General features: G+C 67.0%; 48 protein-coding genes. 13 read left to right on the top strand and 35 right to left on the bottom strand.

The genetic code is table 11. The annotated features are described in order from the left end of the window. Nucleotides 1-41: 41 nt before the first annotated feature. From WEG36_02510 to WEG36_02480, 7 genes are all read right to left on the bottom strand, one after another. Nucleotides 42-248: a hypothetical protein gene (locus tag WEG36_02510; protein MEX1256468.1), complete on the bottom strand. Its 207-nt coding sequence runs from the start codon at nucleotides 246-248 to the stop codon at nucleotides 42-44. Between the two features lie 72 nt (nucleotides 249-320). After that, the gene (locus WEG36_02505) at nucleotides 321-1,121 is read right to left on the bottom strand and encodes a cytochrome c oxidase assembly protein (GenBank protein ID MEX1256467.1); all 801 of its coding nucleotides are present in this window, start codon (nucleotides 1,119-1,121) and stop codon (nucleotides 321-323) included. A 96-nt stretch (nucleotides 1,122-1,217) separates the two neighbouring features. After that, entirely contained in the window at nucleotides 1,218-1,553 is a 336-nt protein-coding gene (locus tag WEG36_02500; GenBank protein ID MEX1256466.1) for a cytochrome C oxidase subunit IV family protein, read from the bottom strand. A 20-nt stretch (nucleotides 1,554-1,573) separates the two neighbouring features. After that, entirely contained in the window at nucleotides 1,574-2,173 is a 600-nt protein-coding gene (locus tag WEG36_02495; protein ID MEX1256465.1) for a cytochrome c oxidase subunit 3, read from the bottom strand. Nucleotides 2,174-2,185: 12 nt separating this feature from the next. After that, nucleotides 2,186-4,012, bottom strand: a complete 1,827-nt coding sequence (gene ctaD / locus WEG36_02490) for a cytochrome c oxidase subunit I (GenBank protein MEX1256464.1) — start codon at nucleotides 4,010-4,012, stop codon at nucleotides 2,186-2,188. Between the two features lie 37 nt (nucleotides 4,013-4,049). After that, nucleotides 4,050-5,303 carry a cytochrome c oxidase subunit II gene (gene coxB / locus WEG36_02485; GenBank protein ID MEX1256463.1) on the bottom strand — a complete coding sequence of 418 codons (1,254 nt, stop codon included), beginning with the start codon at nucleotides 5,301-5,303 and terminating at the stop codon, nucleotides 4,050-4,052. Between the two features lie 106 nt (nucleotides 5,304-5,409). After that, the gene (locus WEG36_02480) at nucleotides 5,410-5,667 is read right to left on the bottom strand and encodes a Trm112 family protein (GenBank protein ID MEX1256462.1); all 258 of its coding nucleotides are present in this window, start codon (nucleotides 5,665-5,667) and stop codon (nucleotides 5,410-5,412) included. A gap of 185 nt (nucleotides 5,668-5,852) precedes the next feature. Here WEG36_02480 and WEG36_02475 point away from each other — a divergent pair, with 185 nt between their 5' ends. After that, nucleotides 5,853-6,326 carry a DUF192 domain-containing protein gene (locus tag WEG36_02475; protein MEX1256461.1) on the top strand — a complete coding sequence of 158 codons (474 nt, stop codon included), beginning with the start codon at nucleotides 5,853-5,855 and terminating at the stop codon, nucleotides 6,324-6,326. A gap of 7 nt (nucleotides 6,327-6,333) precedes the next feature. Here WEG36_02475 and WEG36_02470 read toward each other — a convergent pair whose 3' ends face one another. Continuing rightward, complete coding sequence (locus WEG36_02470) at nucleotides 6,334-7,047, bottom strand: YIP1 family protein (protein ID MEX1256460.1); 714 nt, start codon at nucleotides 7,045-7,047, stop codon at nucleotides 6,334-6,336. Between the two features lie 191 nt (nucleotides 7,048-7,238). Here WEG36_02470 and WEG36_02465 point away from each other — a divergent pair, with 191 nt between their 5' ends. The 7 genes from WEG36_02465 to WEG36_02435 all read left to right on the top strand — a co-directional run bounded on the left by WEG36_02465 (nucleotide 7,239) and on the right by WEG36_02435 (nucleotide 16,264). Further along, nucleotides 7,239-7,796 (top strand): hypothetical protein, encoded by a 558-nt coding sequence (locus WEG36_02465; GenBank protein ID MEX1256459.1) that lies wholly within the window; start codon nucleotides 7,239-7,241, stop codon nucleotides 7,794-7,796. Next, nucleotides 7,744-8,772, top strand: coding sequence for an alkaline phosphatase family protein (locus tag WEG36_02460; GenBank protein MEX1256458.1), 1,029 nt, complete (start codon nucleotides 7,744-7,746; stop codon nucleotides 8,770-8,772). Before WEG36_02465 ends, WEG36_02460 begins: the two co-directional genes overlap by 53 nt. 207 nt (nucleotides 8,773-8,979) lie before the next feature. After that, nucleotides 8,980-10,779, top strand: coding sequence for an ATPase, T2SS/T4P/T4SS family (locus tag WEG36_02455; protein ID MEX1256457.1), 1,800 nt, complete (start codon nucleotides 8,980-8,982; stop codon nucleotides 10,777-10,779). A 231-nt stretch (nucleotides 10,780-11,010) separates the two neighbouring features. Further along, nucleotides 11,011-12,354 (top strand): HAMP domain-containing sensor histidine kinase, encoded by a 1,344-nt coding sequence (locus WEG36_02450; GenBank protein MEX1256456.1) that lies wholly within the window; start codon nucleotides 11,011-11,013, stop codon nucleotides 12,352-12,354. Further along, nucleotides 12,351-13,715, top strand: coding sequence for a sigma-54 dependent transcriptional regulator (locus tag WEG36_02445; GenBank protein ID MEX1256455.1), 1,365 nt, complete (start codon nucleotides 12,351-12,353; stop codon nucleotides 13,713-13,715). The genes WEG36_02450 and WEG36_02445 overlap by 4 nt, the downstream gene beginning before the upstream one ends. Before the next feature lie 150 nt (nucleotides 13,716-13,865). Beyond that, nucleotides 13,866-15,608, top strand: a complete 1,743-nt coding sequence (locus tag WEG36_02440; GenBank protein ID MEX1256454.1) for a polymer-forming cytoskeletal protein — start codon at nucleotides 13,866-13,868, stop codon at nucleotides 15,606-15,608. A 119-nt stretch (nucleotides 15,609-15,727) separates the two neighbouring features. After that, nucleotides 15,728-16,264 (top strand): hypothetical protein, encoded by a 537-nt coding sequence (locus WEG36_02435; protein MEX1256453.1) that lies wholly within the window; start codon nucleotides 15,728-15,730, stop codon nucleotides 16,262-16,264. On the opposite strand, the gene WEG36_02430 is transcribed toward WEG36_02435, so the two are convergent. The 9 genes from WEG36_02430 to WEG36_02390 form a co-directional block, all read right to left on the bottom strand. After that, the gene (locus tag WEG36_02430; GenBank protein ID MEX1256452.1) at nucleotides 16,248-17,942 is read right to left on the bottom strand and encodes a D-aminoacylase; all 1,695 of its coding nucleotides are present in this window, start codon (nucleotides 17,940-17,942) and stop codon (nucleotides 16,248-16,250) included. The genes WEG36_02435 and WEG36_02430 overlap by 17 nt on opposite strands. A 5-nt stretch (nucleotides 17,943-17,947) precedes the next feature. Next, nucleotides 17,948-19,063, bottom strand: coding sequence for an o-succinylbenzoate synthase (menC, locus tag WEG36_02425; GenBank protein MEX1256451.1), 1,116 nt, complete (start codon nucleotides 19,061-19,063; stop codon nucleotides 17,948-17,950). Continuing rightward, nucleotides 19,060-20,286, bottom strand: a complete 1,227-nt coding sequence (locus tag WEG36_02420) for a hypothetical protein (protein MEX1256450.1) — start codon at nucleotides 20,284-20,286, stop codon at nucleotides 19,060-19,062. The genes menC and WEG36_02420 overlap by 4 nt, the downstream gene beginning before the upstream one ends. Nucleotides 20,287-20,388: 102 nt before the next feature. After that, nucleotides 20,389-21,567 carry a M20 family metallopeptidase gene (locus tag WEG36_02415; protein ID MEX1256449.1) on the bottom strand — a complete coding sequence of 393 codons (1,179 nt, stop codon included), beginning with the start codon at nucleotides 21,565-21,567 and terminating at the stop codon, nucleotides 20,389-20,391. After that, entirely contained in the window at nucleotides 21,551-22,963 is a 1,413-nt protein-coding gene (locus tag WEG36_02410; protein MEX1256448.1) for a heterodisulfide reductase-related iron-sulfur binding cluster, read from the bottom strand. Before WEG36_02410 ends, WEG36_02415 begins: the two co-directional genes overlap by 17 nt. Beyond that, nucleotides 22,960-24,237: an FAD-binding oxidoreductase gene (locus tag WEG36_02405; protein ID MEX1256447.1), complete on the bottom strand. Its 1,278-nt coding sequence runs from the start codon at nucleotides 24,235-24,237 to the stop codon at nucleotides 22,960-22,962. The genes WEG36_02410 and WEG36_02405 overlap by 4 nt, the downstream gene beginning before the upstream one ends. Nucleotides 24,238-24,251: 14 nt before the next feature. Then, nucleotides 24,252-25,667: an FAD-linked oxidase C-terminal domain-containing protein gene (locus tag WEG36_02400; protein MEX1256446.1), complete on the bottom strand. Its 1,416-nt coding sequence runs from the start codon at nucleotides 25,665-25,667 to the stop codon at nucleotides 24,252-24,254. 35 nt (nucleotides 25,668-25,702) lie between these two features. Beyond that, nucleotides 25,703-26,527 (bottom strand): MBL fold metallo-hydrolase, encoded by an 825-nt coding sequence (locus WEG36_02395; protein MEX1256445.1) that lies wholly within the window; start codon nucleotides 26,525-26,527, stop codon nucleotides 25,703-25,705. A gap of 58 nt (nucleotides 26,528-26,585) precedes the next feature. Beyond that, complete coding sequence (locus WEG36_02390) at nucleotides 26,586-27,056, bottom strand: GAF domain-containing protein (GenBank protein ID MEX1256444.1); 471 nt, start codon at nucleotides 27,054-27,056, stop codon at nucleotides 26,586-26,588. A 127-nt stretch (nucleotides 27,057-27,183) separates the two neighbouring features. Between WEG36_02390 and WEG36_02385 the strand changes: the two genes are divergently transcribed. Further along, nucleotides 27,184-28,152, top strand: a complete 969-nt coding sequence (locus WEG36_02385) for a COX15/CtaA family protein (GenBank protein MEX1256443.1) — start codon at nucleotides 27,184-27,186, stop codon at nucleotides 28,150-28,152. Here the strand turns inward: WEG36_02385 and WEG36_02380 are convergent. The 5 genes from WEG36_02380 to WEG36_02360 all read right to left on the bottom strand — a co-directional run bounded on the left by WEG36_02380 (nucleotide 28,082) and on the right by WEG36_02360 (nucleotide 34,861). Continuing rightward, a complete protein-coding gene (locus tag WEG36_02380; GenBank protein ID MEX1256442.1) occupies nucleotides 28,082-29,152 on the bottom strand; it encodes a M42 family metallopeptidase in 1,071 nt (356 codons plus the stop codon). The genes WEG36_02385 and WEG36_02380 overlap by 71 nt on opposite strands. Before the next feature lie 84 nt (nucleotides 29,153-29,236). After that, nucleotides 29,237-29,797, bottom strand: coding sequence for an FxsA family protein (locus WEG36_02375; GenBank protein ID MEX1256441.1), 561 nt, complete (start codon nucleotides 29,795-29,797; stop codon nucleotides 29,237-29,239). A gap of 83 nt (nucleotides 29,798-29,880) precedes the next feature. Continuing rightward, nucleotides 29,881-30,927, bottom strand: coding sequence for an agmatine deiminase family protein (locus WEG36_02370; GenBank protein ID MEX1256440.1), 1,047 nt, complete (start codon nucleotides 30,925-30,927; stop codon nucleotides 29,881-29,883). A gap of 17 nt (nucleotides 30,928-30,944) precedes the next feature. Beyond that, nucleotides 30,945-31,886, bottom strand: coding sequence for a carbon-nitrogen hydrolase (locus WEG36_02365; protein MEX1256439.1), 942 nt, complete (start codon nucleotides 31,884-31,886; stop codon nucleotides 30,945-30,947). After that, a complete protein-coding gene (locus tag WEG36_02360; GenBank protein MEX1256438.1) occupies nucleotides 31,883-34,861 on the bottom strand; it encodes a DUF4344 domain-containing metallopeptidase in 2,979 nt (992 codons plus the stop codon). The genes WEG36_02365 and WEG36_02360 overlap by 4 nt, the downstream gene beginning before the upstream one ends. Before the next feature lie 120 nt (nucleotides 34,862-34,981). Between WEG36_02360 and WEG36_02355 the strand changes: the two genes are divergently transcribed. Further along, nucleotides 34,982-35,998, top strand: coding sequence for a 2-hydroxyacid dehydrogenase (locus tag WEG36_02355; GenBank protein MEX1256437.1), 1,017 nt, complete (start codon nucleotides 34,982-34,984; stop codon nucleotides 35,996-35,998). 6 nt (nucleotides 35,999-36,004) lie between these two features. On the opposite strand, the gene WEG36_02350 is transcribed toward WEG36_02355, so the two are convergent. Next, nucleotides 36,005-36,514 carry an FKBP-type peptidyl-prolyl cis-trans isomerase gene (locus WEG36_02350; GenBank protein ID MEX1256436.1) on the bottom strand — a complete coding sequence of 170 codons (510 nt, stop codon included), beginning with the start codon at nucleotides 36,512-36,514 and terminating at the stop codon, nucleotides 36,005-36,007. An 8-nt stretch (nucleotides 36,515-36,522) separates the two neighbouring features. Then, nucleotides 36,523-38,382, bottom strand: a complete 1,860-nt coding sequence (locus WEG36_02345) for a hypothetical protein (protein MEX1256435.1) — start codon at nucleotides 38,380-38,382, stop codon at nucleotides 36,523-36,525. A gap of 154 nt (nucleotides 38,383-38,536) precedes the next feature. Here WEG36_02345 and WEG36_02340 point away from each other — a divergent pair, with 154 nt between their 5' ends. After that, nucleotides 38,537-39,520: a zinc-dependent alcohol dehydrogenase family protein gene (locus WEG36_02340; GenBank protein ID MEX1256434.1), complete on the top strand. Its 984-nt coding sequence runs from the start codon at nucleotides 38,537-38,539 to the stop codon at nucleotides 39,518-39,520. Between the two features lie 77 nt (nucleotides 39,521-39,597). On the opposite strand, the gene WEG36_02335 is transcribed toward WEG36_02340, so the two are convergent. The 11 genes from WEG36_02335 to WEG36_02285 form a co-directional block, all read right to left on the bottom strand. Then, complete coding sequence (locus tag WEG36_02335) at nucleotides 39,598-40,059, bottom strand: MOSC domain-containing protein (protein MEX1256433.1); 462 nt, start codon at nucleotides 40,057-40,059, stop codon at nucleotides 39,598-39,600. Nucleotides 40,060-40,150: 91 nt separating this feature from the next. Then, nucleotides 40,151-40,711, bottom strand: a complete 561-nt coding sequence (locus WEG36_02330; protein ID MEX1256432.1) for a DUF1697 domain-containing protein — start codon at nucleotides 40,709-40,711, stop codon at nucleotides 40,151-40,153. 100 nt (nucleotides 40,712-40,811) lie between these two features. Next, nucleotides 40,812-41,420, bottom strand: coding sequence for a DNA alkylation repair protein (locus WEG36_02325; protein MEX1256431.1), 609 nt, complete (start codon nucleotides 41,418-41,420; stop codon nucleotides 40,812-40,814). A gap of 148 nt (nucleotides 41,421-41,568) precedes the next feature. Further along, nucleotides 41,569-42,162, bottom strand: coding sequence for a GNAT family N-acetyltransferase (locus WEG36_02320; GenBank protein ID MEX1256430.1), 594 nt, complete (start codon nucleotides 42,160-42,162; stop codon nucleotides 41,569-41,571). Next, nucleotides 42,141-42,542: a VOC family protein gene (locus tag WEG36_02315; GenBank protein MEX1256429.1), complete on the bottom strand. Its 402-nt coding sequence runs from the start codon at nucleotides 42,540-42,542 to the stop codon at nucleotides 42,141-42,143. The genes WEG36_02320 and WEG36_02315 overlap by 22 nt, the downstream gene beginning before the upstream one ends. Before the next feature lie 443 nt (nucleotides 42,543-42,985). Next, nucleotides 42,986-43,435 (bottom strand): hypothetical protein, encoded by a 450-nt coding sequence (locus WEG36_02310; protein MEX1256428.1) that lies wholly within the window; start codon nucleotides 43,433-43,435, stop codon nucleotides 42,986-42,988. Nucleotides 43,436-43,747: 312 nt separating this feature from the next. Beyond that, entirely contained in the window at nucleotides 43,748-44,203 is a 456-nt protein-coding gene (locus tag WEG36_02305) for a rhodanese-like domain-containing protein (GenBank protein ID MEX1256427.1), read from the bottom strand. A 149-nt stretch (nucleotides 44,204-44,352) separates the two neighbouring features. Continuing rightward, nucleotides 44,353-44,841 carry a DinB family protein gene (locus WEG36_02300; GenBank protein ID MEX1256426.1) on the bottom strand — a complete coding sequence of 163 codons (489 nt, stop codon included), beginning with the start codon at nucleotides 44,839-44,841 and terminating at the stop codon, nucleotides 44,353-44,355. Between the two features lie 110 nt (nucleotides 44,842-44,951). Further along, a complete protein-coding gene (locus tag WEG36_02295) occupies nucleotides 44,952-45,287 on the bottom strand; it encodes a YbjQ family protein (protein ID MEX1256425.1) in 336 nt (111 codons plus the stop codon). Nucleotides 45,288-45,348: 61 nt separating this feature from the next. Continuing rightward, nucleotides 45,349-46,047, bottom strand: coding sequence for a hypothetical protein (locus tag WEG36_02290; GenBank protein MEX1256424.1), 699 nt, complete (start codon nucleotides 46,045-46,047; stop codon nucleotides 45,349-45,351). A 161-nt stretch (nucleotides 46,048-46,208) separates the two neighbouring features. Beyond that, on the bottom strand, nucleotides 46,209-46,838 hold the full coding sequence (locus WEG36_02285) for a DUF1326 domain-containing protein (GenBank protein MEX1256423.1): 630 nt from the start codon (nucleotides 46,836-46,838) through the stop codon (nucleotides 46,209-46,211). Between the two features lie 192 nt (nucleotides 46,839-47,030). Here WEG36_02285 and WEG36_02280 point away from each other — a divergent pair, with 192 nt between their 5' ends. Together WEG36_02280 and WEG36_02275 are read left to right on the top strand one after the other, a co-directional pair. Next, the gene (locus WEG36_02280; protein ID MEX1256422.1) at nucleotides 47,031-48,011 is read left to right on the top strand and encodes a transposase; all 981 of its coding nucleotides are present in this window, start codon (nucleotides 47,031-47,033) and stop codon (nucleotides 48,009-48,011) included. Beyond that, a complete protein-coding gene (locus WEG36_02275; protein ID MEX1256421.1) occupies nucleotides 48,008-48,448 on the top strand; it encodes a transposase in 441 nt (146 codons plus the stop codon). Before WEG36_02280 ends, WEG36_02275 begins: the two co-directional genes overlap by 4 nt. Nucleotides 48,449-48,837 lie beyond the last annotated feature (389 nt).

Genomic DNA, 48,837 nt, shown 5'->3' with positions numbered 1-48,837 from the left:
CCCCCCCCCCCCCCACCCTTCGAGCTTTTTTTCCGCCGGCCTTACTCGCGGGCGTCGTACCCGAGGAATCGGTTCAGCCGCCGCAGGTAGAGGACGAGTCCCACACCGAGGGCCAGAAACACCGTTCCAATGGTGAGGGATCCGATGGCCCCCGTCCGCCCAAATCCGACGATCTCCCAAGCTCCGTAACCGAAGCAAAAGAAGATCGCGACGGTGATGAGCCCTCGGTGGAAGGGAATGAGCGACATCAGTGCCTCCGCTGCGTTGTCCGGTTGAGAAGGGAAGAAATGTAGCGCCACTGGTGCGGTTTCAGCGACCCGTCAGAGCGGAGACGGCGCCTCCGGATCCTCCCTCCAGGACCGATATTCGTCCTTCGTCCACCGGAAGAAAACGGCGGTGATGGCAGCCCAGAAGATCAACATCCCCGGAATCCACATGATGAGGCCCCCCAGACGCTGGTCATCGAGGGCGGAAAGCCCCGTGACGCGGGGAGCCGCCGCGTACCAGCGATAGAGCGTCGAGTCCGACAGCGTGATGAAGGCGGAGATCACCGTCCCCGGAATCCCGAAGAGAAAGACATACCCCATGAGGAGGGGCCCCGTCGGAATCCTCTCCAGCTCTTCCACTGGATTCACGACGGGCCACCACATCATGACGGCTACGGCCATGAAGCTCAGGTGTTGGCCGATGTGGATGCCGTGATCCATCAGGGCCAGGTCGTAGTTCTGCGGAAGGTGCCAGAAGATGAAAACCGCGTTGTAGGCGACGAAGGCGACTCCCGGGTGCGTGAGGACTCGGCCGGCGAGGTAGACCGGGCGCCACTCCAGTGCCTTCCGGATCAGCCAGGGCGGAAGCCCCCAGATGAGGAAGGGGGGCATCACCAACATGAGGAGGAGGTGCTGCACCATGTGGGCGGAGAAGAGATACTCGTCCGCCCACTCGTGCAGCGGCCCGTTCAGCGAAAAAAAGATCACGAGAAGGGCGGCGACCCACGATGCAACTCTCGCGGAGGATGCGGACTCCGAGCTCCAGCCGAATCGCCGGCGGGCCGGACCCACGGCCAGGAGGTACCCCACGAGGAGGTACATACACCCGATGAGAATGCTGGGGGATACGCTCATGGAGTCACCGGCGGACTGTCACCCCGTGCCGCCCTGCGGCACGAGGTCCCGGGAAGAACTGCTGGGAAATCCCTCGAAAGGCTTCGCCCCGATCCGTTAGCTCTGCAGTTGCGGGAGGAAATGGTAGAGCACGACGAGTGCGCTCACCATGAAGGCCGCCAGCGCCGCCCCGCAAATGAAGATCCAGGTGAGCGAGCGGTGATCCATCTTCAGATGCATGAAAAACATGATCACCAAGACGACCTTCGCGGCGGAGAGGAGCACCAGGAGGGGGGTCGCCGCCGTTTCGAACGCCGGCATGTAGTAGATCGCCACCTCGATCCCGGTCACCACAGACAGAATGACCCCGATCAGGACGTAGAAAGAGACCGAAGGGTGGCTCTTATGCCCGTCCCCGTGTTCCACGCTGGTCCCCATCGGCTCTTCGCGCATCTCGCTCGCTCCGCTTCCGATCAGCTGATCAGGTAAACGAGGGTGAAGATCACGATCCAGATGATGTCCACGAAGTGCCAGTAGAGCCCCGCGATCTCCACCTGTTCGGCCTTGGCCGGCGGAATCTTCCCGCGCGCGATCTGGATCGCGAGCGTCCCCATCCAGATGACCCCCACCGCCACATGCACCTTGTGCGTCCCGGTCAGGACGTAATACGACGACCCGAAGGTGCTCGAGGTGATCGTGAGCCCTTCATGGATGAAGTGGGTGTATTCCCACGCCTCGATTCCGATGAAGGCGAGACCCATCGCCATGACCATGGCAAGCCAGAAAATCGCCCGGCCGTTCAGCGCACGCTGGACGGCGTCCAGGGCAAGCACCATCGCAAGCGAGCTGAAGAGGAGGATCGTCGTGCTTGTGGTCGTCAGGAGGATGTTGAACAGATCCTCCGGATAGGGGCCGACCACCGCCTGCCCCTTGTAGACCATATAAGTCGAGATCAGAGTCCCGAAAAAGAGACACTCGGAGGCGATGAAGGTCCAGAATCCGAGCTTCCAGCTCGAGACCCCCGTGGCCGTGTATCCGTGGTCGCCAGGCTGCGCCGTCGAAACGTGGCTCATGGTTCCGCCGCCTCAGTGCCCATCGGGAAAGGCCGGCTCGAAGGCCCACATGAAGAGGCAGAACGCCACCGGCAGAACCCCCAGGACGATGATCCACCAGGTCCCCGTCATGACGAGCCCCCACGCGAGCGTCACCGCGGCCGCGAGGAGAAGGGGCCAGAATGAGGGGCTCGGCATCACCGGCTCCGGGCCGCCTTCCTTCATGGTGACCGCCTCGATCTCCCTCCGTTCCTCCTCGTTCCAGAGCGGCTCTCGGCTCTTCACGGTCGGAATCCCAACGAAATTGTAGTGATGCGGGGGTGACGGGATCGACCATTCCAAGTGCGGCGCCCCCCAGGGGTTGGGGCCCGCGCGCTCCCCTTTGCGGGCGCTCACCAGAAGATTCCACATCATGATGAGCGCAGAGAACCCGAAGATGAACGCCCCCACCGTCGAAAGCAGGTTGAAAGACTCGACGTTCAGCTCCGCCGGATAGGTGAAGACTCTCCGGGGAAGCCCGAAAAGACCCGCAAAATGCATTGGGAAGAAGGTCAGGTTGAACCCGATCATCGTGGTCCAGAAATGCCACTTCCCGAGCGTCTCGTTCAGAAATCGTCCGGTCGCCTTCGGGAACCAGTAGTAAAGCCCGGCCCAGAGCCCCATCATCGCGCCCCCCACGATCACGTAATGGAAGTGCGCGACCACGAAGTACGAATCGTGCTGCTGAAGGTCCACCGGCGCCGACGCGTGCATGATCCCTGAAAGCCCGCCGACGGTGAAGACCGCAACGAGTCCGACGGAGAAGAGCATCGCAGTCGTGAATCGGAGCGACCCTCCCCACATCGTCCCCAACCAGTTGAAGATCTTCACCCCCGTCGGGATGGCGATGATCATCGTGGCGGCGACGAAGAAGGAGTCGGCGATCGGCCCGAGCCCCACCGTGAACATGTGGTGGCTCCACACTCCCCAACCGATGAATCCGATCAGGATTCCGGCGTAGACGACGATCGGGTATCCGAAGAGCGGCTTCTTGGAGAAAGTCGGGATGACATCCGAGATCACCCCGAACGAGGGGAGAACCAGGATGTAGACCTCGGGGTGCCCGAAGATCCAAAAGAGGTGCTGCCAGAGGATCGGGTCGCCGCCGGCGGCCGGGTTGAAGAAGTTCGTCGAAAAGACCCGGTCGAAGCCCAGAAGAGCGAGGGCCACCGCGATCACGGGGATCGCGGTGATGAGGATGAAGCTCGTCACCAAGGTCATCCAGGTGAAAAGCGGCATCCGCATCAGCTTCATCCCGGGCGCGCGCAGGTTCAGGATCGTCGTGATGAAGTTCACGCCCCCGGCGATCGACGCGATTCCGATGATCGAAAGCCCGATGAACCAGAAGTCCACGTTTCGCCCGGGCGAATACGTAGTCGAAGTCAGTGTCGCATATCCAACCCAACTCGCGTTCGGCGCCGCTCCGAAGAGGAACGACGAGTTCATGTAGAGTCCCCCAAAGAGGAAGATCCAGTATGAGAACGCGTTCAGCCGCGGGAAGGCGACATCTCTCGCACCGATCTGGAGGGGGACGACGAAGTTGAAGAAGGCCACGGCCATCGGCATCGCCACGAGGAAGACCATCGTGGTGCCGTGCATCGTGAAAAGCTGGTTGAAGACCTCCGCCGAAACGAAGTCGTTGTCGGCGCGGGCCAGCTGGATACGCATCAAGAGCGCTTCGAACCCGCCCACGAGGAAGAAGACGGAGGCGGTTACGAAATACATAATCGCAATCCGCTTGTGATCCACCGTCGTAATCCAGCTCCAGAGGCCGGTGGCCTCGTGGCGCACGACGGAAGGTGTAGTCGCTACCGACGACATGATCTCGTCTTCCTCTCTGGCGGCGTCGTCCGACCGGTTACCTGAGACTGGAGAGGAAGGCCGCCACGGCGGTCACCTGCTCCTCGCTGAGACCCGTGGCGGGCCAGGAGTACATCTGGTCGCGCCCGCGGGGAATTTGCATCATTGCCTGCGTTCCGGGCATCTCCGCCCCGGGCTTCACACTCTGGGGGTCGCGGATCCAGCGGGCGAGGTTCTCCGGAGTATTCGGTAGGCGTCCCGCGCCAATGCTTCCGCGAGCCCCGAAAAGAGTGAGATTCGGACCGACACGCCCCTGGGCCGTCGTCCCGTTGATCGCGTGGCAAGCCACGCAGGTGCTTTGCGTCAGGAAGGCGGTTCGGCCGGCGGCGACGAGTGGGTCTTCCTGCGCGGCCACGGGGAGGGGTGGCTGTGCGGGAGGTGGGGCCGGAGCCTGTGGGGCGACTTGGGTGACGGCCAGCCCCGCGGAGTCGGGCGGCGCGGGAGTCTCCGCATCGGAGGCCGTCACGGCACCCGCCAACCACCGCTCGAGCCACGCCTGGAAATCGGCTTCGGCCGCGACGACGGCTCGCAGCCCCATGAAGGCGTGTGACTCCCCGCAGAACTCCGCACACTGCCCGAGGTATGTCCCCGCTACGGTCGGGGTGAAGTGGATCCACGTATAGCCCGGCTCCCCCTCCCCTTCCCGCAACGCGGGCTCGGGTGCGAGGTCACGCTTCCCGCCGAGTGCGGGAATCCAGAAGGAGTGCACGACGTCCCGCGCCTCGAGCCGGAGGCTCACCGGTCGGCCCAGGGGGAGCCGAAGCTCGTTCGCCGTGGAGACACCCTGTTCGGGATATTCGAATTGCCACCAAAACCGGTGTCCCGTCACATGCACGATGAGCGCATCGTCGGAGAGCGGCCGCTGGGTGGCGAAGACTGCCTGAATCGTCGGAACCACGATGGCCATGACGATCAGCGCGGGCCCGATCGTCCATCCGATCTCGAGACCCATGTGGCCGCGGATCTGCCTCGGCTTTGGATCGCCCTCCTTCCCCCGGAACTTCACGAGGACGTATGCGAGCACGGTCCACACCACGGCCAGGATGAGCATCGTCCACCAGAAGATGCTCACGTACAGCGAGTGGATCGCTTCGGCGAAGTCGGACTGGGGATGGATCGTGGACTGCGGATACGCCGCCTCCCCGCCGCATGCCGCGACGAGCAGGACGCCGAGGAGGGCCGCGCACCAGCCGGCCGCCCCCGAGGGGCGCTTCGAACCGATTTCTCGTGAGGGACGAGGTTGTCTGAGCATCGCGCGTACGGGCTGACCCGGCATCCAACGAGCCGACCCACTCGAGCCGGCCTGAACCGAGATTATATCGGAGACGGGGAAGGGCCGGCGCTCACCGGCGGATCCCTCAAGACAATTCGTCGAGAGGAATCGCCTCGTCGATGAGCATGACCGGGATCCCATCCCGGATCGGGTAGAGGAGCCGGCCGTCCTCTCGGACCAGTCCGGCCTCCAACTCTTCCGCGACCGCCTTACCGCCACGCGTGGTCAAGCGCCCTTCGGCTATTTCAAGGTTCACGCGGTCGAGTAGGGACTTCTCGGCCAGGTGAACCGACGCCTTCGTCTCCGGACACACCAAAATTTCCAGCAATTCAGGATCCACCATCGAACAACTCCGCGTCGGTGTCAACCGTGCCGAGGGGTTCCGGCGAGGTCCCGGCGCCCACGGAAAGGAATGCGCTTCGAACCGAGGTTGGGTAACTTAGCACGCAGGAAGGTTGGGGGCGACGGAGAGACGGCCCCGCATGGGCCCCCGCAATCGCCCCGAGTCCCGCGCCGCGACACCACACCATGAAGACGCCCCGCCTGGCTTTCGGGATCCTCAGCGCCCTCGCTCTCGCCGCCTGCGAGGGGGTGGATGCCGGCGTCCACCCGGGGGGGAACCTCCCAATTCCTCCAGCGGATCACGCCTTCGTCATCTTCGGGAACGACACGGTCACCACCGAAGTGGCGGACACTTCGGACGAACACTCCCAGGGCCTCATGGGGCGGACGGACCTTCCCGAAGACGGCGGTATGTTCTTCGTCTTCCAGAATGAGACGATACGCTCCTTTTGGATGAAAGACACGGACATCCCCCTCGACATCGCCTTCCTGAACCGTCTTTACGAGGTTGTGGACATCCAACAGATGGAGCCCCGGACGGAGATCATGCACACCTCCGCGGCCCCCGCCATGTTCGCCCTCGAAGTCGAGCAGGGTTGGTTCGCGGACCACGGAGTCGCGGTTGGGAGCCGCGCTCAGGTCATCTACGGCCCGAACTGACGCAGGCTCACCCCGGCCCGCCCCCGAATCCGAAGCTCGCCACGACGAGGAGGATGAGAAGGAGGGTTCCCACCGATACGGCTGCCGCCGCCCCCGCTCCCTTTTTTCCGTCGATCACGGCCGCGCCTACGCCGACGAGCGCGATGGCCCATAAGGCGAAGAGGTCGAGGAGGCCGAGAAAACGGCCCGCCAACCCATCCCCGAGGAAGGGGAAGAGCCCGCCCAAAGTGAGGTTGAACTGAATGTCTCCGGAGAGGATTCGGAGAGGGGTGAGGAGGGCGCCGGCAACCGAGAGAATCAGAGACGCGTGCGCCGCCACCGCGAAATACTGCTTGAAACGTCCCTCGAATCCGAATCCGAAGCGGAAGAGGAAGCTGAAGAGACCGGCGGTGAGGGCTATCGTGATCGGAAAGAAGATAAACGCGCCCACCGAACCGCCGATCCGTCCGATCGTCACCATCATTCCGAGATCGGCGGGAGCCTCACCCCCCGCCTGCGCGATCTGGTTCCGTATCATGTCCTCGAAGAGCTCCGCGGGGATCACGAGGTTGGAGGCCGCCGCCAGCACTGCGCCGAGGAGAATCGCCCCCCACGCGACCGGGCGTTCTCGAAGCGCCTGGAAGAGCCGGACGGGAGAGACGAACACCTGCACCACCCTCGTCGGGAGTGGCGCGAGCCTCGGAGCGTCCGTCTCTTCGATCGGATCCTCTGTGTCGGACATGGCGTGCGTCCCCTGAAAGCGGTCCCGTCCACCCGTCCCAGGCACCCATTCGAGCCTGCGGGCCGCCCTATCGTGCCGCCCTACCCAGTCACGCGCAACCCCGCGCCGTCCTCTTGGCTCCCACCCTTCTCCCGCGTTATCCTGCTCGTGTGCATCCATGCCGCCCCTCGCAGTGAAAGTGAGCGTTTCGCATGAGTTTTCGGACGAATCCGGATCGGATCCTCGACCACATAGATCGGGAGCGAAGCCGCGAGGATGAACGGCGAGACGAGTTCGTGCGCGATGCCTCCGCGCGCGAGTTGGGAACGGAGGTCCCGAGTCCCGACGCCACACCCGCCGAGCGGGTCCGCCGCATCTTCGCGCTCGTCGAGAAGGCCTACGTGGCCGCCGCCTCCGGACCGGAGATCCGACGGTTGGCCCAGCGCTTCCAGACGGTGGGGGACATCTCCGGGCATCACGCGAGAGGGGATGTCAGCGTGACTGTCTCCTACCTCGATCACGACCGCCCGGACGACGTGGGGCTGAGCCCCTTCGAGATCCTCCCCCTGAGGGTCGAAGAGGCGCGGAAGGTCACGCGCACGAACCGCCCCGACGCCAACGCCCTTCGGATCCTCCGGGAAGATCTGCGCACCGGCGTCGTGGGAGCCTACAGGAAAATGGAACCCCGACTGCGCGATGCCGTGCGGGAGAGGGCCGATGTCGGCCACGTCTCGGTGCGTGTCACGCTCGACCTCCGCGCCGCAGGGTGACGCTCCGCCCCTGACCGATCCCCTCCCAACCGCCATTCCGGGGAAAGCTACGGTTCCGCGGGTCCTCGTCGTTTTTTTCGACGGCGTCGGGATCGGCGAGCCGGATCCCGAGATCAACCCATTCTTCCGAGCCGAACTCCCCGTCCTCTCGGGAGCCTTGGGCGGACTCCTCCCCACGCTCGCAGACCTCGCTCCCTTCGGCCTCGCCGGAAGAACCCTTCCCCTCGACGCCTGCCTCGGCGTCCCGGGGACGCCGCAGAGCGGGACCGGGCAGGTGGCTCTTCTCACGGGAAGAAACGCCGCGGAGATCCTGGGTCGCCACTTCGGTCCCTGGCCTCCCGTTCGACTTCGTCCGCTCCTCGAGGAAGAGAACTTCCTCCGTCGCGCGGTACAGCTCGGGGGCGACGTCGCCTTCGCGAACGCGTATCCCGAGGGGTATCCGGGGGACCGCCCGGCACGCCGGGTCGCCGCACCACCGATCGCGGCGCGGGCGGCGGGAGTCCTCGAGCGCGAGCACCGCGCCCTCGCCGAGGGGCGGGCGGTCGCCTCGGAGATCGTGAACGACGGATGGATCGAGTTCCTTGGGCATGCCGAAATTCCGCGCGTGACCCCCGAGGAGGCCGGAGCCAATCTGGCGAAGCTGGCCGGTGGTGCCGACCTCACTTTCTTCGCGCACTACCAGACGGACCTCGCGGGACATCGGGGAGGAATGGACGGGGCCATTGCGGCTCTCGAACGCGTGGACCGGTTCCTCGGCGGCCTCCTCGCTCACCTTCCTTCCGATCTCCTGGTCCTGGTCTCGAGCGACCACGGAAATCTCGAGGACATCCGCGGCGGACACACCCGAAATCCCGCGCTGGGGCTCGCCCTCGGACCGCATGCCGCCACCGTTCCACCGCTGCACTCGATTCTCGGTCTCGCTGAATTCGTGCTCGCGCAGGTCGAGGCGCGTGTAGGGGCCATGGGCGGCGGCTGACGGCTACCCGGCCGAGGCGCTCCCGGGACGGCCACTCCAGCGCGGCCACCCCACCCGTGACGGTTGCCCCGTCGGCGGTTTTCCTAGGGCCCGGTTGCCCGGTACCGGATTTGCGAGAGCGCATCGCTCGGAGTCGCCGGGGGCCACTCCGCGGTTCGGTCCCCTCCCCCCATCCCCACGCCCCGCAACGGCCGACAACTTTCCGGGGTGCCCGAGCTCGCGACCCACTCCCGCGCAGATCCGGGGCCACGACGCATTCTCGGGGCCCTTCTCCTCGACTCGGGCGCCATCCGCCCGGCCGAGTTGGACCGAGCCCTCGAGGCGCAGCGAAAGACCGGAGAGCGACTGGGCGAGGCGATGGTGCGGTTGGGATGTGTGCCGGAAGAGTCCGTCGCGCGAGCGCTCGCTGGCCAGCTCGGCCTCCCTTTCGAGGTCGGCCCGCTCACTCCGGACGCGGAGGCGCTTCGGCTCGTCCGGGGAGCCTTCGCCCGCGGACGTGGAGTCCTCCCCCTCCGGCTCAGGGGTCGGTTCCTCCAGGTCGCCGTGAGGGATCCACTCGACCTCGCCACGCTCGACGACCTGCAGTTCCAGAGCGGTCGGCGAGTCGAACCGATCGTCACAACCCCATCGGCGCTGAGCGAGGCGCTCACCGCCGCGTTCCACTCCCCCGCGCCGATTCGGCCGACCTCCGGAGGGGACGGCGAAGCTCTCGACCCCCGTGCCGAGGCGCCTCCCGAATCCGAGGAGGCCACGGCGCCGCCCATCGTCCGCCTGGTGGACCTCCTCATCCGCCGATCCGTCGAGGCCGGCGCAAGCGATCTCCACGTCGAGCAGGGAGCCCGCGATCTCCTGGTACGGGAGCGCATCGATGGTGTCTTGCGACGGGTGACGGCCGTCGCGCCTTCGGCTCGGGCCGCGCTCCTTTCGCGCATCAAGATCTTGGCAGGAATGGACATCTCGGTGAAGCGCCGGCCCCAGGACGGCGGATTCCCGCTCCAGCACGAGGGCCGGACATTGAGCGTGCGGGTCTCGACCCTTCCGGTCGAGGCCGGGGAGAAGGCGGTCCTCCGCTTCCTCGATCCTCGCTCCGCTCCCGCAAACCTCGAGGCGCTCGGTTTTTCCGCCGAAGATCTCGGCCGCCTGCGCGCCCTCCTACGGGGAGGGCGGGGTGTGGTCCTCGCCGCGGGACCTACCGGGAGCGGGAAGAGCTCCACGCTCTTCGGGGCACTCGGGGAGCTGAACCGCGACGAGTCGAATGTGGTGACCCTCGAGGACCCCATCGAATATCGGGTCGAGGGAGTGAATCAGGTCCAGGTAAACCCCAAGTCGGGGCTCACTTTTCCCGCGGCGCTGCGCGCCGTCCTGCGGCAGGACCCGGACATCATCATGGTAGGAGAGATTCGGGACCGGGAGACCGCGGAGATCGCGATGTCGGCCGCGATCACCGGCCACCTCGTCCTCTCGACCATTCACACGATCGACGCCCCCTCGGGGATCACCCGCCTCATCCAGATGGGCGTACCGGCGCATCTCGTGGCGGGAGGACTCGCCGGGATCGTCGCGCAGCGCCTCGTGCGCCGGTGTTGTCTCGCGTGCCGAGGTCGAGCGAAGGGATGCCCCGCATGCCACGAGGGATACCGAGGGCGAACGGGGGTCTTTCAACTCCTGACGGTCACGGAAACGCTCCGCGAGATGGTCGCCCGCGGGGCGGATGCAGGGGAGCTCCGCCGCCGGGCCGAGGAGGGGGGGATGGGAACGATGGCGGAGGACGCCCGCCGCAAGGTCACCGAGGGAGTGACGACGCCCCACGAAGTCGCCCGCGTCCTTCGCGAGGACCCGGGCGAGGCTCTTCCGTGCATGAGGTGTGGAGGGGGCCTCCCTCCCGATGGCCGCGGCTGTCCCTTCTGTGGCTTTTGTCGGATCCAGGCCTGTGCCTGCGGCCGGTCGCTTCGGAAGGGGTGGCGTTATTGCCCTGATTGTCTGCGAAAAGTGGTGCCGGCCCTCTGATCCGAGAGGGGTCAATCTCCGAGGAAGAGTTGGCCGAGCGCCGGGAATCCTTGCCGCGCCTTCTTCCCGCGCCCTACCTTCCCACCTATTCCCCCGGGGCCCATCCCGCGGGCCCCCGGCTCCCTCTCCTCTTCCCTCCGGTTCCGTCCGGCGCTCCATGTCCAGCTCGCGTTCCCGGGTTCGAGGCCTGACCGGGGGGACCGGCGAATCCCCCGGCGGCGCGGCCACCGGATGATCTCCTTCCGGACCGTTCGCGGCCGCCTCTTTTGGGTCCTCGTGGGCGTGGCGCTGGTTCCCGTCACCCTGGTGCTCCTCGCGGGCGCGCTCATCCTCCGCGAATTCGTGGTCACGACCGGAACCGCAGGGGCATGGGATCAGGTCGCCGAGTCGGGGCGGGTCCTCCTCGAACAAGTCGGTGAAGTGTCCGCACCTTCGCCGGAGCTCGTCGCCGCGGCCGATGTCCACCGCGACGGCCTGACCGAATCGGTTCGATTTTCCCGGCTCTATTCGCTTTTGGGCGAGAGGGTTCTCGTGCTCCTCCCCGCCTTCGCCCTCTTCGTCTTTCTCTTGGCGGGCATCGTCGCGCTCGCCTCCGCGAACTGGCTCGCCCGCAGCTTCTCGAAACCAGTCGAAGAGCTCGTCGGCTGGACGGAGCGGCTCGGGGCGGGAGCCGCGCTCCCTCCCCATCCCCCGGGCGCGGCGGGCGAGATGCGCGAGTTTCTCACCCTTCGCGACGCGCTGCGCAGGACGGAGCGGTCCCTCGCCGAAGCCCGGACCCGCGAGGCCGAGAGGATCCGCACGCAGAGCTGGGCTGAGATGGCTCGGCGGATCGCGCACGAGCTCAAAAATCCCCTCACCCCGATGGCGCTCGCCGCGGACACGGTCGCAGCTTCCGACACGCCCAGTATCGCGACGGCGGGCGAAGTCCTCCGCGAGGAGATCCATCGGCTGGACCAGATGGCCCGCGCTTTCGCACAATTTGGCCGCCCGGTGGAGGGGCCTCCCTCGCGCGTGGATCTCGGCGAGCTCCTCTCCTCCATCGCTCGGCGGCTTTCTTCGGAGGGGGCGCCGATCCGACTCGACTTGCCTCCCAATCCCGTGGAGGTCACGGGCCACCTCGACGCCCTCGAGAGGGTGGCGAGAAACCTCGTGGCCAACGCCCTGGAAGCCACCGCCGGGGGGGGCGGGGTGAACGGGGTGAACGCTCCGATCGAGGTGCGCCTCCGGCGGGCCGCCGGAGGCGCCGAGATCCGGGTCCTGGACCGCGGACCCGGCGTACCACCGGAAATCCTCGAACGAATCTGGGAGCCGGAGTTCACCACGAAACGCCGCGGAACGGGACTCGGGCTCGCGCTGGTCCGCCAGGCCATCCGCGCACACGGTGGGGAGGTGTTCGCGGAGAATCGGGAGGGCGGGGGCGCCGAGTTCAGGGTCTGGCTTCCCCTGGGCCTCTCGACCGCTCCCCAGGCCTCGACTCCCCTCCCGCGGTCCGCCTCCGAATCGGACTCCGCGGGCACCGCGAGACCGGCCTCCGATGGCGGCACCGCCGTCGCCCGTGGGGAGGGGCGCGGGTGAGGATCCTCATCGTGGACGACGAAGCGAACCTTCGGCGCATGCTTCGCGCGCTGTTGGAGCAGGAAGGGCACGTCATTCTCGAGGCGGAGAGCGCCGAGGCTGCCCTCGCCCGCCTGGAAGATCACCGCCCGGACACGATCCTTCTCGACCTCGTCCTTCCGGGGGCTACGGGGCTCGAGACTCTTCCGGGGCTGAGGAAAGCGCTTCCAGACGTCCCCGTGATCATGATGAGCGGGGAGGCAACGCTCTCGGACGCGGCCCGCGCAACCCGCGAAGGCGCCTTCCACTTCCTCGAGAAGCCGCTCTCCGCCGAGGCGGTCCTCGCCACGGTGCGGGCCGCGATCGAAGTCGCGCGGGCCCGTGGGCTGGCACGCGCGCTCCAGGAAGAACTCGACCCCGGGGCGCTCCTCGTCGGGGAGAGTAGGGCCATCGAAGAAGTTCGGGCCGCGATCCGGAAGGTCGGGCCCACGGAGGCGCGGGTCTTGATCTTCGGTGAAAGCGGCACCGGAAAGGAGCTCGCGGCCACCGCGATCCATGCACTCTCTTCTCGGCGCGACCGACCCTTCGTGCGCGTGAACAGCGCAGCCATCCCCCGTGAGCTCGTCGAAAGCGAGATGTTCGGGCACGAGCGCGGAGCATTCACGGGAGCCACCGAGCGGGCGCGGGGGCGCTTCGAGCTTGCTCACACGGGGACCCTCTTTCTCGACGAGGTCGGAGACCTGGGCGAAGAAGCGCAGGCGAAACTCCTCCGTGCCCTCGAAAGTGGAACCATCCAGCGAATCGGGAGCGGTGACCCCGTCACGGTGGACGTCCGCGTGCTCGCGGCGACGAACCACGATCTCCATGCCAAAGTTCGAGGTGGGCGATTTCGGGAAGATCTCCTCTTCCGGCTCGAGGTCGTCCCGCTTCACATCCCTCCGCTGCGCGACCGGCTCGACGACCTACAGCCCCTGGTGGAGCACATTTGCGAGCGTCTGCGGAGGCGGCAGGGCCTTCAGGTGCCGCCGATTACCGACGCGGGGATCGCGGCGCTCCATCGGCACGGCTGGCCCGGAAACGTTCGCGAGCTCATCAACTTTCTCGAGCGCCTCGCGATCCTGCACCCCGGCAGACCGGCCGGAGAGGAGACCGTGCGCTCGAATCTCAACCCCCTGGGCGGCGCTCCGCGGCGGGCACCCGATCCTTCCGAGAGCGAGGGAATCCCTCTGGCCGAGCGCCTCGACGCCTTCGAGCGGGAGTTGATCACGGATGCCCTGGGGACCGCTCAGGGAAATGTGGCCGAGGCGGCTCGAAGGCTTCGGACCGACCGGGCCAATCTCTACCGCCGAATGCGCCGGCTCGGTCTCCGGCAGGACGACTGAGGCGGCGGCGCGTGTCCACGCCCCTTCCAGGCGCAATCCCATGCGCCGCCCCCCCCGGCCCGCACCCTTCCAGCGCTCCACACCATGGGATAGACTGACCGGACCGCTCCAGGTCCTGGGGTGGCAGTCCACGACCCCTGGAGGCCCGCCGTGTCCGTCCGAAGATTCCTCCTCCCCCTTCTCGCGATCCTCGCGCCGGTCTCCTATCCCCTCGGGGCACAACTCCCGGAGGCTGCTGCCGGCCCCCCCCCTTCCTCGGTGATCCAGGAGGTCATCGAAACTCTTAATTCGGCAGAGGTCCTCCGGCTCCCCGGCGGTGCCCGGATTCCGGAGGGAACGCGTGTCGAGGGGTCGGTCGCCGTCCTCGGGGGCGAGGTGGAGCTCCAGGGCGAGGTCACGGGCAATCTCCTCGTCGCCAATGGCGACCTTCGGATGCGCACGGGCGCCCGTGTCGGAGGAGACGTGCTCGTGGTCGGCGGCGCCCTCCAAATGGACCCGGGCGCGACAATCACGGGAGTCTCGCGCATCTTCGCCTATCCCTTCCGGTATCGAACCCGCGCCGGCGTCGTCGAGGCGATCCCCGACGGGGACTTCGCACCGGGCTTTCTCGCGTCGGACCTGGGATTCGGACAGGCTCGCGTGACGATTCGCGCGGGACCAACTTACAACCGGGTCGAGGGGCTTCCGGTCCGGATCGGCCCCGTCATCCAGACGGTGGGGTCGAATCCCCTCTCCATGGAGGCACTCGCGATCTGGCGCTCCGTATCGGGGTTGAACCTTGAGTCGGACCGCCTGGGCTACGCGTTCCTCCTGGACCAGGGACTCGGTGGCAGGGGAACGGCCTCGATCGGGGCCACCGCGTTCCGTGAGGTCGCGGCGATCGAGAACCGCGGGATGGGAGACCTCGAAAGTTCTCTTTCGACATTCTTCCTGCGTCGCGACCTCCGCGACTTTTACGAGCGTGAAGGGTGGACCGCCTTTCTCGACCTGCGGCCGGCGCGCATCCCACTCAACCTCACGGTCGCCTATCGCGAGGAGGAGAACAGGACCCCCGCGGTGCATGACCCCTGGACGCTGCGCAGCTCGGATCACGCGTGGCGCCCCCTCTCGCTCGCGGGCGAAGGAACCGTCCGAAGTGTCGAGGCCGACCTCCATTGGGACCAGACCGACAACGCGCTAGACCCGTCCGACGGGTGGTCGCTCGACCTCCGATTCTCGCGGCAGGTCGGTGGGGCCCTTAGGCTTCCCCAATTCTCCCTCGATCCTTCTGCACTCGAAGGAGATTCCGGAGACTGGGGCCCCGAGCTGCCGACCTTTACTCGGGGGGCCTTCGACCTCCGCAGGTATGCCCGCGTCTCGCCGACCTCTCGCCTCAACCTCCGAGTCGCGGGCGCGGGGACGCTCACCTCGTCCCCCCTCCCTCCGCAGCTCCAGTCGGCGCTCGGGGGAGAAGGCACCCTCCCCGGCCACCCGCGATTCTCCGTGTCGTGTGGAGCCCGCTCGACCGTTTATCAGGCAAGCACGGGCGCCGATGAGGCGGCAGAGCAGATCCAGCCAGTATTTCCCCTTTACGGCTGCGACCGCACCCTCCTCTTCCAGGCGGAGTTCCAGGGATTCCTCCCGATTTCCTGGAATCCGGTTCCGGACGAATGGGAGGATGCGGAACTCTCCTCGCTCTTCGAGCTGCGGCCGGCCTGGGAAATCTTCTTCAACGCGGGCCGGGGTTGGGTCCGCGGGGACCTCGCCGAGGAGGTGGCCCGGAACGACAGCCCGACCCGCGCCGATGTCGGCGCGGGCATCTTTTTTGGGCCCTTCGGGCTCTATTGGTCCTATCCGCTCAATCGGCGCGATCAGGAGCTGAACTTCTTCGTTCGGCTCCAGCGCCGCTTCTGATCACTCGGGCTCCCGTGCCAGGCGCAATCCGTTCGAGCGTCCGAGGGTCGGCGGCCGCGCTGATCCTCACGCTGTCGCTCTCCGGGCCCGTTTGGGCTCAGGAGGTCCCGCCTTACCGCATGCAGCTGCGGGAGGCGGATGGCGGAGTCACGGTCTTTGTGGACGACCTCCTTTCCGAGCCGGGAATCCGGAGCTCGATGGAGGCCGGTCTCCACGTCCGCTTCACGGTCGTGACCGAGCTCTGGAGAGACGGATGGTTCGACTCGCAGCGAGGCCGACACGAGTGGCGCGCCACGGTCCGCTACGATCAGCTGGGCGGCTGGTTCACTGTGGAGACGACCGACGGCATCGTGCTCCAGGCGGACACCCCCGGGGAGGCCTCCGCAATTCTCGAGCGAGAGCTGCGCGTTCCCCTCACACCACCCTCGCCCGGGCGGTATTACTACCTCGGCCGGCTCGAGATGGAGACCCTCTCGCTCACCGATCTCGAGGAGCTCCGAAGGTGGCTCCGCAATCTCCCGGCCCCCGCGAGTGGCGGCGACTCCGGGCTCGGCAGCGCGCTCGGGCGCGGGTTGAGCCGTGTCCTGGTCCGCCTTCTCGACCTCCCTTCACGGCAGCTCGAGGCGCGGACTCCCCGATTCAGTTGGGAGGGGTGAGCGAAGTCGCCCCGGGTCCCCGGAGGAAACGGCCGGGACGGGCTTCGGTGGCCACGCCGTCACGAATGACCGCCCGGCCATTCACGAAGAGGTGCACGACTCCCTCGGCGAGTTGGTGCGGACGCTCGTAGGTCGCCCGCTCCTCCACCGCGCCGAGGTCCAGGACGACGAGATCCGCGAAGTATCCGGGACGCACGGTGCCCCGCTCGCGGAGCCCGATCCGGTCCGCCACCGCGGACGACGCCTTACGGATCGCGTCCTCGAGGCGGAGGACGCCCTCGTCGCGCACATAGTGGCCGAGGATGCGGGGATAGGTGCCGTAGGCGCGGGGGTGCGGCTGCCCTCCTCCCCCCGTTGGATTCCAGCCGGCGCCGTCGGTCCCGAACTTGATCCAGGGTAGGGTGAGATTCCGCCGAACGGCGTCCTCCGACATCGCGAAGTAGATCATCCCGACATTGGAGCCGTCCCGGAGAACGAGGTCCATCGCCGCTTCCACCCAGTCCGCCGACCCCAGAGTGAGCGCCACTTCCTCCAGGGTCCGGCCGATGAGGGGAAGGTGCTCCGGCCGCGACACGGTCGAGACGATGCTCCCCTCCGGCGTGGCGAGCCGGCACCAGTTTTCCCAGTCAGAGGGTGGCCCCAGCATCTCCTCGCGCATCCGCGCCCGCGCGTCCGGGTCCCGGAGGTTCGGGAAGAGGCGGTCATCAGCCTGACTCCAGGGAGGGAAGCAGGCGGTGAGGCTGGTGGAGGCCGCCGTGTACGGGTACATCGCCGCTCCCACGTCCACTCCCCGAGCGCGGGCGCTTTCGATGCGCGCGACGATCTCCTCCGTGAGGCCCCAGTTCTCGACTCCGGCCGCCTTCAGGTGGTAGATCTCGACGGGAACTCCCGCCCGCTCGCCAATGTCGGCGGCCTCGTCGATCGCCTGGAGGATCCGGTTGGACTCGCTCCGAAGGTGGGTGATGTAGACCCCCCCGTACTGCGCGACGACCCGAGCGATTTCGACCAGCTCCTCAGTGCCGGCGTAGGCGCCCGGCGGGTAAATCAGGGCAGTGGCTACCCCGAATGCGCCGTCCTCCATCGCCCGCGCCGTGACCGCCCGCATCGTGTCCAGTTCGGCCGTGCTCGGGGCTCCGAGCGCCGCGCCCATGGCGTAACGCCGGACGGTCGTCCCCCCCAAGAACGACCCCACGTTCACCGCGACCGCGCCCGCCTCCATCTCTTCCAGCCAGGCGCCGAAGCGCCTCCACTCGCTGGAGCGCCGGACGGCGACGGGATCGGCCGGGTTCACCCAGCCGAGGGTTCGTCCGTTGACGGGGGCCGGGGTGTTGGACTCCCCCATGATCTCCGTCGTGACACCCTGGAAGGTTTTCGAGAGGGCGGACCCATCCTCGAGGTACCGCTCGTCCGACTGACCGTTCAGGTCTATGAACCCCGGGGCCACGACGAGGCCACGGACGTCCACGACCTCCCGGGCGTTTTCCCGCGACAGGAGCCCGGGGGGCGCAATGGCCGCGATGCGGTCCCCCCGGAGCGCCACGTCCGCGAATCGCCAGGGGTTCCCCGTCCCGTCCACGAGGCGGCCGCCGACGAGGAGGACGTCCCAGGGATCCTCGGCGGAAGCCACCTGCGCGGCCGCCCCTACGGCCCCCAAGATAGTATACAGAACCAAAAGCATGATTCTCATTCGTTCACCCCGAATTCTGCGCGCCGGACGGCGTGTTCCCGGATGTAGGCGAGGTCTGGCGCCACCCCGATCCCGGCCGCGGAGGGGGGCCTCATCCTTCCGTCCCGGAGCTCGAATTCCGGTGTCACGATGTCCCGAATCCAGTACCGCCGCGACTCCGAGATGTCCCCCGGAAGCGTGAACCCCGGGAGGGTCGTGAGGGCGAGGTTGTGTGCACGGCCAATCCCCGACTCCAGCATTCCCCCGCACCGGACCGGGATCCCTCTGTCACGGCAGATGTCGTGCAACTCCCGCGCCACGCGGTGGCCCCCCAACAACCCCGGTTTGACGCTGACTGCTCCACAGGAGCCCAGCTCGAGGGCGAGGCGGAGTTCCTCGGGAGATCCGATCGATTCGTCCAAGCAGATCGGCGTGCGAAGCTTCTTCTGGAGTCGGGCGTGCCCCAAGAAGTCCATACGGCCGAGGGGTTGCTCGATCCAGAGAAGCCCGAGCCGGTCCAGGGCCTCCAGCCGGCTCCCGTCCCGCCCCGCGTATGCCCCGTTCGCGTCCACGGCGAGCGAAGCGTCGGGGAATCGGTCTCTGGCGGCGCCGGCGATTTCCGCCTCCCGGCCGGGCTCGATCTTCAGCTTCACCGCGGAATAACCACGTTCGAGCGCCGCCTCAATCCGCTCGAGGAGCGCTTCGCGGCTCGGCTGGAGCCCCACCGCGCAGGCGACCGGAACCGCGTCGCCCGAACCCCCGAGGAGCTCCCAGAGGGGGACCCCGCTCTCCTGCCCCTGAAGGTCCCAGTAAGCCATCTCGACGGCCGCCTTCGCCATGGAATGTCCCTGGACCCACGACACGGGCGCCAGGATTTCCTCGGGCCCCAAGATTTCTCGCCCCACCACCGAAGGGAGGATGAACTCGGTGAGGACGAGCCAGGCGGTCTCCGTAGTCTCGGGAGAATAGGCCGGCGTCTCGCCCGCCACACACTCCCCCCACCCCTCCAACCCCTCCTCTCCCCGCACTCGCAGGAGGAGGATCCGCCGTTCCGACCGGGGGCCCGCGCTCGAGGCGAACGGCTCCATAAGTGTCAGTCGGACTTCGAGTAACTCGGCGCCCGTGACTCTCACAAGGCCCGTTCCAGCTCCTCGAAGACCTCGTCCACCTGTTGCCAACCCACCCGGAGAAGAAAGGTGCTGTTCCGCCCATACGACTTGTCGCCGAGGATGAAGAAGTTCGGTTCCGGATTCTTGAGTGCGTCCACTCCGTGGCTCTCCTGCTGCGTGCAATCCCCGCCCGCTGCGCCGAGGAGGGCGGCCGACAGCTTCATGGGCGCGCTGAAGGCATAACACTCATGGACCTGGAGCTGGCGATAAATGGTGTCGTCCCCGACCCCGCCCGTCAGCGAAACGATGCGGTCTACATGAAATTCTTCCTCGCTTCCGCCCCCCTGTCGCAATCGGACCCGGATCCCCCCGTTTTCACGCGAAATCGATTCCACGACCGATCCCGGCCGGGGCCGCACGACGGGGGAAGCCCCGGCCGCGAGCGACTCGGCCGCGTCGGTGAGCTCCCTCCGCTGCGGGAGAGGATCTCCCGCGACTGCGCCCCAGTCGGGATGCGTCTTCCGGAGGACCCAGATCACCCGGGTATTCGGACGCTCGGCGCCGAGCGCGGCGAAGTCCCGGGCCACCGTCTGTGCGGAGTGGCCCGAGCCGGCCAGGAGGACGGTCCTCCCCGCCCACTCCTCGGTCCCCCCGTCGAGGTCCGGGATGCGTGACTGGATCCGATCCCCCAGACCACGTTCACCGGGAGCGGGAATCCCGCCGTCCCCGAGCGTGTTCGGGTTTCCGTATTTCCCGGTGCAGTCCAGAACGACGTCCGCCCGCTCCACCCACTCGCGTCCCGACTCGTCCTGGAGGAGGATCCGGAAGGGGCGGCTCGCCCGTTCGGGGGTCGCGATCTCCTCGTGTTTGAGCGTGCCCTCCCTCCCGACCGCCACGACGCGGGTCCCGAGCCGGAGGACGGAGGAGAGCGGGGTCTCGGCCCACAAGGGATCGAGCACCCGGTCGGCGAGCTCCCACCCGGTGGAGGTGACCTCCCGGTCCACCTCGAGCGGGGCGCCGATCGCGGCGAGGTGACGCTCCATCCGCGGCGACACGTTCATCCCCCAGGGGGAAAAGAGTCGCACGTGCCCCCAGTCCCGCACATTTGCTGCCGGGCGCCCCGAAGCCTCGTAAACGGCGACGTCGTAGCCGGCGTCGAGCGCGGCCAGGGCGGCGTCGAGCCCCACCGGACCGGATCCGAGAACGGCGAGCCGACGGGTTCGTTTACGATCGTGATCGGATACCATGTGGGTCCCTTTCGTAGCTGTGGCGGCCCTTCCCTCGCCCATCCCCTGAACCGGCCAACTCCGCTCCAGGTTCCTCGAAGCCCTTGCCGCGAGGGCGACCCGCTAACGATGCGGCCTCATCGGGGCGGGCGCGAGCAGGAGAGCCGCGAGGAGGGCGCCGCGATCGAGGGACCGTCCGACTTCCACATGCTCGTGCGCGGCATGTGCGCCGTCTCCGACCGCACCAAGGCCGTCCAGGGTCGGGGCGATCGGGGCGGTCGTGTTCCCGTCGGAGCTTCCCCCTGCCATCCCCTCCCGCAACTCGATCCCCATCCGTAGGGCCAATCCCCTCGCCTCCTCCCAGAGGGCGGCCGTGCCGGCGGTCCGCTCGAATGGCGGCCGAACGAATCCCCCATGGACTTCGAGCCGGCACCCCTCCAGGCGGGGCTCCAATCCCCGGATCGCGGCCTCGATCCGGGCGGCGTCCTCGCGATGCGTCACGCGGACATCCACCTCCGCCTCCGCCTCCGCGGCCACCGTGTTGGAAGTCTCGCCGCCACGGATCTTCCCTACGTTCACCCGGATCCCCCGCGGAGGATCGGAAAGCCCGCAAAGCGCGAGGATGTCGCCGGCCAGCTCCTCGATCGCGCTCGCCCCACGATCGGGATCGAGGCCGGCGTGCGCGCTTCTCCCGATCACCCGCAGGCGAAAGGTCCCGGACGCCTTCCGCGAGGTCTTGAGCCTTCCCTCCGCACCGAGCGCCGGCTCGAGCACGAAGACTCTGCAGGACTTCGCGGCCCAACGCCGGATGGATGGAGTGGATTCCGGGCTTCCGAGCTCCTCGTCGGAATTGAGGAGGACCACCGGCGGCACCTCGGGTGACAGCCCTACTTCGAGAAGAAGCTGGAGAGCGAGGACAATCTGCGCGAGTCCGGCCTTCATGTCGAAGACTCCGGGACCAAAAAGCCGGTCCCCCTCGCGGCGAACGGGCATCACTCCCAGGGTCCCCACTGGCCAGACCGTGTCCGTGTGTCCGAGGAGGAGCTGCGGACTCCGGCGGACATCCTTGCGGGGAAGGGCGAGCAGGACGTCGCCGGTGGCCTTCCCGCCAATCCGGCGGATTTGGTAACCCAGCCCCTCGAGGTTCCGAGCCATCACCTCTTGCACGCGGGCTTGGGCGGCGGGAACCGAAGAGGGAGACTCGATCCCGACGAGCTCCTCCACGAGCGAGACCCACGCCTCCTCCTTCGCCCGTGCGAGATCCCGGAGCCTTACGAGGGTGTGATCACCGGGCGTAGACACCCCCCCTCCGGTAGCTCTCGTCGAGAAGCTCGACGGGGTGGGCCACCTGGATGTGCGATCCCTGGATGCGGAGGCCGCCTCCGATCTGCATCGCGCACCCCGGATTCCCCGTGGCGAGAACCGCGGCACCTGTGCTCCTCACCGCGATGACCTTGTCACCTCCCACCCTTCCGCCCAGATCCGGGTGGGTGATCCCGTAGATTCCCGCTCCCCCGCAGCACTCGTCCCCGTTAGGGACAGGCACGAGTTCAAGCCCCGGAATGGAGCGAAGGAGGTCCAGGGGCGGATTCCGGACCCGCTGTCCATGCAGGAGATGGCAGGGAGGGTCGTACGCCACCCGCATCGGAAGGGCGCCACCCTGCAGCGGCTTTCGCCCTTCCCCCGCGAGGATCTCGGAAATATCACGCACTCGCTGGGAAAACCAGGCGCCCGCTTCCCGGTCTTCGGGACTTCCCTCCTCCATCAGGTGATCGTACTCGCGCATCGTCGCTCCGCACCCGGCGGCGTTCGTAATGATCCAGTCCACCCCCGCGGCGTGGAAGGCCGCGAGATTGACTCTCGCGAGGTCACGGGCCACCGCGAGCTGACCGCCGTGAGCGTGAAGGGCACCGCAGCACCCCTGGCCGGGGACATCCACGACCTCCCATCCGTTCGCCGCCAGCACTCGCGCGGTGGCTTCGTTGACCCTGCGGAAGAGGTGGTCCTGCACGCATCCGGTCAGAAAGGCGACCCGCCCCTTCCGTTTGGGCCGCTCCGAGCGAGAGGTGTCCCGTCGCGTCGCTCCGGATGGGGACCCCCCGGTCTCCGCCCTCCTGGCGACCTCAGCCGAGATGGTTCCGCGCGGGACCCGCCAGGGAAGCGAGGCCGCGAGCATCGCCATTCCCAAACGGGGCACCTTCAGCGGCCCCCACCCGGGGAGGAGGCGCGCCAGGACCGATGAGATCCGGCTCCAACGGAGGAGACGGCTCGCCCCCATCCAGACCCGGAAGAGGGATGGGGTTCGGATCGCTGTCAGAAGAAGGGCTGAGGCCCCCGACAGCGGGCGCGCATCCCCCGCCACCTCCCGAGCGCGCTCAAGAAGGAAGCCGTACTCCACCCCCGAGGGGCACACTGTCTCGCACGCCCGGCACCCCAAACACCGATCGATGTGGCGCTGGAAGGCGTCCGAGCCTGCATCGAGCCGCCCCTCCACGACCGCGCGCATCAGGTGGAGCCGTCCTCTCGGCGAGTCCGCCTCGTCGTAGAGCCGGACATAGGTGGGGCACACCGGGAGGCAGAACCCGCAGTGCACGCAGTTGGAAAGTCGGTCGTCCTGCGCGGCGAGCGCTCCCCCGAGCGCTCTTTCAGAGTCCGCCGGCGGGCGAACCGATCTCCGCTCCACTCCCGCGTCTCTCACTTCCACCCCTCCCTCCAGGCTCCTGGGAGGATCCCCCCCGGATCGAACCCACGGGTGATCCCCGCGTGGAGGCGGGCCACGGCCGCGGACGGCTCGCCTCCCCCCTCGATCTCCACGGGGATCGCCCCCTGGGCTCGGAGGACACGGAGCGAACCTCCCACGGAGCGGGCAGCTTTGCCGACCCCGGCAAGCGCCTCGACTGTCGCGTCAGGAAGGAGAGTCCCCCGGAAGGTGCCCTCGAGGAGATGCATCGCCAGATGCCTGAGGGGCACGCCCTCAAGGGCCGCAGCGATCGCTCCCCCGCGATCGGGGAGCGCGTGCGCCCGGAAGGTGACCGCCCCCGCGCCGTCGTCACGGGCGAGGATGCGGGCCGCGGCCGCCGAGTCGGGCCCCTCGAGTTCGCGAACGGGAAGTCCCACCTTTTCCAGGAGGACCTCCCGCATCCGGGCCACGGCGCGCTTCGAACCCATGAGGCGTAAGAGGACCCGCACTCCCGAGTCGTCGAGGGGGGCTTCTTTTTCGCCGGCGAGGAGCTCGGCGGCCGCGACCGGAAGGGGAAGGGTCGCGAGAGACCGCCCGAGCTCCCACGCCTCATCCGCCCGGCCACGCGACCAGACCAGCGTTCGGTCATCCTCCGGAAGGGGATAGAGCCGAAAGATGACCTGGGTGATCAGGCCGAGGGCCCCGAGGCTTCCCGTGGCGAGCCGCACGAGGTCGAATCCCGCGACGTTCTTCACGACGCGCCCCCCGAGCGAGAGGATCCGGCCCGCACCGTCCACCATCGTCAGGCCGAGGAGCTGGTCGCGCGGCCGGCCGTGCGAGACGCGGAGCGGGCCGCCCGTCCCCGTTGCCACGATCCCGCCGAGGGTGATCCCCTCCCCACCGGGAGGGTCGAGCGCCAGCCACTGACCCGCGTTCGCCACCCCCTTTTGGAGCGCCCCTAGGGTGAGCCCCGCTCCCGCGTGCATCGTTAGATCCGCCGGCTCATGCTCGATGAGCACGGCCATGCGAGAGGTGGAAATCGTGAGGTCCGGTTCCGCCGCGCCCTCGTGCGCCCCCGAGGCGGAGAGTGGGGCGTGTGCAGGCCGGATCCCGGCGCCCACCCCGTTCCCCGCGGGCAGGACCTTCCAACCCTCCTCGCGGGCTACGCGGAGGAGGGCGGCCGCCTCCTCGGCGGTCGAGGGCGCGGCCACCGGTGCCCTCCCATCCTGAGGCGCCCCATCGGAGTCGAGGAGCTTCCGGACGCGGGCCCGGATGGCAGCCGGATCGGTCATTGTCGTCGCCGGAGTCATGCGGCCCCGGCCGGCACTGCGGCGTACCCATCGGGGAGAACCTTCCCCGGATTCGAGAGCCCGGCCGGATCGAAGACATCCCTTACGCGGGCCATCGCCTCCAGGACTTCGTGCGAGCACACCAGGGGCATGTAGTTCCGTTTGTCGAGGCCCACGCCATGTTCCCCGGTGATGGTCCCGCCCGCCTGGATGCAGGCCTCCATGATCTCCTTCGAGGCCGCTTCGACCCGGCGCACCTCGTCTTTGTCGCGGCGGTCGAAGAGGAGATTCGGATGGAGGTTTCCGTCCCCGGCGTGAAAGACGTTCGCCACCTGGATCCGGTACCGGCGGCCGATCTCACCTATCTTCACGAGCACCTCCGGGAGCCGCGTGCGGGGAACGGTGGCGTCCTGTACGAGAAGGTCCGGGGCGAGCCGCCCCATCGCCCCGAAGGCCTTTTTCCGCCCCCGCCAGAGAGCGAGCCGCTCCTCCTCGTTGGAAGCCGTCCGGATCTCGCGGGCGCCCGCTCGCTCGCAACACTCCACCGCCGCTCGCACCTCTTCGTCGAGTGCCGCGTCCATTCCGTCGAACTCGACCACGAGCGCCGCTCCGGCATCCTTCGGATAACCTGCGGCGAAGATCGAGGCCTCGACCGCCCGGATCGTCTCGGAATCGATGATCTCGAGGGCGGCGGGAAGCATCCCCCGAGCCATGATGTCCGTGACCGCGCGCCCCGCATCCTCCATCAAGGCGAAGATCCCCAGGAGGGTGCGAACCCCCTCGGCCTGGGGAATGAGAGCGATCTCAATCTCGGTCGCGAGTCCGAAACACCCCTCGGATCCCACGAAGACCCCGACGAGGTCGAGCCCGTCGTCCCCGTGGTCCATTCCCCCGAGCTCCACGATCTCGCCGTCCGACAGGACGACGGTCAGTCCTGTCACGTAACGTGTCGTGACGCCGTACTTGAGGCAGTGCGGTCCTCCGGAGTTCTCGGCGACGTTCCCGCCGAGGGTGCAGGCCGCTTGGGAGGAGGGATCGGGGGCGTAGATCAGCCCATGGACCAGGGAGGCGCGGGTCAGATCGGAGTTGATCACGCCCGGTTGCACTCGCGCCCTCCGGTTCGCAGCGTCGAGCTCGAGAATCTTGTTCATCCGGTTCGTCCCGACCGCGACCGCGCCCCCGACGGCGAGCGCGCCCCCGCTGAGCCCCGTTCCGCTCCCCCTCGGGACGAAGGGATGACCGGCCGCGTGCAGGATGCGGATGACCGAGCTCACCTCTTCCGTCGTACGTGGGAGGACGACCGCCGATGGGCGATGGCGATACTGCGTGAGGGCATCCGACTCATAGACGATGAGGCGGTCCTCGTCGGCGAGGATTCCTTCCTCTCCCACGACTTGTGTGAGTTGACGCGCGAGTGTGGGATCCAGGGGCATCGGCGGAGGCGAAAGGGTTTCGGCCTTGACTTGGACTAGGATCCGGGAGCGAGGCGGCCACCTCCCTCGCTCGGGGCCCCTTCCGGAGGAAAGGGGGCAACGCCCAGATACTCCAGGATGGCTCGAACGCTCCATCGGGCCCCCACCAGCGGCCGGCCCTCGAGCCGATCTCCGTAGACACGTTTCACGAGTGTCTCCACGAGTGGCCACACTTCCTCGTCCTTGCCGAGGGTCGCCCGGTGCCCGAGGTCGGCCAGTGCTCCTTCGACCGCCTCGATGCGGGCTCGCCGGTGGTCACGAAACGCCGCCACGACTTCGAGGGGGCGATCGAGGACCGGGCCGTGCGACGGGAGGATCCGATCCGGGACGAGGCGCTCCACCCGGTCGAGCGAGGCCAGGTAATCGGCGACGCACCCCGGATACTCCCCAACCCAGGTCGTCCTCCCCACGCCGAGAAGGAGATCGCCGACGAAGAGGTCGCCACCGGTTTCGCCCCCATCACGGGGACAGTGGAAGGCGAGATGGTGGCGCGCATGCCCGGGAGTCGCGACCGCAATCAGGGCACCGCCGTCCGCCGGCACTTCGTCCCCGCCCTCGAGACGCCGGTCCACCCCGCCGAGGGGCGCCCCTACCGGAAACCCGGTCATTCGAGCCAGCGTTCGGGTCCCCGCGGCGTGGTCCGGGTGCCCGTGGGTCAGGATGATCCAACCGCTTTCGGCGCCCCGCGCCTCCCCGGCGACCCGTTCGAGATGTCGTGGGTCGTCCGGGCCCGGGTCCACGATCACGACGCGGTCGCGGCCCACGATGAAGGTGCGGGTGCCGTCCAGGGTGAAGGGACCCGCGTTCTCCGCACGCACCATGCGGGGCTCGATCAAGCCCGACCTTTTGGAAGGAGGGTGCCGCCGACCCCGATTGAGGTCAGCGACGCTCGGCGACCAGCTGCTCCGCGAGCTTCTCGGCGATGGCTTCCACCGCCGACTCGTCCGCCGCGGTGAAGACGGAGGGCTGTTCGCTCCCGAGATCGAGCCCGCCGAAGACCTGGTCTCCGGCGCGAATCAGGACGACCAGCTCCGACTGGATCTCGGGGCTGCAGGGGTGATAGTCGTCCACTTTGGTCACGTCTCCCACGGTCCGGTTTTCCTTCGCCGAAACCGCGGCCCCCGCCACTCCGACTCCGACCGGAACTTCGGCGTATTCGGCCGGCGCCCCGACGTAGTCGTGGAGCCAGAGGGTCACCCCATCCTCCCTCAGCAGGAAAGCTCCGACCCAGTCGAATCGGTCGTCGGAACCCGCGATCGTCCTTACGGCGTGGCGGAGGAGGGCATCGGAGAGATACCCCTGATCCCTCATGTCCTGTAAGCCGTGCACGAGATCTGTCGGGTTCAGCATGGAGTGCTTCTTTCCCCTGTGGAGAGGTTGAGCGGAGCGATAGTTTACCCTTGCCCCCAGGTCGCGTCAACGCAGGTCCGCCCTTCCGGGCGGCGGAGCGGCCCCCACTCCCGGGAGAAGGTCCTGGATGGCTGAAAAGCGCTTTCGCACTCTCGTCTGGGTGGTCTTCGGCTACTCCCTGGTGGTCATTCTCTGGGGGTATTTCCTCAGGGTTTCCGAGTCGGGCGACGGGTGCGGGACCGATTGGCCCCTCTGTCTGGGCTCCGTGGTCCCGGAGGCGGCGGGTTTCCCGACCTGGGTCGAATACATCCACCGCGTCTCGTCCGGGGTCGTTCTCCTTCTCGTCCTGGGAATGGCAGTCTGGGCCCGGCGCGGATTCGCACGGGGCCACGCCGTTCGCGCCGCAGCGGGGGCGTCGCTCCTCCTGACGGTCACGGAATCGTTATTCGGCGCCGCCCTGGTGGCCTTCGGACTCGTCGCGGAGGACGTTTCGGCCGCCCGCATCGCAATCCGGCCTTTCCATGTCGCCAACACCTTCTCGCTGATGGCGGCGCTCGCCCTGACGGCGTGGTGGGCTCAGCGGGGGGTCGCGACGATTCCCTCGTGGAAGCATCCGAGGGGCCGGGGGCTCCTCCTGGCGCTCGCCGGGCTGCTCCTGATCGCAGCCACGGGATCATGGACCGGGCTTGCGGGGACGGCGTTCCCGGTGGCGACACTGGCCGAGGGGATCGGCCAATACCTCAATCCGGAGCACCTCCTGATCTATCTCCGGGTGACCCACCCGGTCATCGCGCTGGTGGTGATCGCCCTGGTGGGACGGATGGCGATCTCACTCACGCGCTCCTCCTCTCCCCCCGCGACGCGGCGCCTCGCCCTCGCCGCCTGTGCCCTGGGGATCATTCAGTTGGTGCTCGGCCCGCTGACGATCGTCCTCCTTTATCCCACCGCGCTCCGCCTCGTGCACCTCGCGGCGGCGGACCTCCTCTGGATTTCGCTCGTTCTCCTCGCCTCCGAAGTCCTGACCGCTACTCCTGAAGAAAGCTCGCGTCCGCCTCCAGGCTCCGCACGAACCCGGCCAGGAGCCGCGCTGCCCTGAGGAGGTCCTCCGTCGAGACGATCTCGTTCGGCGAGTGCATGTAGCGGTTCGGAATTGAAACGAGGCCGGTTGGAACGCCGGCCCGCACGAGGAAAATCGCGTCCGCGTCGGTCCGGCTCGACCGGGGGGCCGCCTGAAGAGTGAAGGGGATCTTCTCCGCCTCGGCCGCGGCGACGAGCCGGTCCACCACGGCGGGGTGCATCGAAGAACCTCGGCTCAGGACCGGGCCTCCTCCAATCGTGTGGTCCCCGAGCTCTTTCTTATTGGCGTCCGGGACATCCGTGGAAAAAGTGACGTCCACGGCCACGGCCACATCCGGATCGAGGGCGAAGGCGGAATTCCGTGCGCCGCCCCCGGAGTAGCCGATCTCCTCCTGCACGGTCGCGACTGCCACGACGGCGGCGTGGGGAGCCGGATCCTTCGCGAGGAGGCGGAGCGCCTCGAGTACGACGTACGCGCCAACCCGGTTATCAATGGCGCGCGAGGCGATCCGGTCCCCGGCGAGTCGCTGGAAGGATGCGGCAAGGACGAGGGGATCCCCGACACGAACGTCCAGCCCGGCCACTTCTTCGGCGCTCGACGCCCCCACGTCCACCCAGAGGTCCTCGATTTCGGAGGCCTTCTTCCGCTCTTCGGCCTTCATCAGGTGAATGGGCTTCTTGCCGATTACGCCCGGGACGTCGCCGCCCTTCCCGAGGATCTTCACCCGCTGCCCAACGAGAACCTGCGAGTCCCAACCGCCGATCCCGTCTACGTAAATGAAGCCCTTTTCATCCACGTGCGTGATCTGGAGGCCGATTTCGTCCACATGCCCGGCAAGCATGACGCGAGGTCGCTTTTCGGCCCCGAGCTCGGCGAAGGAGTTCCCGTGGACGTCGGCCCAAACGCGGTCGGCGAAGGTGCCGGCTTCGGCACGCCAGACACGTGCGGGGCGGGACTCGAAGCCCGACGGGCCGGGCTCCTCCAGGAGCCTCTCGAGAAAGTCCACTCGCTTCCCCATCGCTTCCCTCTCCTTGATTCCGGGGGCAGCAGCCCCCGCGGTCACGGTTTTCGGCAGGATTCGGCGGTCCCGCTGCAGCGCCGGCTATTCCTGGATGATCTCGCCCGGCCGCGGCGGTCGAGGTCCGGCTTCCGTATCGCGAGGGGCGCCGGCGCCTCCCAAACCTACCGGAGAACCCGCGTCGGACCTCGGAGATCCTTCCCATTGGCCGGCACCCCCGGGGCGGGGCGTCGCCGTGCCGCGCCTCGCGGAAGCCCCCCAGGTCGCGAACCGGACGGTGCCACGCGCGACCGCGACCGCGAGACGGGCCTGCACCCACCCGGCGACGAGGGTCCGCGTGGGTGGGAGGAGGAGGAAAAAACCGGCGAGATCCGTCAGGGCTCCGGGAGTCATGAGGAGCACTCCGGCCACCAGGACGGCGGCGCCGTCGAGTATGACCCGAGTGGGGAGGCGTCCTCGCGCGAGCTCCAACTGGATGGCGAGCAACGCCCGCAACCCCTCTCTCCGGATCAGGAAGGCCCCTAGGAGCCCGGTGCCGACGACGAGTAGGACAGTCGGCAGGAACCCGATCCACTCTCCCAACCGAATGAGTAGAATGAGCTCGAGGAGCGGGACGAGGACGAATAAGGTGGCAAGTCGCGCCATAGTTCGAAAGTTAACCCGGTCTCGACCGGAAGCGCCCCGAGAGCGCCCTCGTGCGTCGAGGAATGAGGACGCGGGCCCTCCCCTCACACAGGTGCGGCGGGCTCCTGTTGAGTGAGGCAGTGCAAGGTCCCGAGTCCCCACACGAGATCCACGGCGTGGATCCCCACCACTTCGCGCGCAGGAAGGTGCTCGGCCAGGGTCGCGAGCGCGACGCGGTCCATCGGGTCATTAAAAGTTGGAACGATCGCGACGCCGTTTGCCAGAAAGAAATTCGCGTAACTCGCGGGAAGCCGTTCGCCCTCCATCACGATCGGGTCCGGAAAAGGAAGCTCCACGATTCGAAAGCCGCCCGGATGGGTTCGCGAGGCGAGCTCGAGCCGCCGCCGGTTATCCTCCATCCGGCGGTGGTTTTCATCGGAGGGGTCGCGCTCCACCGTGAGAACCACGGTTCGTGGGTCCAGGAACCGCGCGATGTCGTCCACATGACCGTGGGTGTCGTCCCCGACGGCACCTTCCCCCAGCCAGATCGTCCGTCCGATCCCGAGGTACTCTCGGAAGGCCGCTTCGTATTCTTCTCGGCCCATTCCGGGATTCCTCACCTGCGTGTCGGTGAGGAGCCACTCCTCCGTGACGAGGAGTGAGCCACGCCCGTCAGTTTCGATCCCGCCTCCCTCGAGGACGAGGGGGCCGCTCCCGTCGGGACGGCTCGCCTCCACGAGGGGGAGTCGAGTCAGCTCCGCCATGCGCGGAGCGACCTTCGCGTCGGCACGGTAGTTGTCGTATTTCGCCCAGGCGTTGAAGCTCCACCGGATCCATTCGAACCCCCGCGCGCCGAAGACCCCGGTCGGCGCCGAGTCACGCAGCCAGCACCGGTCTGTGGGAAGGGCGTGGAACCGGCAACGCTCGAGTGCCACGCCGTGCGCGAGTAGCATCCGCTTCGCGTCCGCGATCCCGGCCTCATTTTCGCCGAGGATGTGGACCGGTTCGAAGCGATGGAGGATGCGGACGATTTCCGCGTAGACCCAGGGGATGGCCTCGAACTTTCCCGGCCAATCCGCCTCCTGGTGCGGCCATGCGATCCAGGTCGCGGCGTGCGGCTCCCACTCCGCCGGCCATCGCCTTCCGTCCATTGCCTCTTCTTCCTGGCTCAGGAGAGAGACCGGCTCAGGATCGGGCCGTAGGCGTCAATCCGGCGGTCGCGGAAAAAAGGCCAGTTCCGGCGGGTGTATTCGATTCGCGCGGGATCACACTCGGCGACCAGGATGGCCGGCTCCGTCCCCGCCTCGGCGATTATCCGCCCGAAGGGGTCGGCGATGAAGGAGTGCCCGAAAAACTCGATCCCGTCGGTCCCCGGCTCCGGCTCGTGCCCGATCCGGTTCGCCGCAGCCACGTAAACGCCATTGGCGATGGCGTGACTCCGCTGGATGGTGCGCCAGGCATCGGCCTGGGCGGCGCCCCATTCCTCTTTTTCGGAGGGATGCCAACCGATCGCGGTCGGATAGAAGAGGACCCTGGCTCCCATCAGAGCCGTAATGCGGGCCGCCTCCGGGTACCACTGGTCCCAGCAGATCAGGACTCCGATGCGCCCGAACCGGGTGTCGAAGGCGCGGAAGCCCGCGGCCGCGCCGGGGGCCGCCCCATGATGGTAGATGTCCCCGGGAGCGAAGTAATACTTCTCGTGATAGAGGGGATCGTCGGGGATGTGCATCTTGCGATACACTCCGAGGAGGGATCCGTCGGCGTCCACGACCGCCGCGGAGTTGTGATAGACCCCTGCGTCTCGCCTTTCGAAAATCGGGACGATGAGCGCGACTTCCAACTCGCGCGCCAACGCCTGCATGCGCGCCACCGTCGGTCCGGGGATGGGCTCCGCGAGGTCGAAGCGCTCCGCGTCCGCCACCTTGCAGAAATAGGGGGCGTCGAAAAGCTCCTGGAGGCAGATCACCTGCGCGCCCTTGGCCGCCGCCGCCCGGATCGCCTCTTCGTGGGCCGCGATGGTCGCTTCCCGGTCCGCCCCGACCGCGAGCTGGATCACCCCGATCCCGAACGGTCCCTCGCCCCCATTCGGGCCGCCTGCGACCTCCGTCATTGCTGCGTGTAGGGGGCCAGAAGGCGCTCCCAGGACTTCTGCATCTGCTCCCACTCCGAGGTGCACCGGGCGGCGCGCTCCTGAGGGAGGAATCCGCCAGTGACGAGATTGGAATACCGCTGCGGGTTCGAGCCGTAGACCCAGCAGGCCACGTTGTAGAGGCGAACGGGCCCGAGGGAATGCTCGTCCGCAAAGTCCGAATCGTCGAAGTTGTTCCCATCGGGCTGAAGCGCTTCGACGCCACGAAGCGCCGCCACTGCGCCCTTCTCCCCCAGAGCGACGAGGGTCACGGTCGCGAGTTGATCCACCGCGTCTTCCTCCCGTCCGGTGATCGGGATGTCGAGCTGGTCTACGAGCGCGTGACCCACTTCATGCAGGAGGATGAAGTGGATCGCTCCCAGCACCGCCTCCTGCTCGTCCACCGTCCAGGTGTCCGAAGGCGCGAACTGGTCCGCAAGATACTCGATCAGCTCGTAGCAGAAGACGATCTCGGCGTCGCGCGGGCTATAGTAGGCATTGATGACCCCGCACTCGTCCATGGCGACGTGGACGTTTCGCGGAAGGGGATACGTCCGGTTGAGGTCGTCGGTCATGTCTTCGAGGGGACGCCACTGCTTGACGCGCTGGGCGAGGCTCCGGAACGCTGGGTCCATGGAATCCACGTATGCGTGCATCCACTTCCCTGAGAACCCCGCCGGCGACTCCGGCGCCACGACGACCATTCCCGTCGCCAGCCGCTCGACCGTGAGCGTGTATGCGCCGGTCTGCCCAGCGCTGAACGAGTTTGCCTGGACCGCGTAAGTTCCGGTCCCGCCGACGGTCACCTCGAGCTGCGCGTTCGTCCCCCCTCCACTGTCGTCGTCGTAGGCCTCGGCCTGGACCCGACCGTCCTCGACCAGCCCCCACCGGAGGTACGCGTCGAACTCGGTCGAAATGAGGGTGATGCGGAGGCGGTCTCCCGGATTCCCGCGGTACGTGTACTGATTGTAGAAGGAGCTGTCCCCGAGCATGGGGTCGCTGGCGCGGAGCGCGCCGTTGACGCGGTCTCCGGGAGCGACAGCCGGCTGCCCGGCGGGAATCGTCGGCGTATTCGGGCGCGCACCGCCGATCGGCTCCACCGTCAGAGTGAACTGGCCTGTTTCGGCCTCGGACCAGGAGTTCGCGCGAATCGCGTACGTCCCGCCCGTCCCAACGGTCGCGAGGATCTGGGCGTCCCGCCCCCCTCCGCTGTCGTCGTCGCTCACCTCGGGCTCGAAGCGTTCACTGACGACCCGCCCGCCCGAGAGGTATGCGTCGAAGTCGTTCGAGCGCATTGTGACGAGCAGCTGCTCCCCGGGAGTCCCGCGGTAGAGGAAGACCTTGAAGTGCGAATTGTCGTTCAGAGTAGGATCGCTCGACGTAAGACGATCGGTGAGCGTTTGGCCCAGCGCGACGAGCGGGAGTCCGGATGTCCCGCCCGACCCCTCGACGGAAAGGGTGTATGCGCCTGTCTCCGCGGCGCCGTAGGAGTTCACCCAGATCTCGTAAGTGCGAGACTCGGCGAGGCTCACCTCGAGCTGAGAATTCGTTCCGCCCCCCCCGTCATCGTCGAAGTCGAGGCGCTCGAATTCGCCCCCCAGGCGCCGTCCCCAGACAAGATAGGAATCGAAGTCCGGAGAGGTCAGGGTAACGAGGACCCGGTCCCCCGCGCGTCCATTGAAGTTGTACGCGTGGTAATACGACTGGTCCGTCAACTGTGGATCGCCGGCGGCAAGCCGCCCGGTGACCGTCTGCCCCGGCGCGATCGTGCGCCCACTCGCACCGATGGTCTGGCTCGGCGGAAGGCTGGGCTGGACCGTGAGGGTGAAGGCGCCGGTCGCCCCTGCGCCGTAGGAATTCGCTGTGATCGCGTACGTGCCGTTTCCACCGATCGTGGCAGCGAGGCGCGCGTCCGTCCCGCCGCCGCCATCGTCGTCGGTCTCGGACGAGGCCAGCTGGCTCCCGTCCCAGTTGCCGCCCGTGAGAAAGGCATCGAAGTCGCTCGACCGCATCGTCACGACGATTTGCTCGCCCGGACGTCCACGGTACAGGTAGATCTTGAAGTGCGACCCATCGTCCAAGGTCGGATCGGACGATTCGAGCCGTGCATTCACCGGCTGGCCGGCGAAGATCGAGGGAAGTTCCCCGGGGGCCACCTGGCCGCCTCCCCCTCCAGCCACGACGCCGCCCGCGCGCTCGACAGTCAGGGAATACGCGCCGATCTCCTCCGTGCCGTAAGACGATACATCCACCGTGTAGATCCCGGGCCCGATCACCGTACGAAGCTGCGAGTCGGTCCCGCCGCCCCCGTCGTCGTCCGACGCGACGACCTCCAGCGAATCAGCGACCCACTCCATCAGCGTCAGATAGGTGTCGAAGTCCGGGGACCGGAGCGTGATGACGACCTCCTCGCTTGCGGCACCCTCGTAATCGAACCATTCGTAGTACTGATCCCCGTCGAAGAGCGAGTCGTCCGGACCGAGACGCCCCGTCACCGTCTCGCCGGGTCCAATCATCCACGCCGCCGCGTCCCCGCTCAGGGCCACTCCCCCAGCCCTCTCTACCGTGAGCGTGTACGCACCAGCCTCCGCCGCCCCGAAGCTGTTCACCCGGATCGCGAAAGTCCCGGCCCCCACCGTCGTCCGGATCTGAGAATTCGTCCCGCCGCCGCCGTCATCGTCCGAAGTCGCGGACTCGAACTGTCCGTCCGCAAGAAGCCCCCACATCAGGAAGGCGTCGAATTCCGGAGACGTGAGGGTGATGACGATCTCGTCCCCCATCGAGCCGGCGTAGACATGCTGGTGAAAATACGATCCGTCGGAGAGCGTCCGATCCGCAGGGGTGAGCCGGTCGGTAATCGTTTGTCCCACACGGATCGTCACCGTCTGGGACGTAGCGTGGAGCGGGAGGAAATAGAGGACTGCGGCGACCAGCAGGACGCCTCGCGAATGGAACATGGTCGTGCCCTGGGTGTGGACTGGGTTCGGGCGGAACGGGGCGGTGAATCAGGATAAGACGCGCGCGCGCCGGAGAGCAATGGTGACGAACGGAACGACGGGCCTCGGGATGATTCGGGGGTGAGAATCGCCGTATTCAGCACGAAGCGTTACGATCGTACCGCCCTCGAGGCGGCGAACGTCGGACACGGGCACGAGCTGGCCTTCTTCGAGCCCCGACTCCTCCCCGAAACGGCGTCCCTCGCGGCCGGTTTTCCGGCGATCTGCCCCTTCGTGAACGACAACCTGTCGCGGGAAGTTCTTTCGACCCTGGCCTCGGGGGGCCTACGCCTCGTCGCGCTCCGCTCCGCCGGATTTAACCATGTGGACCTGAAGGCGGCGGCGGAACTGGGAATCACGGTCGCACGCGTACCCGCTTATTCGCCATACGCAGTCGCGGAACACGCCGTCGGCTTGATCCTGACGCTCAACCGGCACTTCCATCGGGCATACGCCCGTGTGCGCGAGGGAAACTTTGCCCTTGACGGCCTCCTGGGATTCGACCTTCACGGCCGGACCGTCGGAATCATCGGGACGGGGCGGATCGGGACGATCTTTGCCAGGATCATGGGAGGGTTCGGATGCCGGCTCCTCGGCGTGGATCCCTTTCCTCAAGAGGAGGCGAGGGAGCTGGGTGTCCGCTACGTGGCGCTCGACGAAGCGCTCCAAGAATCCGACATCATCGCCCTCCATCTTCCCCTTACGCCGCAAACACGGCATCTCATTGACACCCGTGCGCTCGACCGGATGAAGGATGGCGTCATGCTTGTGAACACCAGCCGGGGGGCGATCGTGGACACTCGCGCGGTGATCGCGGCCCTGAAGTCGGGGAAGCTCAGATCCCTGGGGCTCGACGTCTACGAGGAGGAGGCGGATCTCTTTTTCGAGGACCTTTCGAACACGGTGATCCAGGACGACGTCTTCGCCCGTCTCCTCACCTTCCCGAACGTCCTCGTCACGGGCCACCAGGGGTTTTTCACCCGGGAGGCGCTCGCGAACATCGCCGAGACCACGCTTGGGAACGTCACGGCCTTCGAAACGGGAAGCGGGACGCTCGAGCGGGTGACCGCCGAGGGAGTGACCGCGGGGGCCGCCTGACTGGCGTCAGGGAAGGATCTGCAGGAGCTCGACCCGGAAAACCAGGGTGGCGTTCGGTGGAATCGGACCACCGAGTGTGCCCGTCTCCCCATACGCGAGGTTCGGCGGGAGAACGAGGAGCCTCCGTCCCCCAGGTCGCATTCCCTGGAGCCCTTCGTTCCAGCCGGCGATGACCTGGGCGGTCCCGACCGGGGAGACCACGAAGGGTTCATTCCGGTCCAAGCTCGAGTCGAATTTCATCCCGTTCGGTAGCCAGCCGGTGTAGTGCACCAGAACTGCGTTCCCGGGTCGAACCGGCTCCCCTTCTCCCTCGGCCTCGTCCTGGATATAGAGCCCCGTCTCGGTGCGCGTCATTTCCGAGAGATCCACGTTCAGCTCGTTCGCGAAGGCCACCTCTCCTCCACCCGGCGCTTCGGCACCGGCGGCGGGGGCATCCCCGTTGCCGCAACCCGCGGCAAGAACGAAAGCGAAGAATGAGACGAGAAGGCTTGTACGTCGGGGCGAATTAGGGGTCATGGTTCGGATCAGGGTTCGACGATGATGGGGCGGCTCGCGAGGGCGGGCTCGCGCCCCGGGAGCTCCAGTCGGAGATGGAGAGTGTAGTCGCCTGGATCGAGCTGCGGAAGGTTCAGCTGGACAGACCGGAAGACCGTCTGCACGACGTCCGGTCCCGCATCCGCGAAGGTGACCTCCACCGGGCGATCCGGCTCGAGGATGCCCAGGAACTCGCCCACGCGAGCGAGGAAGCCGGGGCGACCACTCGTGAACCCGAGCGTCACCTGCACCTCTTCCTGGACCTGGAGGCCGTACACCTCCCATACGACGGTGAAGCGCTCGCCGGGCGCGATCCGGATGCCCGGCCGCGCCAGCGGTACGGCGTCGTCGAGGGTTTCGGGAAGCCCGGCGTCGGGGCTGAGGATCAGCAGATCCGAGACCGCCACGAGCCCCCTTACGAGCGCACCCTGAGCCACGCCCTGCCGGGCGCGCCAGGCCCGCTTCGCCCCCTCGCCGAAGACCTCGAGGCTGCTCACGTAGCGCCCTGGCGGCGCGACCATTGTCAGGACACCCTCCCGCTCGGTCCCCGTCACGGAATGCGCCTCGCCCCCGTCCAATGGCACGAGGAAAAGCGCGGTCTCCACGGGCCCCCCATCCAGGGGATCCACCAGTGCCGAGAGTGCGTCCCTCTCGGGTGGCGGTTGAGCAGGCTGCCGCGACGCGAAGGGATCCGGGCGCTCGTTCCGCGCGGTGGGCGCGAGGTCGGCGAAGAGGTCGCGCGACGGGGGAGCCGGCCGGTACGCGCCCACGACGAGCATCTCATCCCCTCGCCGGAAGCGCGCGACTTGCGTCTCCAAGGCGCGGAAGTCGGGAGCATAGGGCGGCGCATACCAGGTCCGGGCGGCACGCGGCGCCGTGATCCAGCTCTCCGGTGGAACGTCCGAGGGAGAAGGAAGGAAGTTGTCCGGGAAGAGATAACCGCGGCTCGCCGGATCGTGGTGCCCGACAACCGTCCGCCTGTCCTCGAGGGAAAGGCTGAGCCCGGACTGCGGCGGCCGGACTCGGGAATAACCGGTGTTCCTTCCGTATCGCACCAGGGTCTCGGTCAGATCTTCGCCCCATGGGATCCCCTGCGGATTCTCCGCCTCCTCCTGATTCCTCGCTTCGACCAGGCGCGCAAAATGCTCGGTCAGCCGGTCGTTTCCGTCCGTGAGGTAGAGGGGGTCCGAGAGGCGCCAGAAGAGATCCCAGAGGCGGGCCCTCTCCTCCGGCCCCGCGTCCTCGAAGATCTCCCTCCCATCGCCTCCGACGATGGATCCCGGAAGTGTCCAGCGCTCGAGCAGGTCCTCGTCCCCTTCCGGGATCGCGTCTACGGCCGCGGTAAAGGCGGCCTCGGCTTCCACGAATTCGCCCTCGAGGTGGAGCACATATCCGAGAAGGGCGAAGCACCACCATCCCTCAACCAGGTCGCACTGGCGGGCGACCGATTCGGCCTCGCGGAGGCTCCCATCCTCCGCCGTGTAATGCACGAGGTGGCCCACGACCCAGGGATCCCGCACCTGGTCGTTCGCCTCGTAGAGGGCGGCGATGAGGTCCCGCCGGGCGAGCCCTGACTCGACCGGCTCGGCGGGAAAGTCCGTTTCGTTGGTGCCCCCGAACCAGATGCAGATCCGTCCGATCTGCTCGTCGCACCCGCCCGTCCGCTCGAAGGGTGAGAGCGGGATTCGGCTCTCGCGGTACTGCTCGAACGCGACCTGGAGCTCCCGGACTTCCTCCACGATCTGCGCCGAAGCGGGGGGAGCATCGGCCGTCGACTGGGCATGCGAGGGCCCGGGAGCCACGAGCGCGAGCGCCGCGATGACAGGGATCGAACCGTGCGAAAGTCGCATCGCTCGTTCGTAGAGAGTGGAGGGGACCGTCCGGGCGGTCCAGAAAGATCGGGCCTCGCCGGACCGGAGCATGGTCCATTCTGTACACGGTCCGGGGCCCGGCGATCCGGCCAGCGCTTGCCGACCGGAAACCCGCGCCCGACGTTCTCTCCCCATGAAGGCGATGGTCTTTTCCGAGGCGGGGGCCCCACTCCGGCTCCGCGAGCTCTCCCCTCCGAGCCCTTCTTACGGCGAAGTGCTTGTGCGCGTTCGCGCCTGCGCCGTCTGCCGGACCGACCTCCACATCGTGGATGGCGAGCTTCCCCATCCGAAGCTCCCCCTCGTTCCCGGGCACGAAATCGTCGGAGTCGTCGAGGAAGTCGGCCACGGAGTCGGCGGCCTTCGCGTGGGCGACCGTGTGGGAATACCCTGGCTCGCGTGGAGCTGCGGGGAATGTGGCTATTGCCGCTCCGGGCGTGAAAATTTGTGCGAGCGGGCGGAGTTCACGGGGTACACGCGGAACGGTGGGTACGCCGAGCTCACCTTGGCCGACCATCGGTACGCCTTCCCCATTCCGGAGCCTTATGGAGACGTGGAGGCCGCGCCTCTCCTCTGCGCGGGGCTGATTGGATATCGCGCCTACCGGGAGGCCCGGGCGGGCACGAGAATCGGGCTCTACGGATTCGGGGCGGCGGCCCACCTCCTGGTCCAATTGGCCAACTACGAAGGGAAGAAAGTTTTTGCCTTTACCCGCCCCGGCGATACCCAGGGGCAGGAATTCGCGCGTTCGCTGGGCGCGGCATGGGCGGGGGGCTCCGACGCAACTCCGCCCGAGCCCCTGGACTCGGCCATCCTCTTCGCACCCGTGGGCGCGCTCGTTCCCACCGCCCTTCGCGCAGTGGCCCCCGGCGGGACCGTGGTCTGCGCCGGCATCCACATGAGCGACGTTCCCAGCTTCCCCTATGAGATTCTCTGGAAGGAAAGGGTGTTGCGGTCGGTCGCAAACCTCACACGGAGAGACGCCGAGGAATTTCTGGAGATCGCGCCCGACGTCCCGGTGCGGGCCGAGACTGAGACCCTCCCGCTGGAGCTCGCGAATGAAGCGTTGGGACGGATCCGCTCGGGCGACGCGAAGGGTGCGCTCGTCCTCGTGCCCTGAGGGGGTGCGCCGTCGCACCGCGCGGACCGGTCTGCCCCCCGGACGTGGGAGGCCCAGCGTCGTGCCAGTGCCGACGCTCAGTCCTCCGAGAGGACGACCTCGTCCCCAACCGCGATCTTCCCCCCCTCGAGCACGACGCCGTACACACCGCCCCGCCAGTGCGGGTCCATCGCAGCCCGCAGCCCCTGGTACGCCTCGTCCATCTGCTCGCAGGGGCGCGTCTCGCCCCGGATCTCGATTGCGGCACCGGCGATAAGAAGGGTCCGACCATGCGTCCCCTCGAGATTGATGCCGCTCACCAGGAGATTCGCCCGCCGCGCGGACGGGGAAATCGAAGCGCCCAACTCCTCCATCATCGCCCGCCAATTCTCAGCGGTGATGACCGTCACCTGGCGGCTGCGCCCCTGATCGGCGCTTCCCGCAAGCCCGCCCCCCTGGGTGAGCTCGGCGGACGTCGCTGGGTCCATCGGTCCTCGATGGGCCCGCTTGATCCAGATCGCTTCCACCCTTCCCGTCTTCATCTCCTCGCCCCCCTTCATTATCGCTTCCGTTCTCCTCTCTCCTCGACACGCAGGCAAACGCACGGTTCTTCCAAGAGGAGCCTTCGCTGCCGCGCCGGCCACTCCTCCCTCAGGCTCCCTTGGCAATCTCATGAAGCCGCAAGACCGTCCGCCAGTTCCTGAAGGTGCTCGTGGTTGCGAGGGCTCCGTCGAAGTAACGCGTGTCGAGTTTTGTTCGCGCGAGCCCGTTCGGGCAGCGGAGATAGATCTCCCTCCCCCGAACCTCGAACTCGTCGGGCGGAGACCGGCCGGAATCGAGAGCGTCGACCCGACGCTTCGAAGGACGATCCGCGAGGAAGGCCACGTGAAGAGTCGCGGGATCGGCGCCACGTTCGAGGAAGGCGTTTCCCAGCGCCACTTTCTCCCACTCCGGGAGCGTCCGCACCACAACGGGCACCTCCATCCCGAAGCGGCTGCCGAGTTCCGTCGCGAGGCGCGCCGCGAAGCTCCCCCCGAAGTCCTTTCCAGCCGTGAAAACGAGGTTTCCGCTCTGAATGACCGTCTGGACGTCTCCGCACCCGAGATCCGAGCAGAGGCGGGCGAGTTCCTTCATGGGAAGGGAGCGGTTCCCGCCGACGTTCACACCTCGAAGTAGCGCGAGGTACACGATCCTCTTACCCGGGTGAGTCATTCCCGTTGTACTTCCGTCCTGGAGGCCCCCTCGCTCAGGGCCGAGCGGAGTGCCAACGCCCCGCGCATCGGGTACGAATCGGAGGTGGCCTGAACGCGCCTCAACACTTCACGGTCTTCCGTTTCCTACCAATCACACCCCGCTTCTCCGCCTTCGCGATGTAGTCCGGGGCGAGAGGAGTCTTGCACGCGGTTCCACCCATGTCCGCGGTCACGGGCCCGATTTCCTTCATGGCTTTCTTCACCCTGCCGGAGAGCGGCTCGACGTAGATCCCCAGCGCAATCGCGAATGCGTTCATCGTGTACCGGACGCGGTTCGGCGCATCGTGAATCGTCGTCCGAATCCGGTCGAAAAGGGCGGAGAGCTCCTCCAGTTCGAGATCCTCGTCGGGGGTGATGGCGAGGAGCCCCCCGAGCGTGGACCACCCGGTGGCTGCGACGCGCTCGTCCTTCGACTCGATCCACCCGAGCGCAAGCTCGTAACCGAAGCGGCTCCCCGCGGCGACCCAGGCGACGGTGTATTCGCCGAGAGTAGAGCAATACGCCTTCTTCACCCAGCCATTTGGATCCTTCCTGGTCATCCGCGCGTCGTCGGCAATCAGGCCGGCGAGGTACATCGCGTCGTAGATTCCCGTGTCGAACAGGTCGAGGGCGAGTTGGTAGTCCGTCTTCACGACCTTCTGCACCTTTTTCAGCTCCTCGATCTTCACTCCGAAGACCGGTCCTTTGGCCCCGTGGCTCTTGAGGATCCTTGCGTAACTCTCGGAGCCGAGGGGCGGAGTCTCTCGACGATTTCTTTTGCGGTCATGCAGAACTCCAGCTGGGACGCCCGTCCGGGACGCCGCCGCACTCGTTTCGTCATTTCGTCATCAGGATGTCGGGTTTCCCGAACCCGTTCGCGTCGGGGACCACGCCGGCGAACTCGAATCCGAGTGTTCGATAAAATGCGAAGGGGTGCCCGTGCCGGTTTTCGATCCTCGCCAGCTTCGCCAGGACGTTAGGGTAGAGGTCCATGCCGCCGATGCTCGTGAGGTTTGCCTCGTCGTCCGTCCCCACCCAGAGGGTGAGCCCTCCAAGCGTGTGGATTTCCTCCTCCAATCGAGCGACGAGGGCCCGTCCGATCCCCTTCCCTCGTTCCCCTTCCGCGACTACAAGGGGGTGCAGCTCCCAAACGTGTCCGTCGTACATGGGTTGGCCGCCGATCCAGCCGAGAACCGCTCCGCCCGGATCGCGGCGCGCCACGAATGCGAGTTTCCCGGGGGCGAGGGTGTCTTCGACTTCGGCTTCGGCTTCCTCGATCGTGGGCCAGGCCGCCGGCCAAAACTCCCGAAATCCGTCGAAGAGAAGGCGGGCGGCACTTCGCCGGCCCTCGCCGTCCTCGGGATCGAGCTCGACGATCTCCCACGAAGGCACGCGCGTCGCCGACTTCGTCAGGTGGGTGTCGCGAACCACCAGCGGTGCCCCTCGGAATCGAGTGCGCCGTATTCGCGCTGACCGTAGGGCTGATCGCGCGGCGCACCCTCGATGCACGCGCCCCGGGCACAAGCATGCTCGTAGTGCGCATCCACGTCGTCCACGAAGACCACGAGACCCCCGCTCGCGCCTGGGAGGCCTTCCGGGGACGTCAGGTCGAATTCCGGGGTAACGCGGTGCATCCAGATCGCGGTCCCGCCCAGGTCGACTTCGCCATGGACGACCGTTTCCTCCCCATCCCGGTGGAGGAGGCCGGGTCGGACGCCAAAGACCTCGACGAGGAATTGATGCGCCGCTTCGATATCCCGATACACGATGAGGGGAATGACGCGGTCGAACGTCGGAAGGTGATCGGTCACGGCACGTCCTCCGGCCGAAAGGGGAGATTTTCGATGACTCCGAAGATGAGCCCCTACGCTCTCCTCTTCCAGCTCCGTGCACCCATGCAGACCAGGAGAAGTCCGATCGCAACAAAGGCGGCGGCGAGCGCCTCCCCCTCCCATTCGCGGCGCAGGCGCTGTACGACGGAAACGCTCAAGCACGCGAGGCCCAACAGGACGGGGATCCACCAGAGCGATGCCTCAGCGTCGTGGCGCCCCGTTCTCCGCGCCCAGATTCCCAGCCCGAGCAGGCCCGAGTCCTACCGCGACCTGGAGCCCCCACATACGCTCACCCTTCGCACGAAGGGAAGTCGCGCAAGTTCGCGGGAATGGCGACACGGTCGGTCACCCTCTTCAACTTCACCAGTGAGAGAGGCATGACCTTGAACTCTCCTCCGGCACAGTGGCTCACTGCCCCCAGCTCAGTTCGGTGTGACGGGGACCATGAGGTGCGCGTAAGGCGTTCCGGTCCACATCACGTAAGGGCCGCCGCTCAGGTGATTGGTCGAAAAACCGGCGAGCATCGCCGGGTCGGGCACGATCACCATGATATGCGGACCGTCCTCGATCCAGGGCTGGCCCGCCGGTGGCGCCGTAGCCAGAGGGTCGGTGTTGCTGGCGACCACATCGCCCTGGAACATATAGGACACCCCCATCGCCGTGATCGACGGAGCTTCCCCGGCCATATACGCATCGAACCACACCTGCCAGGGCCCGTCCACGCAAATCGGGGTGTTCCGCGGTGCTCCCGGGTTGCTGTCAGGGAGGCACATCCAACCGTTCGTCCCCGCGCGAAGCTCGACGAGCGCACCGGTCGAATCGAAGTCCATGATCGTGGCGCCCGAACCGATCACCTCCGGAGCCGCGCTCATCGCAAGGGGTACTCGATCGGTCAGAGCGGGCCCGGCCGCGGGTGCCGGATCCGCGGTAGGCGTCATCTCGGGCATCGCGTCGCTCTCACTCTCAGCGGGCGGAGCCTGAGATGTGCAGGCCGCACTGCAGGAAATCGCAACCAGAGCCAGGAAGGAACGCACATCGGACATAACAACCCCTATTTGTGTGGAAAGACCTGCTCTCCCCCTTCACGCACGAATCCGAAGCAGACGACCCTGAACCTTCAGGGTTGGACGGCCACGCTTAGGCGAGCGGGGGGCCGGATGGTATTCGGTGCCGCGATCACGGGCTCACGGATTCGCCATCGGAAGACCCGCTTCGCTCCACGCCCGGAAGCCCCCGACCAGATTGTAAATCTGTGTATAGCCTTTTTCGGCGAGGGTGGTCGCCGCCCGAACGCTCATTGTTCCGGAGCGGCAATACAGGACGACCATGGCGTTTCGGTCCGCTGGAAGCTGGTCGAGGCGATCACCGATTTGATCGAAGGGAATCGAGAGCTCGGTATTGGGAAGGTCTCCCTGGAAGGGGACGTGCACGTTCACGAGCTGAAAGTCCTTCTCGGAGAGCAAGGCCTGGAGCTCCGGGACCGAGATGTTCCAATAGGCCCCGCCGGAAACGGGGACACTTTCTCCGATCGTCGGTTCCGCTGAAGAAGCCGCCGGCGTCTGAGCCAGAGACGACGCGGGTAAAAGCGCCAGGGCGAGAAAGAGAAGGAAATACCGGGACTGCCTACAACTCTCAGTCATCAAACTGTCACCTCTGTCACGGGCTTAGGCATTCAATCTAGTCCATGCGCGGGCGCCGCGCCCGTACGGTCCGCACCCACAGCACGTAGCGAGCCATCTGGAGGTCTCCTGAACGTTGAATCTGCTCGCTGCGCCTGGGACCAGATCGGTCACCATTTTTCGTCCGCCGTCGGTCCATAGATCGAAGGAATCGGGACGTCGAGGAGCCGAAGATAGACGGTTAGCTGGCCGCGGTGGTGGATGAGGTGATTGAGGTTCTGCCGCGTGACGTCACCCCTTGGCATCGTGAAGAGGACGTGTTCCCCCTGTTTGAGGGACCAGGACTCGTCCAGTTCGCCGTCTACGACCTCGGCGAGCGCGGCCGCGGCCTCCTCCACATTCTTGTCGAAGAGCGCCAGGAGCGCCTCGGTCGACTCGAAGTTGTAGTTCGCCCCTCCTGCCAAGTCGAGCTCGGATTCCCGAAGCGTCGTGTTTATCCATCCCGGCATCCAGGCGACGAGCCGGGCCAGGTGGCCCAGCGCGAACGACTTGGGATGAGGTTTCCACCTTCCCTTTTCGGTCGGGACGCGCTCGAGAAGGCGACGGGTCGTGGCCATCTCGTGTGTGAACTCTTCCAGGGGAATCGCGACTCTCGCCATGCCACTGCCTCCTGTTCACATTCGTCTTGCTGGGAGTTTGTAAGCAGAGGAATCGTGAGAGCGACCCACCGTCCCACGCGGACCGAGAAACGCGCGGGTGGCGGCCGCGCTCAGCCTGCCGGCTCGATCACCACCGCCGTACCGTAGCAGAGGACCTCGGTAGCAGATCCCTTGCTTACGACTTCGGAGGCATCGTAGCGGAGCCCGACGATGGCGTTGGCTCCCATTTCCCGCGCGTGTTCAATCAGGAGCTCGAATGCTTGGCGCCGTGCTTGCTCGCACATCTCCGTGTACGCACCGATCCTCCCGCCAACCAGGTTCTTGAGACCGCCGACGATCCCTTGGGGAATCGTCGGCGCCCTTACGATGATTCCGCGCGCGATTCCCAGGTATGCCGTGATCCGGTAACCCTCGATGGTGAAGGTGGTCGTTACCGGAATGCTCATCCCCATCCTCCTTCCGGCGTCCCCTGGAATTCGCGCGCGTGCTCCGGACCCTTGCGCCCCGTCACGAGTCCTCACTCCCGAGCACGATTCCCAACGAAAATGTATAGGCGGGCTCCCAGCGGCCGTGTGAAGTGCCGTCCACGACTGCGTCGAGATATAGCCGTCCTCGACCCAACGTCAGGCCGGCGTGCCCCCCAAACTCGTGGAACTCCCCGATTTCGCGCGGCCGTAGCGAAGGGTTCCCCTCCGGCCCATCCGCCGACGGCTGGGGAACTTCGTCCCGGTACACGCTGCGGAAGTAAATGAGGCGGGGCCCCCCGTGGGCGACCAGATAAGCCTCCCGCCAACTGGCCAGTGTACGCCCGAGAGTCACGCCCAGGGAAAGCGTGGTCCAGCTGTAAGTGTGCGACGCATCGTACCCGCTGATTGAAAGGCGTTCGTATTGGGCGTTGGCCACCGGACAGACCGACATCCCCCAGCGCGACACTTCGTACGCGAGACCCCCTGACACCCCGTTCGCCGGACGGTGGAGCGGATAAAGCATTCCGTGCGAATACGCTCCGCTAGCGGAGAGGGGGCCCGGAAGGTTCACCGTCGCGCCCCCGTCGTACGTCGTCTCGTCCCAGGCGATCCCCGCGCGGGCGGCGAGGGCGACAGCTCCGTTAGCCGCAGGCACGCCAAGGCAAAGTTGGGCCGTCGCAAGACCTGGGACGACGAGAGATGCCGCAGCCAGCATTATCGAACGAGGAAACGCGCCCATGAGATTCCTCCTCGGAGAATGGAATTTTCCGCCCATCGGGGATGTGAGGACACAAGTTGCGCGGGAAGCGGGCGCCGAATCAACTACTTTCGGGACAGTCCGCCCCTCGAGCGCCGCGCCCTCCCGGACCCGGGGGGCTCCGATCTGGGTGGCTGGAACTCTCATCCGGCGGCGCGCATCACTGACCGGAAGCCATTCGTCCCCGAATACGACCATTCCGTCTCATCGCTCCGATGTGTGTGTACGACCGACTCGTACTGCACGTATTCCTGGTAAGCGACCGAAGGGAGACCCTCGATCCGGATCGGCGCCCCGTTCAGCCCGGGAAGGAGGCTCATCTCCACCGTGGACTCGGGCACGCTGAAGCGAAACGTATCAGAGCCGGCCGTGACGCTGACCGGCACCCTCGTTTTCACCCGCGCGATGCGATCGAATCCCGCGAAAGCGAGCGGGAGCAGTCGCTCGAGGGCTGCGCCCCGGACATCTCCCAACCCCTCATCGAGATAGATCCGCGTCCAGCTGCCCATGTGGAAGCTGACCACGAAGGTGGCCCCGGCCAGGCTCACACCGTCGAGGTCTCCGTCGCGGATCTGAATCAGCCGCGTGCCGTGGCAGGTTCCGGCCTCGGGCCTCCCGAAGTTGCACGAACAAGGAATGGCGCAACTGCAGCATTCTGCGACATCAGCCGTGAGAGACCAGCGGCGCCGAATCCCGATGGTTCTCGTTCCTCCTCCCACAACCGGCACGACCGCCAGTGCACCAAGCATCCTGGTGAAGTCTCTGCGCTTCATCTTCATCTCTCTCCATCGTGAGGTTTGCCTGCCGCTCGGACCGGAATATCCGGGTCTATCGATGCTCGAACCTAACCTGAGCGATTCCGGACTATAGAAAGAAGCCACCCGTTGGGCTAAGTTACTGGTGTATCAGCAAATACGACCAGTGACGGCTCGCGCCGTCCTCAACCCAACGGGTGGAGGTTCAAGATGGGGAGGGAGAAGGTCGGAGGCAACCTTCGGGGGTTTCCCGCCGCGGTCATTTCGAGGGTCGAGGTCACCGAGGACACGCTGACGGGGCGTGGTGGGCTGGCGCTCTTCTCCCGGCACCTTCGGCACATCGGGATCCTCGAGGTTCTGGAGGAGCGCTTCGGTGCGCTCCGGCGAAGCGGGAAGGGCCGGCCGGTGGGCGGGCTCTTCCATCAGATCTTCTGCTTTCTTCTGGACGGCACGAGCCGCCACCTCGTCCACTTCGACCGGTTGAAGGGGGACGAGGGGCACGCGCGAGGGATCGAGACGGAGCCGGAGGCGATGGCCTCGTCGCATGCTGTGAAGCGCTTCTTCGGCGCCTTCGGGTGGGGACGGATCTGGACCTTTCGGCGGGTGCTGCGCCAGCTCTGGTTGTGGCGGCTGAGGCTGGAGAAGCCGGAGGTGATCGTGCTGGGGCTGGACACGATGGTGATGGACAACGACGAGGCCGAGCTCCGGGAGGGATGCCAGCCCACCTACCGGAAGGTGAAGGGGTTCCAACCGCTCCAGCTCACCTGGGGACCCTTCGTGGTGGACGGCCTCTTTCGGGGCGGGAAGAAGAACGGCAACGCCGGGGAGGCGGCGGCGAACCTGGTGCGCGACAGCGTCGCCTTCCTGCGCCGGCACTACCGGAGGGACGCGGCGATCCTCCTTCGCCTCGACGCCGGCTTCTTCGATAAGAAGCTCTTCCGGCGCTTCGAGGAACTCGAGATCGGCTACGTTTGCGGCGGCCGCCTCCAGGCCGACATCGTGGATGCGGCCCAAGGGATGAAGCCCGAGGAATGGTTCATCCACGACAATGGGCATCAGCTCTGGGAGTACTTCGAGTTTCACGACCGCCGCGAGAGCTGGAGGCGGGGGGAGTGGCGCCGCGCCCTCTACACCTGCCCCGCCTACGAGGATGCCCAGCGGCTCCTGGAGTCGCCCGCCCCGACACCGTGATCTACACCAACCTCGGCGAACGCGAGCCGATCGACACCCTGCTCCGGGACGCGGGACGCGCCGACCTCATTCACCCCGAGCGGATCCTCGAACTTTACCACGGCCGTGGACGCGACGAACTCGTGCACCGCGCCCTCAAGGAGTTCCGCCGCGAACAACTCCCCTTTCGCCGCTTCCAGTCCAACGCCGCCTTCTTCTACACCACCCTCCTCGCTTTCTTCCTCTTCGAGACCTTCAAGAGGGACGTCACCGCCGAGGTCGTGCCCGTAGTCGCTCAACCCACCCGCCTACGTCGCGAGGCCATCGACTTCGCCGCCAAGCTCGTGCGTCACGGCGGACAGACGGTCCTCAAAGTCACCGGAGCCGTATGGCGGCGGCTCCACATCTCCGACCTCTGGGAACGCGCGGCCCAGCCACCCCCCTTCGCTTGGGCGTAGCCGCTCCGCCGAACGGCCTGCACTTCCCTTTCCGCACGCTCCGCCCACGGAGCGGTCGCCTCGGTCCGCCCCGCCGCCTCACTTCGGCCACCCGTCCCACTCTCCGCCCCCTCGCGGCCACCCTTCACGGGTCCGGTTCCCCCGACCGGCGCCTATCGCCAGCGTGGATCGGCGTCGATTCTTGCTCCTCGCTCCAGCCGCGTAAAGAATCGCTCAGATTAGGTACGAACCCCGTAGTCCCCATACTGCCGCAAGCTTACAGGTCGGGACCGCGTTCCGTACTGACTCGTTTGCCCTTGTCTAAGATCGCCCCGCTACTCGCATTCGGTTTGCTGTTGCGGTAGAGTCGAGCCGGAGCGCCGTGGTGGTAGGTCCGGCCTATCCGTTGC

This window comes from Gemmatimonadota bacterium (genome assembly GCA_040882465.1).
Taxonomy (GTDB): domain Bacteria; phylum Gemmatimonadota; class Gemmatimonadetes; order Longimicrobiales; family Gaopeijiaceae; genus JBBEBG01.
This window is presented reverse-complemented; position numbering and strand designations above follow the sequence as displayed.

What these genes read in the sequence shown, in the direction of transcription:
- WEG36_02475 (MEX1256461.1), top strand. Translation starts at nt 5,853, where the DNA reads ATGAAGACGCCCCGCCTGGCTTTCGGGATCCTCAGCGCCCTCGCTCTC.
- WEG36_02380 (MEX1256442.1), bottom strand. Translation starts at nt 29,152, where the DNA reads ATGGGGAAGCGAGTGGACTTTCTCGAGAGGCTCCTGGAGGAGCCCGGC.
- WEG36_02330 (MEX1256432.1), bottom strand. Translation starts at nt 40,711, where the DNA reads ATGACTCACCCGGGTAAGAGGATCGTGTACCTCGCGCTACTTCGAGGT.
- WEG36_02375 (MEX1256441.1), bottom strand. Translation starts at nt 29,797, where the DNA reads ATGGCGCGACTTGCCACCTTATTCGTCCTCGTCCCGCTCCTCGAGCTC.
- WEG36_02305 (MEX1256427.1), bottom strand. Translation starts at nt 44,203, where the DNA reads ATGACTGAGAGTTGTAGGCAGTCCCGGTATTTCCTTCTCTTTCTCGCC.
- WEG36_02360 (MEX1256438.1), bottom strand. Translation starts at nt 34,861, where the DNA reads ATGTTCCATTCGCGAGGCGTCCTGCTGGTCGCCGCAGTCCTCTATTTC.
- ctaD (MEX1256464.1), bottom strand. Translation starts at nt 4,012, where the DNA reads ATGTCGTCGGTAGCGACTACACCTTCCGTCGTGCGCCACGAGGCCACC.
- WEG36_02290 (MEX1256424.1), bottom strand. Translation starts at nt 46,047, where the DNA reads ATGGGCGCGTTTCCTCGTTCGATAATGCTGGCTGCGGCATCTCTCGTC.
- WEG36_02400 (MEX1256446.1), bottom strand. Translation starts at nt 25,667, where the DNA reads ATGCCCCTGGATCCCACACTCGCGCGTCAACTCACACAAGTCGTGGGA.
- WEG36_02280 (MEX1256422.1), top strand. Translation starts at nt 47,031, where the DNA reads ATGGGGAGGGAGAAGGTCGGAGGCAACCTTCGGGGGTTTCCCGCCGCG.
- WEG36_02420 (MEX1256450.1), bottom strand. Translation starts at nt 20,286, where the DNA reads ATGGTATCCGATCACGATCGTAAACGAACCCGTCGGCTCGCCGTTCTC.
- WEG36_02505 (MEX1256467.1), bottom strand. Translation starts at nt 1,121, where the DNA reads ATGAGCGTATCCCCCAGCATTCTCATCGGGTGTATGTACCTCCTCGTG.
- WEG36_02310 (MEX1256428.1), bottom strand. Translation starts at nt 43,435, where the DNA reads ATGAGCGCGGCTCCGGAGGTGATCGGTTCGGGCGCCACGATCATGGAC.
- WEG36_02335 (MEX1256433.1), bottom strand. Translation starts at nt 40,059, where the DNA reads ATGAAGGGGGGCGAGGAGATGAAGACGGGAAGGGTGGAAGCGATCTGG.
- WEG36_02285 (MEX1256423.1), bottom strand. Translation starts at nt 46,838, where the DNA reads ATGAAGCGCAGAGACTTCACCAGGATGCTTGGTGCACTGGCGGTCGTG.
- WEG36_02300 (MEX1256426.1), bottom strand. Translation starts at nt 44,841, where the DNA reads ATGGCGAGAGTCGCGATTCCCCTGGAAGAGTTCACACACGAGATGGCC.
- WEG36_02480 (MEX1256462.1), bottom strand. Translation starts at nt 5,667, where the DNA reads ATGGTGGATCCTGAATTGCTGGAAATTTTGGTGTGTCCGGAGACGAAG.
- WEG36_02340 (MEX1256434.1), top strand. Translation starts at nt 38,537, where the DNA reads ATGAAGGCGATGGTCTTTTCCGAGGCGGGGGCCCCACTCCGGCTCCGC.
- WEG36_02510 (MEX1256468.1), bottom strand. Translation starts at nt 248, where the DNA reads ATGTCGCTCATTCCCTTCCACCGAGGGCTCATCACCGTCGCGATCTTC.
- WEG36_02460 (MEX1256458.1), top strand. Translation starts at nt 7,744, where the DNA reads ATGTCGGCCACGTCTCGGTGCGTGTCACGCTCGACCTCCGCGCCGCAG.
- WEG36_02370 (MEX1256440.1), bottom strand. Translation starts at nt 30,927, where the DNA reads ATGGACGGAAGGCGATGGCCGGCGGAGTGGGAGCCGCACGCCGCGACC.
- WEG36_02430 (MEX1256452.1), bottom strand. Translation starts at nt 17,942, where the DNA reads ATGCTTTTGGTTCTGTATACTATCTTGGGGGCCGTAGGGGCGGCCGCG.
- WEG36_02345 (MEX1256435.1), bottom strand. Translation starts at nt 38,382, where the DNA reads ATGCGACTTTCGCACGGTTCGATCCCTGTCATCGCGGCGCTCGCGCTC.
- WEG36_02390 (MEX1256444.1), bottom strand. Translation starts at nt 27,056, where the DNA reads ATGCTGAACCCGACAGATCTCGTGCACGGCTTACAGGACATGAGGGAT.
- WEG36_02450 (MEX1256456.1), top strand. Translation starts at nt 11,011, where the DNA reads ATGATCTCCTTCCGGACCGTTCGCGGCCGCCTCTTTTGGGTCCTCGTG.
- WEG36_02500 (MEX1256466.1), bottom strand. Translation starts at nt 1,553, where the DNA reads ATGCGCGAAGAGCCGATGGGGACCAGCGTGGAACACGGGGACGGGCAT.
- WEG36_02295 (MEX1256425.1), bottom strand. Translation starts at nt 45,287, where the DNA reads ATGAGCATTCCGGTAACGACCACCTTCACCATCGAGGGTTACCGGATC.
- WEG36_02350 (MEX1256436.1), bottom strand. Translation starts at nt 36,514, where the DNA reads ATGACCCCTAATTCGCCCCGACGTACAAGCCTTCTCGTCTCATTCTTC.
- WEG36_02365 (MEX1256439.1), bottom strand. Translation starts at nt 31,886, where the DNA reads ATGACGGAGGTCGCAGGCGGCCCGAATGGGGGCGAGGGACCGTTCGGG.
- WEG36_02465 (MEX1256459.1), top strand. Translation starts at nt 7,239, where the DNA reads ATGAGTTTTCGGACGAATCCGGATCGGATCCTCGACCACATAGATCGG.
- WEG36_02385 (MEX1256443.1), top strand. Translation starts at nt 27,184, where the DNA reads ATGGCTGAAAAGCGCTTTCGCACTCTCGTCTGGGTGGTCTTCGGCTAC.
- WEG36_02470 (MEX1256460.1), bottom strand. Translation starts at nt 7,047, where the DNA reads ATGTCCGACACAGAGGATCCGATCGAAGAGACGGACGCTCCGAGGCTC.
- coxB (MEX1256463.1), bottom strand. Translation starts at nt 5,303, where the DNA reads ATGCTCAGACAACCTCGTCCCTCACGAGAAATCGGTTCGAAGCGCCCC.
- WEG36_02435 (MEX1256453.1), top strand. Translation starts at nt 15,728, where the DNA reads ATGCAGCTGCGGGAGGCGGATGGCGGAGTCACGGTCTTTGTGGACGAC.
- WEG36_02405 (MEX1256447.1), bottom strand. Translation starts at nt 24,237, where the DNA reads ATGACCGATCCGGCTGCCATCCGGGCCCGCGTCCGGAAGCTCCTCGAC.
- WEG36_02495 (MEX1256465.1), bottom strand. Translation starts at nt 2,173, where the DNA reads ATGAGCCACGTTTCGACGGCGCAGCCTGGCGACCACGGATACACGGCC.
- WEG36_02395 (MEX1256445.1), bottom strand. Translation starts at nt 26,527, where the DNA reads ATGGTGCGTGCGGAGAACGCGGGTCCCTTCACCCTGGACGGCACCCGC.